Source organism: Caballeronia sp. INDeC2, assembly GCF_023631325.1.
Classification (GTDB): domain Bacteria; phylum Pseudomonadota; class Gammaproteobacteria; order Burkholderiales; family Burkholderiaceae; genus Caballeronia.
Genome location: NZ_JALQDG010000004.1, coordinates 1 through 57,671, shown reverse-complemented (window position 1 = coordinate 57,671; position 57,671 = coordinate 1). Strand labels below are relative to the sequence as shown.

Sequence of the window (57,671 nt, the reverse complement as noted above, 5' to 3'; positions counted from 1 at the left end):
CAGCGCGTCATGCGTCGACACGCTGCCGACCGTGAAGCCGCCGCCATGCAGGTACATGAGCGCCGCGGCAGGCGCGGCCCAGCTCGGCTCGACCGGATGATAGATGCGCACGCCGATCGTTTCGCCGTCGCGTACGGGAATGCGCAGGTCTTCGACGCTGAACATCGGCAGCGGCGCGATATCGAGGATTTGCGCGCTCATCGCGTACGCGGCGCGCGCTTGTTGCGGCGTGAGCGTGTGATACGGGGGTCGATTCGCGCGCGCGACCATCTCCAGGATTTGCGCGATCTTCGGATTGAGCGGCATCGGCGATATGAGCGTCAAAAAGGGACACGATGATGCCACGAACCGCGCACCGTCAGCGCGGCCGTTTCAGCGACATCGGGTCGGTGGGATTGCGCAGTTGCGCGATGTCGTCGAGCCGGAGTTGCACCGACGCCATGATGTTCGGATGCGTGATGACATAGAAGCGCCCCTCGCGGACCGCATCGAACGTGAGCACGGCGACATCGCGCGCGGACAGCTTGCCGCCTTCCACCGCCCGCGCGAGTTGCCGCGCCGCGAGCTTTTGCGATGCCGTAAGCGGCGTTTCGTTGGCGAGCGTCTCGGGCCGCGAGCGTTCGGCGTTGGCGATGCCGGTCGGCACGAACGCAGGACACAAGAGCGACACGCCGATCAGCGACGCACCCGCGAGCCGCAAGTCGTGGTGCAACGTCTCGGTCAGCGCGACGACCGCGTGCTTCGATGCGTTGTAGACGCCCATCGCGGGCGCGGCGAGCAGGCCCGCGACCGACGCCGTGTTGACCATATGCGCCGGCTCGTTCTGTTCGAGCATGACCGGCACGAACGCGCGCAGTCCGTTCGCGACGCCCATCACGTTCACGCCGAAGACCCACTGCCAGTCGTTCGCGCCGTTCTCCCACACGAAGCCGCCCGCGCCGACGCCCGCGTTGTTGAAGAGCAAATGCACGCCGCCATACGTATCGAGCGATGCGCGCGCCAGCGCGTCGACCTGAGCGGCGTCCGATACGTCCGTCGTGACGCCGATCGCTTCGCCGCCCGCCGCGCGCACCGCGTCGACGGTCGCATCGAGTGCGGCGGTGTCGAGATCGGCGAGCACGAGCTTCATGCCGAGCGCCGCGCCTTCTTTCGCGAACTCGCGCCCGAATCCGCTGCCCGCGCCGGTGATGACGGCGACCTTGCCTTCGAAGCGATCCACGTGCGCTCCTCCGATCAGACGAGCTTCACGAGTTGCTTGCCGAAGTTCTTTCCGCGCAAGAGGCCGAGGAACGCTTCGGGCGCATTCTCGAGCCCTTCGGCGATGCTCTCGCGAAAATGCAGTTTCTTCGTCGCGACGCGCTCGCCCAGTTCCTTCAGCGCTTGCGGCCAGACATCCAGATGTTCGGAGACGATGAAACCCTGCAGCTTGAGCCGCTGGGTCAGGATGAGTCTGGGCGCGTTCATCGGCATGGGCTTGCCGTCGTAACCGGAGATCATGCCGCACACCGCGACGCGCCCGAACGCGTTCATGCGCGCGAGCACGGCGTTGAGCGTTTCGCCGCCGACGTTTTCGAAGTAGCCGTCCACGCCATTCGGCGTCGCGGCTTTCAAGTCTTCGTACAGATTGCCTGCCTTGTAGTCGACGCATGCATCGAGGCCGAGCGTCTCGACGACGTAACGGCATTTGTCCGCGCCGCCCGCGATGCCCACCGCGCGGCATCCGGCCGCCTTCGCCAGTTGCCCGACGACGCTGCCCACCGCGCCGCTCGCCGCCGACACCACGACCGTCTCGCCCGCCTTCGGCTCGATGATGCGATTGAGCCCGTACCACGCCGTGACGCCGGGCATGCCGACCGCGCCGAGATACGCGGACAGCGGCACGCGCGACGCATCGACCTTGTTCAGACCGCGGCCATCGGACGTGCCGAATTCCTGCCAGCCGAGCACGCCGACGACGCTATCGCCCACTGCGAACGCCGGATTGCGTGATTCGCTCACGACGCCCACGGTGCCGCCGATCATCACTTCGTTGAGCGGTTGCGGCGCGGCGTACGATTTCGCGTCGTCCATGCGGCCGCGCATGTACGGATCGAGCGACAGATAGTGATTGCGCACCCGCACTTCGCCGTCTTGCAGCGGCGCGAGCGGCGTTTCGACCAGCTTGAAGTTCGAGACCGACGCCTCGCCTTGCGGGCGCGACACGAGCAGGATCTGGCGGTTGATTGGTGCATCTGCCATGCGGATTCTCCTTCGCGGATATGAGGACTCAGGCGTCGCTCGGGCCGGGCGTCGCCTTCGGATCGGAGCGCATCTTCTGCCTGACGATGTCGCGCCCGACCGCGAGCCGCTTCATGTACTTGAACGTGCCGAGCGCCTTCGCGACGAAGTGGCCTTCGCTGTCGCGGATCTCGCCTTCGCAATAGGCCATCGTCGTCGAGCGATGCAGCACGCGGCCATAGCCGCGCAACTCGCCGCGGCCCGGCTGCATGAAGTTGACTTTCATCTCGACGGTGACGACGCCGACGCCGTCGCCCGCGACACTGCGCGCGGCGAGCGCGAGCGCTGCGTCGAGCAAGGTCATCGTGACGCCGCCGTGCGCGATGCCCCACGTGTTCATGTGCGTTTCCTGGAGCGGCATGCGCACTTCGCTTTCGCCGTCGGCGGCCTTGACGAGCTGCACGCCGAGCGCGTCGATGAACGGGCTTTCGATCGAGACGTTGCCCGCGGATGGTTCGGAAGAGGACATCGCGCTCACACTTCGTAGTCGACGCACTGGCGCTCTTCGCGGATCGCCGCGACGAAGTCCTTCAGCGCCTGATGCTTCGGATGAACCTGATAGGCTTCGAGCGCGGCCTTGTCGTCGAAATCGGAGACGAGCACGACGTCATATGTGCAATCGAAACCCGGCTGCGCGGTGCCGACTTCGAAATGTCCTTGTCCCTTCACGATGCTGCGGCAGGTTTCGAGCTTCGCCTTCAGCTTTTCGGCGTTCTCGGCGCGGCTCGCGCCCTCGGCGTTTTCCTTCAGCTTCCACATGACGATGTGACGTAGCACGGCGACTCCTGTTGTCTGGCAAGACCTGAAGCGTAGCAAAAATCCCTATGCGGCGATGGACGCGCGGCCGTCACACGATTTCGAACAGCCCCGCCGCGCCCTGGCCGCCGCCGATGCACATCGTGACCACGACGAACTTCGCGCCGCGCCGCTTGCCTTCGATGAGCGCATGGCCGGTCAGACGCGCGCCCGAAACGCCATACGGATGCCCGACCGCGATTGCGCCGCCGTTCACGTTCAGGCGCTCGTCGGGAATGCCCAGCTTGTCGCGGCAGTAGAGCACCTGCACCGCGAACGCTTCGTTCAGTTCCCACAAGCCGATATCGTCGACGGACAAGCCCGCGCGCTTCAAGAGTTTCGGCACGGCGAACACCGGACCGATGCCCATCTCGTCCGGCTCGCAGCCCGCGACCGCGAAGCCGCGGAAGATGCCGAGCGGGGTCAGCCCTTCTTTCTCGGCGCGCGTCGCGTTCATCACGATGCACGCCGATGCGCCGTCCGAAAACTGGCTCGCGTTGCCGGCCGTGATGACGCCGCCGGGCAGCGCGGTCCGGATATTCGACACGCCTTCGAGCGTGGTGTCGGCGCGGATGCCTTCGTCGGCGGCGAGCGTCACTTCCTTCGTGAACATGCGTCCCGTCGCCTTGTCGGCGATGCCGGCGAGCACGGTAATCGGCACGATTTCATCGTCGAACTTGCCCGCGGCTTGAGCGGCCGCCGCGCGCTGCTGCGAGCGCACGCCGTATTCGTCCTGGCGCGTCTTCGATATCTCGTAGCGCTTCGCGACATTTTCGGCGGTCTGCAGCATCGACCAGTAGATCTCGGGCTTGTTACGGTTCAGCCAGCCGTCGGTCAGCATGTGGCGGTTCATCTCGTTCTGCACGCACGAGATCGATTCGACGCCGCCCGCAACGTACACATCGCCCTCGCCCGCCATCACGCGCTGCGCGGCGAGCGCGATCGTCTGCAGGCCCGATGAGCAGAAGCGGTTCACCGTCATGCCGGGCACGGACACGGGCAGCCCCGCGCGCAATGCGATCTGCCGCGCGATGTTCATGCCCGTCGCGCCTTCGGGATTCGCGCAGCCCATGATGACGTCTTCGACGCGCGCCGGATCGATGCCCGCGCGTTCGACGACGGCCTTCGTAACATGGCCGCCGAGCGTCGCGCCGTGGGTCATGTTGAGCGCGCCGCGCCACGATTTGGCGAGCGCGGTGCGCGCCGTCGATACGATGACTGCATCGGTCATGTCGTCTCCCTTGCCTTAACTGAGTATGTCCGCCGACGTCACGCGCTGCACGCCGGCGTCGCGCATGTCCTGCCATGCCTTATCGAGCGAGCCGTTCAGATCGATCGCGCGGCATGCGTCCTCGATCACGGTGACGTCGAAGCCCGCCGCGCGCGCATCGAGCGCGGACCACGCGACGCAATAGTCCGTCGCGAGTCCCGCGAGCCAGACGCGCTTCGCGCCGACGTTGCGCAGATAGCCTTCGAGGCCGGTCGGCGTCGTGCGATCCGCTTCGAGAAACGCCGAGTAGCTGTCGACATGCTCGTGATGTCCCTTGCGAATCACGAGCCGCGCATGCGGCACATGCAGATCGCGATGCAGCGCCGCGCCTTGCGTGTCCTGCACGCAATGCACCGGCCACAGCACCTGCTCGCCGTAAGGCAGCGTCATCGTCCCGAACGGCTGACGGTTTGCGTGATTCGCCGCGAACGACACATGCGAGCGCGGATGCCAGTCCTGCGTGAGCACGACATGCGAGAACGCGCGGCCAAGCCGGTTGACGACAGGCACGACTTCATCGCCGCGCGCGACGGCAAGCGCGCCGCCCGGCATGAAGTCGTACTGCACGTCCACGACGAGGAATACGTCTTCAACGGGTTTCATCTCAGTCATTGAAGCGTCCATTCGATTGCGCGAGTTGCGTCACGAGCGCGGCCGGTTGCCATGCTTCGCCGTTGGTCTGCTTCGCGTACTTGCGCATCGCGCGTTCGACGTTATAGAGGCCGATGGTGTCCGCATAGAGCATCGGGCCGCCGCGCCAGAGCGGAAAGCCGTAGCCCGTCAGATAGACCATGTCGATATCCGACGCCTTGCCCGCGATGCCTTCCGCGAGAATCTTCGCGCCTTCGTTCACGAGCGACAGCACGAGGCGCTCGACGATCTCTTCATCGCCGATCGTGCGCCGCTCGACGCCGCGTTCCTTCGAATACGCGACGATCATGTCGTCCACGAGCTTCGACGGCGCCGCGTCGCGCTTGCCCGGCTGATAGTCGTACCAGCCCGCGCCGGTCTTCTGCCCGAAGCGGCCCGCCTCGCACAGGTGATCCGCGATGCGCGAATAATGCAGCTCCGGCTGCTCCCGATAGCGCCGCTTTCTGATCGCCCAGCCGATGTCGTTGCCCGCCAGATCGCTCATGCGAAACGGGCCCATCGCGAAGCCGAATTTCTCGATCGCGCGATCGATCTGCGCGGGCAGCGCGCCTTCTTCCAGCATGAAAAGCGCTTGCCGGACGTACTGCTCGATCATCCGGTTGCCGATGAAGCCGTCGCACACGCCCGACACCACCGCCGTCTTTTTGATCTTTTTCGCGAGCTGCATGACGGTGGCGAGCACGTCCTTGTCGGTCTTCTCGCCGCGCACGACTTCGAGCAGCTTCATCACGTTGGCCGGGCTGAAGAAATGCATGCCGATGACATCGCCCGGACGCTTCGTGAACGATGCGATTCTGTTCAAATCGAGCGTCGATGTGTTCGATGCGAGGATCGCGCCGGGCTTCGCGATTTCATCGAGCTGGCGGAACACTTGCTCCTTCACGCTCAGCTCTTCGAACACGGCTTCGATGATGAGGTCCGCTTGCGCGAGATCGGAGAACGACAGCGTCGGCGCAACGAGCGCCATGCGCTCTTCGATCTTCTCCTGTGTGAGCTTGCCCTTCTTGACCTGCGCTTCGTAGTTGCGACGGATCGTGGCGAGCCCGCGATCGATCGCCTCCTGCTTCGTTTCGAGCAGCACGACGGGCAGTCCCGCGTTGAGGAAGTTCATCGCAATGCCGCCGCCCATCGTGCCCGCGCCGATCACGCCGACTTGGGCGATCTTCCTGACGGGCGTATTCGACGGCACATCGGCGATTTTGGCCGCCGCGCGCTCGCCGAAAAACGCATGCCGCAGCGCGCGGCTTTCGGGCGTCTGCACGAGCGCGAGAAAGCATTCGCGTTCGAATGCGAGCCCGCGCTCGAAACCTTCCTTCACGCCCTTTTCCACGGCATCGATGCACTTGTGCGGCGCCGGGAAATGCTTCGCGGCCGCCGCGACGCCGTTCCGCGCGAACTGCATGAAACCCTCGGCGTTCGGATGCTCGATCTTGCGGTCGCGCACTTTCGGATACGGTCCGCCCTGGTCCGCGGCCTCATTCGCGAACGACAGCGCGCGTTCCAGCAGATCGCCTTCGACGAGCTCATCGAAGAGCGCGGTCTGCGCGAGTTTCTCCGACGGCACCGGCGTCCCCGACACGATCATGTTCAACGCCGTCTCCAGCCCGACCACGCGCGGCAGGCGCTGCGTGCCGCCCGCGCCGGGCAACAGGCCGAGCTTCACTTCCGGCAGCGCGATTTGCGCGCCGGGCGCGGCGATGCGGTAGTGCGCGCCGAGCGCGAGTTCGAGGCCGCCGCCCATCGCGACCGCGTGGATCGCCGCGACCACGGGCTTCGCGCTCCCTTCCAGCGCCTTGATCACGGTCATGAGCGTCGGCTCTTGCGTGGCCTTCGGCGTGTTGAATTCGGTGATGTCCGCGCCGCCCGAGAACGCCTTGCCTGCGCCGATGATGACGATGGCGCGCACGTCGTCGGCATCGTTCGCGCGCTCGATGCCTTCGACGATGCCCGCGCGCGTCGAATGCCCGAGTCCGTTGACGGGAGGATTATCGAGCGTGATGACGGCGACGCCGCCGCGGATCGTGTAGTCCACTGCCATGAAGGTGTCTCCTGCCGACGGGTATCGGATGAATTGTGGTTGATCCGTTCAGAATACACAAAAAAGCACGATCGTCCAATTAAGACGACTGCGTGTCTCGCGCGGACCGCGCATGTAGAAAAGCCCCGGTTCCGCATGGGGCGGACCGGGGCTTCGACGAGGAAGCGCGACGACGTTAGACGGAGTTTTCCGTCGCGTTCGGCAGCACGTAATCGCGAAACTGTTCGCGCAGACGCACTTTCTGCAGCTTGCCCGTCGCGGTGTGCGGCAATTGCTCGGCGAACACGACGTCGTCCGGAATCCACCACTTCGCCACCTTGCCCTCGAAATGCGCGCGCAGTTCCTCGCGCGTGACGGTGGCGCCCGGCTTCAACACCGCCACGATCAGCGGCCGCTCCGTCCACTTCGGATGCGCGCACGCGATGCACGCGGCCTCCGCCACCTGCGGATGCGACACCGCGATATTTTCCAGATCGATCGAGCTGATCCACTCGCCGCCGGACTTGATCACGTCCTTGCTGCGATCGGTGATCTGCATGAAGCCGTCCGGATCGATGGTCGCGACATCGCCCGTCGGAAACCAGCCGTCGACGAGCGGCGAGTCGTCGCGACGGAAATAGCGGTCGATGACCCACGGCCCGCGCACGTAGAGATCGCCGAAGGACTTGCCGTCCCACGGCAGTTCGCTGCCGTCGTCGCCGACTACTTTCATGTCGACGCCGAAAAGCGTGTGGCCCTGCTTCTCCAGCGAGCGGCGCTGCTCCTCCAGCGGGCGCTGCTTCTGCTTGAAGCTCAGGCGCGACAAGGTGCCGAGCGGCGACATCTCCGTCATGCCCCACGCGTGGATCACCTGCACGCCGTACTCTTCCTCGAAGATGCGCAGCATCGCGGGCGGACACGCGGAGCCCCCGATCACGGTGCGCTTCAACGTCGAGAACCGCGCGTTCTGCTGCTTCATGTAGGCGAGCAGGCCCATCCACACGGTAGGTACGCCCGCCGAATACGTGACGCCTTCGGCCTCCATCAACTCGTAGAGCGATTTGCCGTCGAGGTCCTTGCCCGGGAACACGAGTTTCGCGCCGACGAGCGGCCCCGCATGGGGAATGCCCCACGCGTTGACATGGAACATCGGCACGACGGGCAGGATCGAATCGCTCGATGAAGCACCCATCGCGTCGGGCAACGCCGCGCCGTACGCATGCAACACCGCCGAGCGATGCGAGTACAGCGCGCCCTTCGGATTGCCGGTCGTGCCCGACGTGTAGCAAAGAAACGAGGCCTGGCGCTCGTCGAGCATCGGCCATGCGTAGTCGCCGTCTTGCTCGCCGATGAGGCTCTCGTAGCTCATCACCGGCACGCTCATGTTCGACAGATGCTCGCCGATGCACGCGGCATCGCCGAGCGCGATCCAGCCTTTCACGTTCGGACATTGTGGCGCGATCAACTCGACGAGCGGGCCGAAGGTCATGTCGAAGCAGACGTATGCATCGTCGGCGTGATCGATGATGAACGCGATCTGATCCGGAAAGAGACGCGGATTGATCGTGTGACACACGGCGCCCATGCCGCTCACGCCGTAATAACATTCGAGATGTCTGTAGCCGTTCCATGCGAGCGTGCCGATGCGCTCGCCCTGCTCCACACCGAGCGCGGTCAGCGCCTGCGCAAGCTGCTTCGCGCGCTTTTCGCAATCGCGGTAGGTATAACGGTGGATGTCGCCTTCGATGCGGCGCGACACGATCTCGTTGTCGCCGAAGTGGCGCGAGGCATGGGACAGCAGGGACGACGCGAGCAGCGGTACTTCCATCATCTGGCCGTAGAGCGGCGACGTCATAGGCGATGTCCTCGAATCTGTCGAATGCTGGTCGGATGGCCGGGCCACGCTCCTGCAGGCCCGCGGGCGCGGAATTACAATATCGTTTAACTCAGAGGCGCTCAATATGTCGTTTTCCCCAAGCAATGCCGTGCGCGCGGCGCGCGACGAGACGCCCGCCGAGGCGCGTTCCATGAGCGAAATCGCCGGTGCGATTCGAGTCGGCGAGCCCGGTTCGTTCGCCGCGCTCGGAAACGCATTTCTCACGCGTCTTCCCGCGGCGCCGGTGCCCGATCCGTATCTCGTCGGGCTTTCGCGCGAGACGGCGGAATCGCTCGGCTTCGATCCGCACGTCGCCGCTGGCCCTGAAAAGGATGCATTCGGCGCGTACTTCGCCGGCAATCCAACGCGCGACTGGCCGGGCGAATCGCTGCCCTATGCCGCCGTGTATTCGGGGCATCAATTCGGCGTGTGGGCAGGCCAATTGGGCGATGGCCGCGCGCTCACGCTGGGCGAGGTCCAGCACGACGGCGCGCGCCTCGAAGTGCAACTGAAGGGCGCGGGACGCACGCCCTATTCGCGCATGGGCGACGGCCGCGCGGTGCTGCGTTCGTCGATCCGCGAGTTTTTGTGCTCGGAAGCGATGCACCATCTCGGCATTCCGACGACGCGCGCGCTCGCCGTGATCGGCTCGGACCTGCCGGTGCGGCGCGAGACCATTGAAACGGCGGCGATCGTCACCCGCGTGTCGCCGAGCTTCGTGCGCTTCGGCCACTTCGAGCACTTCTATTCGAACGATCGCATCGACGATCTGCGGACGCTCGCCGATCACGTGATCGACTGTTTTCATCCGCAGTGCCGCGACGCCGACGATCCCTACCTCGCGCTGCTCGACGAAGCCGTGCGCTCCACCGCCGATCTGATGGCGCAATGGCAAGGCGTTGGCTTCTGCCACGGCGTGATGAACACCGACAACATGTCGATTCTCGGCCTCACGATCGACTACGGTCCGTTCGGCTTCATGGACGCGTTCAACGCGCATCACATCTGCAATCACTCGGACACGCAGGGGCGCTATTCGTATGGCCGCCAGCCGCAGGTCGCGTACTGGAACCTCTTCTGTCTCGCGCAGGCGCTCGTCCCGCTCTTCGGCCAGAACCTGCCCGAGGAAGGACGCGCCGAGCGCGTGGTCGAAGAAGCGCAGAAAGTGATGGAGCGATACAAGGATCGTTTCGGGCCCGCGCTCGTCGCGACGATGCGCGCGAAGCTCGGTCTCGAGATCGAGCGCGACGGCGACGACAAGCTCGCCAACGGTCTCTTCGAAATCATGCATGCGAATCGCGCGGACTTTACGCTCACGTTCCGGAACTTGTCGAAGCTGTCGAAATCCGACGCGAGCCGGGACGCATCCGTGCGCGATCTGTTCCTCGACCGCGCCGCGTTCGACGCGTGGGCCGCGCAGTATCGCGAGCGCCTCGCGCACGAGCCGCGCGACGACGCCGCACGCGCCATGGCGATGAATCGCGTGAATCCGAAGTACGTGCTGCGCAATCATCTGGCCGAACAGGCGATCCGCCAGGCGGCCGAGAAGGACTTTTCGGAAGTGGAGCGCCTGCTGGACGTGCTGCGCCATCCGTACGACGAACAGCCCCATTACGAGGCCTTTGCCGGCCTGCCGCCCACTTGGGCGAGCGACCTCGAAGTCAGTTGTTCTTCGTAGGATCGCCCTCATATACGAGGCCTTCCCGGCCAGACCAAAGGAACGAGAGATGAGCCAAGACGACACCCCGACGAGCTATCCGCTGCAAAAGGACGACGCCACCTATCGCCGCGAACTGGACGACATGCAGTATCAGGTCACGCGTCACGCCGTGACCGAGCGCCCGTTCACCGGCAAATACTGGGATCACGACGAGCGCGGCGTCTACGATTGCGTGTGCTGCGGCACGCCGCTTTTCGAGTCCGCCACCAAGTTCGACGCCGGCTGCGGCTGGCCCAGCTACTTCAAGCCGATCAACGGCGAAGTGATCCAGGAGAAAACCGACCGCTCGCACGGCATGCTTCGCATCGAAGTGCTGTGCAACAACTGCGGCGCGCACCTCGGCCACGTTTTCGAGGACGGCCCCGCGCCGACCGGCCTGCGGTATTGCATCAACTCGGCTGCGCTACAATTCGAACCCAAGTAAGCGCGGGCCCCTGCACGCTCGCTCGGGGAGCGATCGTGCATCACGCCGTACCGGCGCCCGCTTCCGTTCGAGCGGGCGTTTCTCTCTCGCGCGCCTCGCATCCATCCGATGCCCATCACGTCCGGACGCCAATGAAATTTCTGTTCGATCTGTTTCCGATCATTCTCTTTTTCGTCGCATTCAAGGTCTGGGGCATCTACACCGCGACGGCGGTCGCGATCGCGGCGACGCTCGTGCAGATCGCCTGGGTCGCGTTCCGTCATCGCAAGGTCGATCCGATGCTGTGGGTCAGTCTCGGCGTCGTCGTCGTGTTCGGCGGCGCGACGCTCGTGCTGCACAACGACACCTTCATCAAATGGAAGCCGACCGCGCTGTACTGGCTGTTCGCGTTCGCGCTGATCGTCGCGCAGATCGGCTTCAGAAAAAATCTGATCGAAGCGATGATGGGCAAGCAGATCGTGCTGCCGCATCGCGTGTGGGGACAATTGAATGTCGCGTGGGCGGTGTTCTTCGCGCTGCTCGGCATCGTGAATCTCTTCGTCGCGTATAACTTCACCACGGATCAGTGGGTGAACTTCAAGCTGTTCGGCGCGACGGGCTGTCTCGTCGTGTTCATCGTCCTGCAGAGCTTCTGGCTCGCGAAGTACATGAAGGAGGATGGGCAATGAGCGCATCGTTCGATTTCACGAGCGCCTCGGCGGCGGACAAGATCGCGCATCTCGAAGCGCGTCTGAACGAGGCGCTGCAACCGCAGTCGGTGCATATCGACGACGACAGCGCGGCGCACGCGGGCCATGCGGGCGCGGGCGCCGGCAGCCACTATACGGTGACGATCGTCGCGGCGTGCTTCGCCGGCAAGGCGCGCGTGGCGCGGCATCGACTGGTGTATGATGCGCTGGCCGAGGAAATGCGGCGCGGCGTGCACGCGCTCGCGATCCGGGCCTATACGCCGCAGGAGTTCGCAGAACAATTCGAATAGACACGCGCGCGTTTCATCGCCAAGCCTTGCTTCTTGAATCTCGCCTTTTTAAGGCGTCTGTTTGTTCAGTTAGGAACCTCCGATGACTTTGAAAAAAACCCGCGTCTGGGTGTTGCTGGCTGCGTTCGCGGCTGCGCCCGCCTTTGCGCAAAACGTCGCCGTCGTCAACGGCACGCCGATTCCCACGTCGCGCGCCGATGCGCTCGTGAAGCAGCTCGTCGCGCAGGGTCAGCAGGATTCGCCGCAGCTTCAGCAAGCCGTGCGCGAGGAACTCATCAACCGCGAAATCCTGATGCAGGAAGCGGCGCGTGAAGGCGTCGCGACGCGCCCCGACGTCAAGGCACAGGTCGCCGTGGCGCAACAGACCGTCGTGCTGCGCGCGCTCATCGAAGACTTCGTGAAGAAGAACACGCCGAGCGACGCCGAGATCAAGGCGCGCTACGACCAGCTCGTCAAGCAGAACGGCGGCGGCAAGGAACTGCATCTGCATCACATCCTCGTCGCGGACGAAGCGCAGGCGAAGGATCTGATCGCGAAGATCAAGGCCGGCGCGAGCTTCGAAGATCTCGCCAAGCAATATTCGAAAGACCCGGGATCGGGCAAGAACGGCGGCGATCTGGACTGGTCGTCGCCTTCGGCTTACGTGCCGGAATTCAGCGCGGCCGCCGAAAAGCTGAAGAAGGGCGAAGTGACGCCGGCGCCGGTGAAGACGCAGTTCGGATGGCACGTCATCCGTCTGGACGATTCGCGTGAAGTCGCCCCGCCGCCGCTCGATCAGGTCAAGACACAGATCGCGCAGCAGATCCAGCAGGAAAAGCTGCAGGCGTTCGAAGAAGGTCTCAGAAGCAAGGCGGTGATCAAGTAAGCCCGCTTGCTCGATCGTTCCGTTCGCGTCATTTGCGATCCATGACAAAGCCGCCCTCGGGCGGCTTTGTCGCTTCTGAAGCAGTGCGCGATCAGCCGAGGAAGCGTCGCGCGTTCTGGAACACGCGCAGCCACGGGCTGCCGTCGGTGGTCCAGTCGTCGGGCGTCCAGCTCATCTGCACGTTGCGATGCACGCGCTCCATGTGCGGCATCAGCACGGTGAAGCGGCCGTCGGGCGTCGTCACGGACGTGATGCCCTGCGGCGATCCGTTCGGGTTGAACGGGTATTGCTCCGTCGCATTCCCACGATGATCGACGTAGCGCATCGCGACGAGCGCCTGCGCCTGATCGCCCTGCTGCGAGAAGTCGGCGAAACCTTCGCCGTGCGCAACCGCCACCGGAATGCGCGAGCCTTCCATGCCGGCGAAGAAGATCGACGGCGAGTTCTGAATCTCGACGAGCGAGAAGCGCGCCTCGAACTGCTCCGACTTGTTGCGCGTGAACTTGGGCCAGTTTTCCGCGCCCGGAATGATCGACGCGAGACTCGACATCATCTGGCAGCCGTTGCAGATGCCGAGCGCGAAGGTGTCGGCGCGGCCGAAAAACGCGGCGAACATATCGGCGAGACGCTGATTGAAGCGGATCGTTTTCGCCCAGCCCTCGCCCGCGCTCAGCACGTCGCCGTACGAGAAGCCGCCGCACGCCACCGCGCCCGCGAAATCGGCGAGCGTCGCGCGGCCTTCGAGCAAGTCGCTCATGTGGACGTCGTGCGCATCGAATCCGGCGCGGTCGAATGCGTAGGCCGTTTCGAGATGCGAGTTCACGCCCTGCTCGCGCAGAATCGCGACACGCGGACGTTTTCCCGTCGCGATGAACGGCGCGGCGACGTCTTCGGCCGGGTCGAAGCTCAGCACGGGCGAAAGGCCGGGATCGGCCGCATCGAGCAGCGCATCGTATTCGGCGTCGGCACAGGCCGGGTTGTCGCGCAGACGCGCGATGTGCCAGCTCACCTCGCTCCACGCGCGATGCAGCTCGACGCGCGGCGCATCGAAAATCTTCTTTGCGTCGCGATAAATCTCGATCGCGCCGCTTTCGTTCGGCTTGCCGATCACATGCGAGCACGCCGACAGGCCATGCTCGCGCAGCGCGCCCAACACCGCATCGCGGTCCGATGCGCGCACCTGCACCACCGCGCCGAGTTCTTCCGTGAACAGCGCGCGGATCGTGCGGTCGTCGCGGCGGCCGCTCGTCTGCTTCGCCCAGTCCTTCGCGTCGCCGTAATCGGATTCGTGTTCGGCGTCGAGCGTCAGCATGTCGACGTTCAGCGACACGCCCACGTGACCCGCGAACGCCATTTCGCAGACCGTCGCCCACAGGCCGCCATCGGAGCGGTCGTGATAGGCGAGCAGCTTGCCTTCGGCGTTGAGCGCCTGGATCGCGGCGAAGAAGCGCTTGAGGTCTTCGGGATCGTCGACGTCGGGCACCGCGTCGCCGACCTGCTGCGTCACCTGCGCGAGGATGCTGCCGCCCATGCGATTGCGGCCGCGGCCCAGATCGATCGCGATCAGCACCGTGTTGGAATCGCCGACGAGTTGCGGCGTCAGATGGCGGCGTACGTCTTCCACCGGCGCGAACGCCGAGATGATGAGCGACACCGGCGACACCACTTCGCGCGCGCCGCCGCGCGCGTCCTGCCACTTGGTGCGCATCGACAGCGAATCCTTGCCGACCGGAATGCTGATGCCGAGCGCCGGGCACAGCTCCATGCCGATCGCCTTCACCGTGTCGTAGAGCGCGGCGTCTTCGCCGGCGCTGCCGCACGCGGCCATCCAGTTCGCCGACAGCTTCAGCTTGCCCAGCGATTCGATCGGCGCGGACGCGATGTTCGTCACCGCTTCGCCGACCGCCATGCGTCCCGATGCGGGCGCGTCGATGACGGCGAGCGGCGTGCGTTCGGCCATCGTCATCGCTTCGCCGCGAAAGCCCGCGTAGTCCATCGTCGTGATGGCGCAATCGGCGACGGGCACCTGCCACGGGCCGACAAATTGATCGCGTGCGGTCGTGCCGCCCACCGAGCGATCGCCGATGGTGATGAGGAACGACTTGCTCCCGACCGTCGGATGCTTGAGCACATCTATCGCGACCGCCGACAGCGGTAGACCGGTCACGTCGACGGGCGTGAACTGCGCACTCTCGCGCTTCACGTCGCGATGCATCTTGGGCGGCTTGCCGAGCAGCACGTCCATCGGCATGTCGACGGGTTGCTGCCCTTCGTTCGCGTCGTCGATCAGCTTCAACTGGCGCTCTTCGGTCGCCACGCCGACGACGGCCACCGGGCAGCGTTCACGCTCGCAGATGGCCTGGAACGCGGGCAGATCGGCGGGCGCAATCGCGAGGACGTAACGCTCCTGCGCTTCGTTCGACCAGATTTCGCGCGGCGACAGACCGCTTTCTTCGAGCTGCACCTTGCGCAACTCGAAGCGCGCGCCCTTGCCCGCGCCATCGACGAGTTCCGGGAAGGCGTTCGAGATGCCGCCCGCGCCGACGTCGTGAATCGACAGGATCGGATTGCCCTCGCCCATCTGCCAGCAGGTGTTGATGACTTCCTGCGCGCGGCGCTGGATTTCCGGATTGCCGCGCTGGACCGAGTCGAAGTCGAGCTGGGCGGTATTCGCGCCGGTCGCCATCGATGACGCAGCGCCGCCGCCCATGCCGATGCGCATGCCCGGACCGCCGATCTGGATCAGCAGCGTGCCCGCCGGCAGGTCGTTCTTGTGCGTGTGCTGATCCGAAATATTGCCGATGCCGCCCGCGATCATGATCGGCTTGTGATAGCCGCGCACGCGGCCCGCGACGTTCTGCTCGTAGGTGCGGAAGTAGCCGCCGAGGTTCGGACGGCCGAATTCGTTGTTGAAGGCCGCGGCGCCGATCGGCCCGTCGATCATGATCTGCAACGGCGACGCGATGCGGTCGGGCCGGCCGTACGGCTCGTTCTGGTCGGCCGGATTGCGCGATGCGAGCGGCACGGCGGCATCGCGATCGTTTTCCCACGTTTCGCGCGCGCCGGGCAAATCGAGGTTCGACACGGTGAAGCCCGCAAGACCCGCCTTCGGACGCGCGCCGCGGCCCGTCGCGCCTTCGTCGCGGATTTCGCCGCCGGAGCCCGTCGCCGCGCCCGCGAACGGAGAAATTGCGGTCGGGTGATTGTGCGTCTCGACCTTCATCAACGTGTGCGTCAGTTCCACATGACGCTGATACTGCTCGTCGCCGCCGCGCGGGAACCAGCGCTCCGCGATGCCGCCCTGCATGATCGCCGAGTTGTCCGAATACGCGACGATCGTGCCTTCGTGATTCAGCTTTTCCGTATTGCGGATCATCTGAAACAGCGACATGTCCTGCTTCTGGCCGTCGATCGTCCATTCGCCGTTGAAGATCTTGTGGCGGCAGTGTTCGCTATTGGCCTGCGCGAACATCATCAACTCGACGTCGGTCGGATTGCGCTTCAGGGCTTCGAATGCGTTCACCAGATAGTCGATCTCGTCTTCCGCGAGCGCGAGGCCGAGTTCGGTGTTCGCGGCTTCGAGCGCCTTGCGCCCCGCGCCGATGATATCGACCGTCTGCAAGGGCTTGGCGGGCAGTTCATCGAAGAGATGCAGCGCCTGATCGCGCGATGCCGCGACGCTTTCCGTCATGCGGTCGTGCAGCGCATCCGCGACGGCCGCGCGCGCTTCGTCCGACAGCGCCTTCTTGCCGCCGAGAAAGCCGCTTTTCATGATGACCGAGTACTCGACGCCGCGCTCGATGCGCCGTACTTTCTCGAGCCCGCAATGATGCGCGATGTCGGTCGCCTTGCTTGCCCACGGCGACACCGTGCCGAAGCGCGGCACGACCATGAAGGTCTCGACGTGGCCGCGCTCCTTCGATGCCTCGAACGGCGCGCCATAGTGCATCAGCGCATCGATGCGGCTGTTGTCGTCGTCGGTGAGCGGCTCGGACGCGTTGACGAAATGCAGGAACTGACCGCGCACGCCGACGATATTCGCGTCGATGCGGGCGAGCGTTTCGAGAAGGCGGGTCTGACGAAAATCGGAGAGGGCCGAAGCGCCGGGGAAACACGAGAAGTGGGCCATTGTGACGGTGCGTCGATGACGTCTGTGTGCCGCTCGCGCGACGCTCGCATTTTTGCGAATCGAAAAATTCGCAAATTCGGACTCGAGCGCGCAAAACGGCGTGAGGCGAAAGGAAGACGGCGATTATAACCCGGAAGCGTCTTGAAATCGGCCCGGGCGGTCCGTCCGGACGCCGTGCGGCGGCAGCCCGGCGATGCGGGCTGGATCGGCCGCTCATCCCGAAATCGCCCCGGCGCTCCCGGCCGAGCGCGATGGCGTGAGCCGAGCGCCGCATGACCGTGCGGCTTGCCGTCCCCCGCAAACGATTTTGGCGCTATCATGGCGCGCTTTCTTCGGGTCCGGCACGCCGAGTCGCGCCGCCGGGCCGTCGTTTTACCGTCAAGGCGCGCGGCATCGGGCGCTTCGCTCCCGCGCGTCAAGCCGCGCAGCACTGCAATCTCGCGCCTTCGGGCACAAAAAGTCATGGATGTCATCGTCATCGGCGGAGGAATCGCCGGCATCGCCACCGCCTGTCAGTTGCATGCGGCAGGCCATCGCGTCTGCGTGATCGAGCGCCACGCGACCGTCGCGCAAGGCGCCACTTACGGCCAGGGCGGCGCGCTCTTGCCCTCGCCGCTCGATGTCTGGTTCGGGCCGACCTTCATGGCGTCGAGCCGTTCGAAGCAAAGCGGCTTGGTGGTCAAGACCGGCTTCGACTCAGCCGCCCGCGATTTCGTCAAGCGACTCGCGACGCTGCGCGATCCCGAAACGTTCGCGGCGCAATACGCGCGTCTGCAGCCGCTCGTCGCTCTGTCGCGGCGCATGCTGGCGGATATCGAAAGCCGCCTGGAACTCGACTTCGAACAGCGCAGCGGCATCCTGCACGTTTTCCGCCAACCGCGCGAACTCGACGACGCGCAGCCGGCCATCGATCTGCTCAAGGGCTGCGGCGTGCCCTACCGGCTGCTGACGCCGGAGGAATGCGTCGCGGTCGAGCCTTCGGTGCCGGATCATCCCGAGTTCGCGGGCGGCGTGCTGCTGCCCGAGGAACGCACGGCGAACTGTCCGCTCTTCACCAAGCAACTGAAGCAGGTGCTCGAAGACGGCGGCGTTCAGTTTCGCATGCATCGGAGCGTCGCGTCGGTGCGTCTGGACGACGCGCGCGCCGCGGTCGAGCTGGGCGATCCGAGCGAAGGCAGGAAGCGCAGCGCCGACGTCGAGCTGATCACGGCCGACGCGATCGTCGTCGCGGCGGGCACCGGCACGCCGGGGCTGATCGGCGGCATCGGGTCGGTGTCGTCGCTCTTTCCGCTGCGCGTGCACACGCTGACCGCGCCCGTCGCGTATGAGGAGCGCGTGCCGCATCTGACGGTCGTCGATTCGATCAAGCGCATCACGATGACGCGTGTGAACCAGCGGCTGCGCGTGGGTGGCGCGGGCGTGTTTCAGAGCGCATCCAAGGCCGACAAGCCGCTCGACGCGACACTTTCCCGGCGCGCGCTCGATCTGCTCGGCCAAGGCACGCACGACTGGATTCCGGGCGCCGCGCGGGTGTCCGCCGCGCGCGCGTGGGACGGCCTGCGACTGATCACCGCCGACGGGCTGCCGGTCGTCGGCGCGACGCGTCATCCGCGGCTTTTCGTCAACGCGGCGCACGGCCCGGCGGGATGGGGCCTCGCCTGCGGCTCTGCTAAAGTGATCGCGGACCTCGTCTCCGGCGTCACACCCGACATTCCCGCCGACACGCTCGCGGCGTTGAGCGTCGAGCGCTTCTAGCGTTCGGGCAGACCGCCGCACCGCAGCGACTGGCACGATTGCTGCGGGCGACGCCGGGTTCCTGAACGACCGCGCCCCTACGCACGCCGCCATGACCGCAGCCCGCTCGCCCTACTTCAGCCCCAAAGACGATCCGCTCGCGTTGCTGACGCTCACCGAGCTGCGCACGCTCGAAGCGCGCGCAGCCGCCGCGCTGCCGCCGCACACGCTGATGGCGCGCGCGGGCGCGGCCGCCGCGCAATGCCTCATCGACCTGTTCGAGCACGATCCCGATTCCCGCGCACGGTCGGTGTGGCTCGTGGCCGGCCCCGGCAACAACGGCGGCGACGCCCTCGTGACGGCCGAGCAACTGCATCGCGCCGGCATCGGCGTGCGCGTGTGCATGCCGGTCGAGGTCAAGCCCGACGACGCGCGCTGGGCGCTCGAATCGGCGCGCGCGGCGGGCGTGCCGATCGACGGACGGCCGCCCGCATCGTTCGACGGTTTCGGCTGGCTCGTCGACGGCATGTTCGGCATCGGTCTCACCCGCCCGCTCGAAGGCGTGTTCGCGGACATCGCCGCACGCATGACGCGCCGTTGCGGTGCTTCGGGCCGCGTGCTCGCGCTCGATGTCCCGAGCGGCCTGAACAGCGACACTGGCGCGCCCGTCAACGGCGGCGAAGCCGTGCGCGCGACGGACACCATCACGTTCATCGGCGCGAAGCCGGGGCATTTCACGTCGCAAGGCCGCGATCTGACGGGACGGCTTTTCGTATCGACGCTGGAAGTCGATTCGAGCAGCGCGCCGTCGATCACGCTCAACGCGCCCGCGCTCTTCGCCGCGTGCATGCCGCCGCGCGACAACGCGACCAACAAGGGCACGTTCGGCTCGCTCGCGGTCATCGGCGGCGACACCGGCATGTGCGGCGCGCCGATTCTGGCCGCGCGCATGGCGCTGTACGGCGGCGCGGGAAAGGTGCACGTCGCGTTTCTGGGCGAAGGCTTTCCGCCATACGATCCGCCGCATCCTGAACTGATGCTGCATCGCGCCGACGGCTTCGGGCTCGACAAGATGGACGCGCTGTCGATCGGCTGCGGCATGGGCACGAGCGAGCACGCGAAGAACGTGCTGACCGACGCGCTCGAGCTCGACATCCCGAAGCTGCTCGATGCCGACGCGCTCAACCTTGTCGCGAAAGACGACGCGCTCGCGTCCGCCGTCGCGGCGCGCGGCGCTCAGGGCGATCCGTGCATCCTGACGCCGCATCCGCTCGAAGCGGCGCGTCTCCTGCAGACCGACGCCAAATCCGTTCAGGCCGACCGCATCGCCGCCGCGCGCCAGCTCGCCGCGCGCTATGCGGCAATCGCGGTGCTCAAGGGCTCCGGCACGGTGATCGCGTCTCCCGATGGACGCGTCAGCGTGAATCCGACCGGCAACGCAGGCCTTGCGACAGGCGGCACCGGCGACGTGCTCGGCGGATTGATCGGAGCATTGCTCGCGCAGAAACTGCCGGCTTACGAGGCCGCGCTCGCGGGCGTCTATCTGCATGGCCTCGCCGCGCAAACGCTCACCGACGACGGCATCGGCCCGGCCGGGCTGACCGCGGGCGAACTCGCGCCCGCCGTGCGCGGTCTCATCAACCGCCGCTTTTACGCGGCGCACGCGCGAAGCTGACGGTTTCCCGGCGCTCGCTTGCGAAGCCCCGGTGACGCTTTGCAAGCATCCGTTCATGCATCGTCGCTATACTCTTTTTTGATTCGGGCAACCGCGGCCGCTCACTTGTGCTTCAGTCGCGTTCACCAGACACGATGCATAGACAAGCCGAGCCGCAATCGCACGAACGTATTCCTCTGTCACTCTCAGACTAACGGACCGCTCATGACCCAAAACTCGATGCTCAATTCGCTTCCTGCCTGGTCCGCGCTCCAGTCGCATTACGATGCCATCTCCGGCGAGCGCCTGCGCGACTGGTTCGGGCCTCAGAACGACACCGCGCCGACGCGCGCCGAGCGCTTGACCTTCGAAGGCGGCGGCCTCGCCATCGACTTCTCCAAGAACCGCGTCAAGGACGAGACGCTCAAGCTGCTCGTCGAAGTCGCGCAGCAGGCCAAGGTCACCGAACGCCGCGACGCGATGTTCCGTGGCGATATCGTCAACATCACCGAACATCGCGCGGTGCTGCATACCGCGTTGCGCGCCCAGTCGCCCGACGCGCCTTTCTACGAGCAGGTGCAGAAGGAAAAGGCCAAAATGGCCGCCTTCTCCGATCGCGTGCGCGACGGCTCATGGAAGGGCTATAGCGGCAAGCGCATCCGTCACGTGGTGAACATCGGCATCGGCGGCTCGGACCTCGGGCCGAAGATGGTCGTGCATGCGCTGCATCATCTCGCATCGAAGGATCTCGACACGCACTTCGTATCGAATGTCGACGGCGCCGATCTCTGGAACGTGCTTCAGCAAGTCGACGCCGAAGAGACGCTCGCGATCGTCGTCTCCAAGACCTTCACGACGCTCGAAACGATGACCAATGCGCATTCGATGCGCGACTGGTTCCTGAAGTCCGGCTGTCCTGAAGATCAACTGTCGAAGCATTTCGTCGGCGTCTCGGCGAATCCGGCCGAAGTGGTCAAGTTCGGCATCGCGAAAGAAAACGTCTTCGAGATGTGGGACTGGGTCGGTGGCCGTTACTCGCTGTGGTCTGCGGTCGGTCTCTCGATCATGCTGTCGGTCGGTCCGCAAAATTTCGATGCGCTTCTGCAAGGCGCGGCAGCGATGGACGAGCACTTCCGGACCGCGCCGCTCGACAAGAACCTGCCCGTGCTTATGGGCATGATCGGCATCTGGTATCGCAACTTCTTCGGCTCGCAGAGCGATCTGATCGCGCCGTATTCGCAGGCGCTGCATTATCTGCCGTCCTATCTTCAGCAACTGGAGATGGAAAGCAACGGCAAGTCCGCGCGGCTCGACGGCAAGATGGTCGACTATCCGACGGCAGCGGTGATCTGGGGCGAGCCGGGCACGAACGGTCAGCACGCGTTCTTCCAGATGCTGCATCAGGGCCCGACGATCATTCCGATCGACTTCATCGCGGTGCTGACGCCGGAGCATCCGCTCGTCGATCATCACGCGAAGCTGCTTGCCAACTGCTTTGCGCAGAGCGAGGCGCTGATGCTCGGCCGCACGCTGGAAGAAGCGAAGAAGGTGGCTGGCCCGGGCAAGGAAGAACTGGCGACGCATCTGAGCTTCCCCGGCAACCGCCCGACCACGACCATCATGCTCGATGCGCTCACGCCGCAGTCGCTCGGCGCGCTCATCGCGCTCTACGAGCACAAGGTGCTCGTGCAGGGCACGGTGTGGGACATCAACTCGTTCGATCAGTGGGGCGTGGAACTCGGCAAGATTCTCGGCAAGGTCGTCGAGGCCGATATCACCGCGGCGAGCGTCGATCCGGCCAAGCACGACTCGTCGACGTCGGCATTGATCGCGCGTGCGCGCAAGGCGTTGAAGCGCTGACGTTTGCGTTGCCGTCGAAGACCCGCGACGTTTCCAGCGTTGCGGGTTTTTTTATACGCCGAGACCGTTGACGAGGCGCCCCGCTTCGATCGTCACCGTGGCGTCGCAACGCTCGGCGAGTTCCTGATCGTGCGTAACGAGCACGAGCGTCGCGCCGTTGCGCCGATTCATCTCGAACATCAGATCGATGATGGCGTAGCCGGTCGCGGCATCGAGGCTGCCGGTGGGTTCGTCGGCGAAGAGCACGGCGGGATGCGTGACGAACGCGCGCGCGAGCGCGACGCGCTGCTGCTCGCCGCCGGAAAGCAGCTTCGGATAATGGCCGGTGCGTTGCGACAGCCCGACCTGACCGAGGAGCGCCCGGGCGCGCGCGGCGATCTCGCTGTGCGGCGTCTCTGCGCGCAATTCGAGCGGCAGCATCACGTTTTCGAGCGCGGTCAGATGCGGCATCAACTGGAACGACTGGAACACGAAGCCGACAGCGCCGCTTCGAAGCGCGGCGCGCTCGTCTTCGTTCAACGTCGACAACTCCTCGCCGAGCAGACGAACCGAGCCCTCGCTCGCGCTGTCCAATCCGGCGAGCAAGCCGAGCAATGTCGACTTGCCCGAGCCCGATGCCCCGACAATCGCAACGCTGCTACCCTTCGCGATCGACAGATCGATTCGATCGAGAATCGTGAGCTCGCCCGTTGCGTCCTTCACTCGCTTGCTTAATCCCCGAACTTCGATGACCGGCTCGATATTGTTTTGCATGGACACCTTGAAAAAGAACTTGCGCGGCCTTGTTCCCGCAATCGCGATGATGGCGGCCTGTTGTGCGACCGCGCACGCGGCAGACGCGCAGGCGGCTTCGCAACCGAAGCCCGCAATCGTCGTGCTCGGCGATAGTCTGTCGGCCGAATACGGCCTGCCGCGCGACACCGGCTGGGTCAACCTGCTGCGCGACAAGCTGGCGAAGGAGCGTTTGGATTATAGCGTCGCCAATTCGAGCATCAGCGGCGACACCACGAGCGGCGGGCGCGCGCGCCTGACCGCGGTGCTCTCGCGCATCAAGCCCGCTGTCGTGATCGTCGAGCTCGGCGCGAACGACGCGCTGCGTGGCGTACCGCTCGCGACGACGGAAACGAATCTGCGCGGCATCGTCGATGCATCGCAGGCCGCGCATGCGAAGGTTTTACTCATCGGTATGTACGTTCCGCCCAATTACGGCCCCGACTACACGCAAAAGTTCCACGCCGTCTACGAGCGTATTGCGAAGGACAAGAACGTGCCCCTCGTGCCTTTTCTGCTTGCCGGCATCGCCGATAAGCCCGCCCTGTTCCAGGCCGACCAGATCCATCCGACGGTGCAGGCCCAGCCTTTGCTATTGGATAACGTCTGGCCAACCTTGAAACCCTTGCTGGGCGCCAGTGCGTCGCACTAACAAAGACGCCGGACGCAACAGCTTTCAGCAACCGACGCGGAGCACGGCCAAGATTCAGATCTCTGAGACTTTCGCGTAACTCTTATAACTCCGCTCGTTTGATGAGCGACTCTACAAGGAGGTCACGTGAAATTTATCCCTCTTCTCGCCCTGACCGTTGCGATCTCGGCCTGTGCCGCTCAGCCGCCCGCCGGCGTGCAGCAAGTCGGCACGAGCCAGAAGGCGCCGAAGGTCGTTGCGCAATGCGTCGCCCAGAAGTGGGCCGACTCGTCGCAACAGCAAGTCGTCTCGCAGGACACGCTCGCGAACGATCAGGCCGTCGACGTCTACGTTCCCGGCCAGCAACCGCCGAACGGCGCGGCGGCCGTCGTGCGTCCGGCATGGTCGGGTCCGGGTACGTGGGTCGGTTTCCGCGCTTCGGGTGCTGCCGGCAGCCAGGCGACCGGCGATATCCAGGCTTGCCTGTAAACGAAGCTCGCACGCTTGCGCGCCCTACGCCGGCGCAGCCAAACAAAAGCCCCGCATCCTTTCGGAAGCGGGGCTTTTTTCATGACGCCGACATCGATCAGTTCGACGACGACGGCGGCGGCGCCTGGCTCAGCTTGACCTTCGAGCGCGCCTTCAATGCGTTGATGTACGCCTCCATGTCGGCCTGCGCATAGACCTGCGCGACTTGCTGCTGCGCGCCCGCGAGACGATCGGCGGCGACCGGCGCGGCCTTGTCGATACTGTTCACGCGATAGATCGCGTAGCCCTCCGCGCCGAGATCCACGCCGACATAAGACGGCAGCTTCGATGCATCCACCTTGAAGATCGCGCTCAATGCGGCGGGCGGCAAGCCCTGCGCGTCGTTACGCGAAACCGTGACCGGCGACGTGAAGCCATCCGCCGATTTCGACTTCTGCAGGTCCGCGAGCTTCGCTTCGCCTTCCTTCTTCGCCATTGCAGCGGCCATTTCCGCGACGACCTTCTTGCGCACGTCGTCCTTCACCGCATCGAACGCCGGAACGGACGAGGCCTTGTAGTCGGTGACGCGCGCGGCGATCAGCGTGTTGTTGCCGACGTCGATGGCTTGCGTGTTGTTGCGGTCCTTCACCGCGTCCGGCGCGAAGACGGCCGCGAGGAACTTCGGATTGTTGAGCGGATTGTCCTGCGGCAACTGCGGATTCGGCTTCGGGCCGATCGTTGCCGTCTGGATTGTCAGCTTGTACTTGTCCGCGGCGGGTTGAAGCGTCTTCGCCTTCTCGTAGACGAGGTCGGTGAAGCCTTGCGCGTCTTCCGCGAAGCCCTTCGTACCTTGCTGGGCTGCATAGTCCTTCGCGAGCGCGTCCTTCACTTCATCGAACGGCTTCGTGACCGACGGCTTCACGTCCGTCGCCTGGATGATGTGATAACCGAAGTCCGACTCGACGATATTGCTCACCTCGCCCTTCTTTAGGCCGAACGCGGCGTCGTCGAAAGCCTTGCCGCCCGCGATCTGGCCATGCGCGAAATAGCCGAGATCGCCGCCCTTGCTCGCCGAGCCGGGGTCGTCCGAGTTCTTCTGCGCGATCTGCGCAAACTGGTCGGGGTGCGCCTTCACTTGGGCGAGCAGTTCTTCCGCTTTCTGCTTCGCCTTCGCCTTGTCGGCCGCACTCGCATCCTTCGGCGCGTTTACGAGAATGTGGCTCGCGCGCACTTCCGCTTCCGTGCGATAGCGCTGGATGTTGTCGTCGTAATACTTCTTGAGATCCGCGTCGCCCGGCTTCGATGCCGCCGCGACCGTCGACGGCGACAGCAGCAGATACTGGATCGTAGCCGTCTCGGGCGTCGCGAAGTCGTTGCGATGCGCGTCGTAGTAAGCCGTGAGCTGCGCGTCGGTCGGCTGGGCCTTCGCGGAGTAGTCGGCGGTGCGCAGCGACAAACCCTGCACGGAGCGCTTCTGCTCCGCGAGTTCCGTCAGGCTCTGTGCGAGCGACTTCGACGTGAACGACGTCGCCTGGATGCTGCCCGGAATCTGCTCGGTTGCGATCGTGTAGCGCATGCGCTCGTCGTATTGCGCGGGCGTCATGCCCTGCATTGCGAGCAGCTGCTTGTAGCGATCGAGGTCGATGCTGCCATCGGGCTTCTTCAGCGACGAGATCACCGGATCGGACAGCAGCGCGCGGCGCACGGCGTCGTCCGACGCGGTCAGATGCAGGCGCTGCGTTTCGTCGGCCATCGCGCGTTGCTGCACGAGGCTGTCGACCATCGCGGCGCGTGCCTCGGGCGTGTCGAACATCTTGGCGTCGAACTGCGCGCCGAGCATCGAGCGGGCGCGGTCCACTTGCTGGCGGAAGGCGCTGTCGAACTCGGCGCGCGTGATCTTGTGGCCATTCACGCTGGCGACGTAGGAGCTCTCGTCGAAATAGTTGCTGAAGCCCTGAATCCCGACCATGCCGAGACCCGGCACGATGATCAGGATCAGCAGGGCCATCATCAGGCGCTGGTGATTACGGAAAAAGTCGAGCATGCGTAACGCTGCGTGGTTATAACAAAACGCTCGATATTACAACAGTGGACGGGGAAAAGGCGAAAGGCGGGCGGGATTTGCGTTGCCGGAGGCGAAATAGTCGCGCCGATTTTCCGTAATGGAAGGTGTCACGGCTCGAAATTGCGTTGCGCAGCAAATCAGGCGGCACCCACCGCGGGGACGATCGTTAGCATTCTTAACGACACCACAAGCGAGCGCGAAAACAAAAAGTCCCGCAAGCTTCGCAGCTTGCGGGACTTTCACATTTGATTCTGGCGGAGCGGACGGGACTCGAACCCGCGACCCCCGGCGTGACAGGCCGGTATTCTAACCAACTGAACTACCGCTCCTGGGTAGCGCGCAATGAACTGAGACCTGGTGGGTGCTGAGAGGCTCGAACTCCCGACCTACGCCTTGTAAGGGCGCCGCTCTACCAACTGAGCTAAGCACCCGGTCCGCAAATTCACTCGGTTTGCGCTTCGCTAAAAGCGCCGCTCCGTTCGAGAAGCGCCGCATCCAGCGAGTCCGCTAGTTTAGCGCATCCTTCAGCGCTTTGCCAGGGCGAAATTTCGGGACTTTCGCGGCCTTGATCTTGATCTCATCGCCTGTGCGCGGATTGCGGCCCGTGCGCGCGATGCGCTTGCCCACGGCGAACGTGCCGAAGCCGACGAGCGTCACGGTGCCGCCCTTCTGCAGCGTCGCGCTGACGCCGCCGATCACCGCTTCGAGCGCACGGCCGGCCGCGGCCTTGGAGATATCGGCTTGCTGCGCGATATGGTCGATCAGTTCCGTCTTGTTCATTGTGATCCCCGAATCAGTATTGGCACGTTGTAATCGATCTGGTCCAGCATCGATGCGAATGGCATCTCGATTTGATTGGATGCGGCGCCCATTTAACTTAGCCGAAAGCGCCGTGTCAACGGGGGTTGAGCCTTACTCGGCGCGGGTTCGAGGCAGTTTAGAAGACCTCTTCGGAAAAGCCGCGCGCCAAAAGAAAAACCCGCGGGCATACACCCGCGGGTTTTAGCTTCGATCACGCAACACGGCGATGAAACCGTGTCGCGAGAGTCGCTCAGTGCTTCACGACCTCGCCCGATGCGGGCGCGTCCTTTTGCTGCTCGGCCGCGACCGGCGTCGCCTTCGCTTCTTCCTCAGGCAACGACTCGGGTGTACGTTCGAGCGCCAGTTCCAGCACGCGATCGATCCACCGAACCGGCACGATCTCGATGGCGTTCTTCACGTTGTCGGGGATGTCGGCCAGATCCTTCGTGTTTTCCTCGGGGATCAGCACGAGCTTGATGCCGCCGCGATGCGCCGCCAGCAACTTCTCCTTCAACCCGCCGATCGGCAGCACTTCGCCGCGCAGCGTGATTTCGCCCGTCATCGCGACATCCGCGCGAACCGGAATGCCCGTCAGCACCGATACCAGCGCCGTGGTCATTGCGATACCGGCGGACGGACCGTCCTTCGGCGTCGCGCCTTCGGGCACGTGGATGTGGATGTCCTTCTTCTCGAACGACTCGTCCGTGATGCCCAGACGCCGCGAACGCGAGCGCACCACCGAGCGCGCGGCTTCGACGGATTCCTTCATCACGTCGCCGAGCGAACCCGTGCGGATCACGCCGCCCTTGCCGGGCATCACCGCTGCTTCGATCGTCAGCAGATCGCCGCCGACTTCCGTCCATGCGAGACCCGTGACCTGACCGATCTGGTTGTCCTTCGCGGCCAGACCGAAGTCGTACTTGCGCACACCGAGGAAGGTGTCGAGATTGGAACCGTCGACCTTCACGGCGCCTTCGGCCTTCTTCAGCAGCAGCATCTTCACGACCTTGCGGCAGATCTTCGACACTTCACGTTCGAGCGAACGCACGCCCGCTTCACGCGTGTAGTAACGAATGATGTCGCGGATGGCTTGTTCCGTGACATCGATCTCGCCGTCCTTCAGGCCGTTGTTGCGCTTTTGCTTCGGCAGCAGGTAACGCGTCGCGATGCTGACCTTCTCGTCTTCCGTGTAACCCGACAGGCGGATGACTTCCATCCGGTCGAGCAACGGCGGCGGAATGTTCAGCGAGTTCGACGTCGCCACGAACATCACGTCCGACAGGTCGAAGTCCACTTCGATGTAGTGATCCGCGAACGTGTGGTTCTGTTCCGGGTCGAGCACTTCGAGCAGCGCGGAGGCCGGATCGCCACGGAAATCCATGCCCATCTTGTCGACTTCGTCGAGCAGGAAGAGCGGATTGCGCACGCCGACCTTCGCCAGGCTTTGCAAGATCTTGCCGGGCATCGAGCCAATATACGTGCGACGGTGACCGCGAATCTCGGACTCGTCATGCACGCCGCCCAACGCCATGCGCACGAACTTGCGGTTCGTCGCGCGCGCGATTGACTGGCCGAGCGAGGTCTTGCCGACGCCCGGAGGCCCGACGAGGCACAGGATCGGCGCCTTCACCTTTTCGACGCGTTGCTGAACCGCGAGGTACTCGAGAATGCGTTCCTTCACTTTCTCGAGACCGAAGTGGTCTTCGTCCAGCACGCGTTCGGCGTTCGAGAGGTCGTTGTTGACCTTGCTCTTCTTGCGCCACGGCAAGCCGATCAGCGTATCGATGTAATTGCGCACGACGGTCGCTTCCGCGGACATCGGCGACATGAGCTTCAGCTTCTTGAGCTCGGCATCGGCCTTCTTCTTGGCTTCCTTCGGCATGCGGGCGGCGGCAATGCGCTTCTCGAGTTCTTCGAGATCCGCGCCTTCTTCGCCTTCGCCCAGTTCCTTCTGGATGGCCTTTACCTGTTCGTTCAGGTAGTACTCGCGCTGGCTCTTTTCCATCTGGCGCTTCACGCGGCCACGAATGCGCTTCTCGACCTGAAGAATGTCGATCTCGGCTTCGAGCTGCGCGAGCAAATGCTCCAGACGCTCGATGACAGGGAACATCTCGAGGATGTGCTGCTTCTGATCGAGCTTGAGCGGCAAATGCGCGGCGATGGTGTCGGCAAGACGACCCGCTTCGTCGATACCCGACAGTGACGTCAGGATCTCCGGCGGAATCTTCTTGTTGAGCTTCACGTATTGATCGAACTGGGAAACGATCGCGCGGCGCAGCGCTTCGGTTTCAGCGCTGTCGGCGTGATCGGGCTCGAGCGGCATCACGTCGCACGAGAATTGCGTTTCCTGCTCTTCGATCGAGAGCGTTTTGGCACGTTGCAGGCCTTCGACGAGCACTTTCACGGTGCCGTCGGGCAGCTTCAGCATTTGCAGGATGTTGGCGACACATCCTACTTCGTACATGTCCTTTTCGGTCGGCTCGTCTTTCGCCGCCGTTTTCTGAGCGACGAGCATGATGTGCTTGCCGCCTTCCATCGCGGCTTCGAGGGCCTTGATCGACTTGGGCCGCCCGACGAAGAGCGGAATCACCATATGCGGGAAAACGACTACGTCGCGCAGCGGGAGCAGCGGCAGCGTAATGCGTTCCTGCGGGAGGAGTTGGGTTCCTGACATTTCATTTCCCCATTAATGGAATCAGTTCAGTCGTAAGTAAGGCCGTTCAGAGCTATTGCAAGCCTTTATCGGAAGGGAAAAGTCGTTAGTCAAAGATCGCGTCAGTAACGTCCACAAGATAAACCAAAAAAATAAAAGGCCGTTCACGTCGCCATGAACGGCCTTTCGCCGACACACAGCCTGCTTCAGTTCGATCCTGCTACTTTCGGTGCGTCTTCGTAGATGAGCAGCGGCTTGCCGTCGCCGTCGATCGTATTGTCGTCGACGATCACCTTCGAAACGCCCTTCATGGTCGGCAGTTCGTACATCACGTCGAGCAACGCCTGTTCCAGAATCGAACGCAGTCCGCGCGCGCCGGTCTTGCGGCGAATCGCTTTCTGCGCGATGGCCTGTAGCGCCGCCGGGCGGATTTCCAGCTCCACGCGTTCCATGGCGAAGAGCTTGTGATACTGCTTCACGAGCGCGTTCTTCGGCTCGATCAGGATCTTCACGAGCGCGGCTTCGTCGAGCTTGCCGAGCGTCGCCACGACGGGCAGACGGCCGATCAGTTCCGGAATCAGACCGAACTTGATCAGATCTTCCGGCTCGACTTCGCGCAGCACTTCGCCGGCATCGCGATCCTGCTTGCTCTTCACGCTCGCGCCGAAACCGATACCAGTCTTCTCGGTGCGATCCGTGATGACCTTTTCGAGCCCGTCGAACGCGCCGCCGCAGATGAACAGGATGTTGGTCGTGTCGACCTGGATGAAATCCTGATTCGGGTGCTTGCGTCCGCCTTGCGGAGGCACCGACGCCATCGTGCCTTCGACCAGCTTCAGCAATGCTTGCTGCACGCCCTCGCCCGACACGTCGCGCGTGATGGACGGGTTATCCGACTTGCGGCTGATCTTGTCGATTTCGTCGATATAGACGATACCGCGCTGTGCCTTGTCGACTTCGTAGTTGCAGTTCTGCAGCAGCTTCTGAATGATGTTCTCGACGTCCTCGCCGACATAACCGGCTTCGGTCAGCGTGGTTGCATCCGCGATCACGAATGGCACGTTCAGCATGCGTGCGAGCGTCTGCGCGAGCAGCGTCTTGCCCGAGCCGGTCGGCCCGATCAAGAGGATGTTGCTCTTCGACAGCTCGATCTCGTCTTTCTTGTCGAGATGCTTGAGCCGCTTGTAATGGTTGTACACGGCCACCGCGAGAATTTTCTTCGCGCGTTCCTGGCCGATGACGTACTGATTGAGGATATCGCTGATTTCCTGCGGGCTCGGCAGGTCGGACTTCGTCAGCCCGGCCTCCTCCGCCGCACCGGCTGCTTCGTCGCGAATGATCTCGTTGCACAGATCGATACATTCATCGCAGATGAACACCGACGGCCCAGCGATGAGCTTCTTCACCTCATGCTGGCTTTTTCCGCAGAACGAGCAATACAGCAGCTTTTCGCTACTGGAACCTTTTTTGTCCGCCATAAATGTGTAAGCCTCCGGACACTCTTGTTACATGATACGCCCTTCGATTCGCCGACGCAGATTCGCACCCGCGAGGTCGAACGAAGCGCGTTTTGGCGTTGCGCCGCATGCGCGATTTCGCACTTTCGTGCCGGCGTCCGTCTCCGGGCGCCGGCACGGCGCCGCTCCGGACGCCTTCAGGGACGCTTGTGAAGCACCTGGTCGACGAGGCCGTAAGCTTGCGCGTCGTCGCCCGACATGAAGTTGTCGCGATCCGTGTCGCGCGCGATGCGCTCGACCGGCTGACCCGTGTGATGCGACAGCAACTGATTCAAACGTTCCTTCAGGTACAGGATCTCCCGCGCCTGAATCTCGATGTCCGATGCCTGACCGCGCGCGCCGCCGAGCGGCTGATGAATCATCACGCGCGCGTTCGGCAGCGCGACGCGCTTGCCCTTCGCGCCCGCCGCCAGCAGGAACGCGCCCATGCTCGCGGCGAGACCCATGCACAGCGTGGAGACATCGGGCTTCACGAACTGCATCGTGTCGTAGATCGCCATGCCGGCCGAAACCGAGCCGCCAGGGCTGTTGATGTACAGGCTGATGTCCTTGTCCGGGTTCTCGCTTTCGAGAAACAGGAGCTGCGCGACGACGAGGTTCGCCGACTGGTCGTTCACCTCGCCGACGAGAAACACCACGCGCTCCTTCAGGAGACGCGAATAAATGTCGTAGGCTCGCTCGCCGCGGCCGCTCGTTTCCACGACCATCGGAACGAGGCCGAGCGCCTGGGCTTCGAAGTCCCGCGGTGCGTGGGACGCCAACGTGTCGAGCAATTCAGCGCGAAAGGTCATGCAATTTCCTTGTTCGGAATAGGGATACTGAACGACAAAGGAACATCCACTAGAACGGCATGCAAACGCCCAAACTTTAATGCAAAAAAGGCGTGCGAGCCGTCAGTCCGACGACTCCGCACGCCCCTTGCCTAACGCGTCAGGCTTGCGCCGTTGCGCTGGCCAGTTCCTCGAAGCTGACTTCCTTGTCGGTCACCTTGGCCTTGCCCAGGACGAAATCGACGACGTTGCTTTCCACGACGTACGCTTCCATCTCGGCGAGGCGCTGCTGGTTCGAATAATACCAGCGGACGACTTCCTTCGGGTCTTCGTAGCTCTTCGCGAATTCGTCCACTTCAGCGCGGATCTGTTCGGGCTTCGCTTGCAGTTCGTTCGCCTTCACCAGTTCGGCCAACACGAGGCCCAGCTTCACGCGGCGCTCGGCCTGCTCGGCGAACATTTCAGCGGGAATCGGCGCATCGGCGGCGTTCGGCACGCCGCGCTGCTGCAGGTCCTGGCGCGCCATTTCGACGAGACGCTGCTGATCCTGCTCGATCAGCGCCTTCGGCACGTCCAGCTCGGAGATCTTCAGGAGCGCGTCCATGACCTGGTTCTTCACGATCTGCTGCGTGCGGCGCTTCGCTTCACGCTCCAGATTGTCCTTGATCTCGGTGCGCATCTTCGTGAGATCGCCGTCTTCGATGCCGAGCGATTTGGCGAAATCCGCGTTGATTTCCGGCAGATGCGGCCACTCGATCTTCTTGACGGTGATCGTGAACTGAGCCGTTTTGCCCGCCACGTCCTTGCCGTGGTAGTCCTCGGGGAACTTGAGATCGAACTCGCGCGATTCGCCGGCCTTCAGGCCCGTCGCGGCTTGCTCGAATTCGGGCAGCATGCGGCCTTCGCCCAGTACGAACGCGAAGTCTTCCGCGCTGCCGCCTTCGAATGCGACACCGTCGATCTTGCCGACGAAGTCGAGCGTCACGCGGTCGCCGTCGGCCGCTGCCGTGCTCGGGCCGCCGTCACCGTGCTCGCCCGCCTCGCCGCGCGCGTGGAAATGCACGCGCTGCTTGCGCAGGATGTCCAGCGTGCGATCGACTTCGGTTTCGGAGATGGTCGTGACCGTGCGTTCGATTTCAGCGTTCGCCACATCGCCCAGCTTCACCTCCGGATAGACCTCGAAGGTCGCGTCGAACGCGTAGGCGTCGGCGGGGACCTCCGACTTCGGCGCGAAGCTCGGCTGGCCCGCGACGCGCAGGTTTTCGGCGCGCGTGACGTCGAAGAATTCCTTGCCGACCTTGTCGCTCAGCACTTCGGCTTCGACCTGGCCGCCATACTGCTGCGTCACCATCTTGAGCGGCACCTTGCCCGGGCGGAAACCCGGCATGCGCACGTTCTTGGCCAACTGGCGGATGCGCGAATCCACTTCCTTCTGCACCGTGTCTTTCGGCAGGGAAATCGTCACGCGGCGTTCGAGCTTGCCGAGGTTCTCAACTACGTTAGCCATGGCTGAAATCGTCCTAGAGTAAATCGTAAATTCGGTGTTCGGTTCTTCCGCGGTTCTTAAGGCGCGGGTCCGGATGCGAGCTCTGCGTGAGCCGGCCGTAATCGACGCCTGGCACCGAAAGACGCGCGCAAAACGCATCTTGCGGGAGTGCCGGAACGTCGCCCGACACAGTGTCAGTCAACAGAGCCAAGTATTTTAGCAAACAATTCCGGGCGGTCCCGGCGATGAATTCGTCAACGCGCCATTTCAGCCGGATTTGCCAACTAAAACGCCAGTTTTCCGGGTGGATTTCGGCGTAAATCCGCGTTTTGCGGGCGCGCTCCCACGCGCACAATTCCCGCTATCGGCACGGCGCTATTTTGCGTCGCGCGCCGCGCTGATAAGCTTGCCGGCGCATGATTCACGCGACGAAGCCGCCCGGTGCGCAATCCATTGCTGCAAGGCATGAAACGCATGCAACAAGCGCATAAGTAAGGGCTCGCCGCGGCTTTTCAATCGTTTCTTCGACACCAGAACATTCGAGACACCATGCCTAACGCCACGTCTGCTGCTCCCGTAGTTGTCATCGCTCCCGATTCCTTCAAGGGCTCGCTCTCTGCGGAAGGCGTCGCGAACGCCATCGCGGAAGGCATCAGGCGCGCGCGGCCGGACGCCGACATCCGCATCCGTCCGATGGCCGACGGCGGCGAAGGCACGCTAGACGCGATGCTCTCGGCGGGCGGCGAGCGCCGCCTGCTCAACGTGCGCGGCGCGGCCGCCGCGCGGCGCGACGCCGCCACCGGCCTGCTCGACGACGGCGGCGCGATCATCGAGACGGCGGAAGTCGTCGGCATCACCGATCCGGACGGCATGGCCGTGCCCGTCACCGAGCGCAGCACGCTCGGCATGGGCGAGGCGATTCGCGCGCTGTTGGATTCCGGCGCGCGCACGTTCTACGTCGCGCTCGGCGGCAGCAGCACCAACGACGGCGGCGCGGGCCTGCTCGTCGGCCTCGGGCTCAAGCTTTTCGATAAAGCGGGCAACGAACTCGATCCGGTGCCGTCGGCGCTCGCGCAGATCGTGCGCATCGACGCGTCGGGGCTCGATCCGCGCGTGAAGGAAGCGAACTTCATCGGCATGTCGGATGTCGATAATCCGCTCACCGGCGACCACGGCGCGACCGCCATCTTCGGTCCGCAAAAAGGCGTGACGCCCGAACAAGTGGCGACGATCGACGCCGCCCTCGCCCATTTCGCCGATCTCCTCGAACCCGCGATGGGCGTCGCAAAACGCAATGAGCCCGGCGCGGGCGCGGCAGGCGGACTCGGCTTCGCGCTGCACATGCTCGGCGCGCGTTTCGAGACGGGCGCGGAAGTGGTCGCGCGCGAAATCGGACTCGACGCCGCGCTCGAAGGCGCGAACTGGCTGATCACGGGCGAAGGCCGTTCGGATGTCCAGACGCTGCACGGCAAGGCGCCCTTCATCGCCTGCAAGCACGCGCGCGATCGGGGCGTGCCGGCGTCGCTGCTTTCAGGCGCGGTCGATTCGGCCGCGCTGCCGCGGCTCTCCGAGTTCTTCAGCGGCTGCTTCTCGCCGGCCCCGGGCCCGATCACGCTCGAAACCGCGATCCGCGACGCCGCGCGGCTGCTCGCCAACGAAGCCGAACAGCTCACGCGGCTCAGGTTCGGTTCGATCTGAGCGCCGGAAACCGCTAGAGGACCGCGCGCTTCGCGCCGAACGCGAGGCGGTCGATACACCAGACGGCGAGCATCGTCGCGCCCATCAGCGGGAAAACCACGCCCAGCAAGGTCAGGCCGCCGCGCCACGCGCGCATCGGCGGCCGCTTGACCGGGCGCGCCGGCGCGCCCAGTTCACGCGCGGGCCGGCGCTTCCACCACATAACGAAGCCCGTCACCGAAAGCGCCGCGAGCCCGAGCGAGATCGCCGAGCAGACGATCTGGTTCGCGAGCCCGAAATAGCGCCCCATATGCAGCGACGTGCCGTACGAGATCCATTGCGCGACGCGTCCGTAGCTCGCGTAATCGATGTCGGACAGCACGCGCCCGTTGTAACGGTCGATGTGAAGCGTACGTTCGGCGCGCGGATCAGCGGGGAAATACGATACCGTGTAGACGCCCGTCGGCTTGTCGGGCAGCGCGATGCCGAAATCGTCGGCAATACCGTTTTTTGCGGCGAGCGCGACCACGTCGTCGATCGACACGCGCGCGGACGGCGACGATGCGTCGGCGCTGTCCGGCACGATCGTCGCACCGACGGCCCACGGCGTCTGATGCAGCGGCAGATCGTCCATCTTCATGTGCATACCGTGCATCGCGTGCTCGTCCGTGTTCTTCGCTGCAGCGCCGGGCGCGGCCGAATGAACATGCGCTTCGCCCCACGCGCCCTTCGGATAGCCGAGCGACGCCGATGTCGCCAGCGCCTTGAACTCCTTGCCCCACGATCCCGACCACGGCAGTCCGGACAGCACGAAGAACAGCGCGCCGATCGCGAGCCAGATGCCGCCCACCGCGTGCAGATCGCGCCACCACGCGCGTCCTTGCAGCGACAGACGAGGCAGCCACACGCCGCCTTGTCTCGCACTCGATCGATTGGGCCACCACAGCGCGATGCCCGTGCCGATCATCACGAGCGTCCAGCAGCCGGCCAGTTCCATCACGAGCTCGCCGGTCTTGCCGAGCATCAGCCCGCGATGCAGATTGCGCACCTGCTTCATCAATCGATGTTCGACGGAGAGCGTGCCGAGCACCGCGCCGTCATAGGGATTCACATAGACGCTTTCGCTCTCGCCCGAAGGCAGGCGAAAGACGAACTCGGCGCTGCGCGTGCGATCGGCTTCGATCTGCGCGAGCGTCGGCACGGCGCCGCGCGGTTCGCTCGCAGCGGCCTTCGCGAGCAGGACGTCGCGGGACAGTTGCGGGGCGTGCGTATCGGCGACGATCATCCGGTCGCGATACAAAAGCGGCTCGATCTGCGGCTGAAAGCAGTAGATGGTGCCGGTGATCGCGAGCACGATAAGGAGCGGCATTACGAAGAGTCCGGCATAGAAATGCCAGCGCCAGAGCGTGCGTCGATGCGCGATGACCTCCGCGTTCGACGCCGCTGCTGCCGCGTTCAGGTTGGGTGCAAGCATGGCGATTCTCGTTGATGGATGCGTAACGAGCTGACGAGCGATCGCGCGCATCCGCTGCGCTCATGCGCGCGGCGAACGTCGGGACGATCGGACGAAGAACGGTTTCAGGAAAGTGCGGGAGGCGCGCGCGGGCTCGCGGCGTTGAAGGATTTCGAAACGACGGGTGCGGGGCTCGCAAACGTCGCGGCGCGTGTGACGCGCTCGATCGATGCGACATCGTGCCCGACGCCCGCAACGATGGGCAGATCGTGCGCGAGCAGCCCGCAGTATGAGCAGGCGTCGAAATGATTCGCCGCATCGTGATGACCCGCGCGGGCATCGGCGACGTTTGCATCGACCGCGCACAGCATCGCTTGCGGATCGGTCGCGGCGTTGCGCGCGGCGAGCGTCTGGCTGATGACCGGCGCGACGATCGCGAGCCACATGGCGGCGATGCCGAGCCATGCGACGAATCGATTGCGCGCGTTGCGAGTCATGAGGGAAGTCTGGGAGCCGGGACGGACGAATGAACCAGATTGTAGGCAGCCGCTGGTGATGCCGCAATCTTGCGCCGCGTATGGCCGGAATCGGCGCCCGCTCGCGCCTTTCTGAGGCGATCCGCGACGCGAAAAGCGTTGACGCAATTTCGCAGACATCGATAGACGAATGGGTTAGAATCTCTGACTTGGCACAGTGGACCGGTGCCGGACACGGCGGCATCGCCGGGCGCGGGTCATCATCGAACAAGCCCAGAGCGCCTGCCGTGCTGCGAGGATGGCGAAATTGGTAGACGCACCAGGTTTAGGTCCTGACGCCCGCAAGGGTGTGGGGGTTCGAGTCCCCCTCCTCGCACCACAACGAAACCCCTTTCATCGGTAAAGGGGTTTTTTGTTTGCGGCTTCGCATTTGCCAATCCGATCAGATGTTGATGTCGCCAACTGGATCGTCATCACCTCGCCTTTCGCCTGCGAGCGGCCCTCAAAATCGATGCCCGCCCGATCCATTTTCGGTATCTGCTTGTTCGCGCGCACAGCGGCGATCGCCGATCCACGTGCGACAGGAACCGCCGCACGCACGCTGGCTGCCAGATCACGAAGACGTCGAGCGGATACGTGAGTTTGGCGTCGGCGCGGCGGTTGGCGGTGATGTGCAGGCCGGTATCGTCGGCGAGACGTGCATCAGCCTCGGGCACATGCGAAATTCGAAGCCGAAATCCGTCGCGACGCTTCTCACGAGGTGAGGCAGACATGTATCGCAGAATTGCCGGTTCTCGGATTTGCTCAAGGCCATGCATGCCTCCGGCTTCGCGCGCCGATGGAGTCGATGGCCGCAGTCTTGCGCACGCGCGGCGCGGCATCGGTGGTTCGGCGCACAATTTCGCGTCGTGCATCGGCCGGCAGCGAACCCGCGCCTCGCCGGATAAAATGAGCGCCCGTGCGTAGGTCCGTCGCGTGACGAACCGCAGAAAAGCACCCCACGACGCCTCCCCTTCGAACTCCCACAAGCCCCGTTCGTGAATTTCGACGATTATTGCCAGCAAAAGGCCGCCCCTGAAGGCTCCGGCACGTACTACGCGCTGCGCCGCGCGCCGGCCGCGAGTCAGCCGCTTCTGACCGCGCTTTACGCGCTCTATCGCGAACTCGAAGAGACCGTGAAGGAGACCAGCGATCCGACCATCGGCCGCACGAAGCACGCGTGGTGGCAGAGTGAGCTCGGCCGGCTCGATGGCGGCGAGCCGACGCATCCGGTCACCAAAGCGTTGCAGGCGCATGCCGGCGATGCAGCATGGCGCGCATCGCTCGCCGCGGTCGTCGATGGTTTCGGCATGGATCTGGATCAGGCGCGCTATCTCGACTGGCCCGGTCTGAAGCGTTATCTCGATCAGACGGGCGGGGCGTTCACGACAGCGCTTGCACGGGCGAGCGCGCGCGATCCGGAACAGGCCGCGGCGTGGGCCGCGCCGCTCGGCTCTGCGTTGCTGCTCGCCGAGCGTGTCCAGGAAATCGGTGGCGATGCGCGCAACGGCCGCATCTATATTCCCATCGACGAGTTGCAGCGCTTCAACGTGACGGCCGCGGATGTCATCAATCGCAAGTACGGCGATGCCTTCACGGATCTCATGCGCTTTCAGACCGGACGCGCCCGGAAGGCGCTCAACGATGCGCTCGCCGCCATTCCAGCTTCGGAGCGCGCGACGCAGCGCGTGCTGCGCGCGCAGGCCGCGCTGTCGCTCGCGCTTTTCGACGAGATCGAACGTGAAAACTTTCAGGTGCTGCATCAACGCATCGCACTCACGCCGATCCGCAAGCTGTGGATCACATGGCGCACGCGTTAGACGCGCAGAATCGGTAGCGGCTCGAAACGTGCGCCGAGGATCGATTCCGAGCCGCTCTGCCAGCATGCGTCGAGGACCGTCGCATACAGCCTTCTGAAGTCGATGCCGACGGGCAAGCCGCCTTCCGCATCGAGTCGATCGAGTCGCGGTGGCGTGCCGAAAAGCCCGCCGCGCACACGTCCGCCCATCACGAAATGCGCCGCGGCCGCGCCGTGGTCCGTGCCTCCCGCTGCATTTTCACGCGCGGCGCGTCCGAACTCCGAGCGCGTCATTACGAGCGTGCGGTTCCACGCGCCGGACGCAATCAACGACGCGCGCAGCGATGCGAGTCCTTCAGCGAGTTGTGCAAGACACGCCGCATGCCGGCGCGCCTGATTCTCGTGCGTATCGAAGCCATGCAACGAGAGGCGGATTACGTTGACTTCATAAGAGGAGCCTCGTGCGATGGCGTCCCCCGCGGCCTCGAACGTCTTCACCTCGGTGACGACGCTCACGCGATCGAGCCAGCCATCGGCACGATATTCATCCGCATGCGATGCGGTATCCCAGATCTGACGCGAGCGGTAATGCGACCGGTTGGGCGCGCCATAACCGACGCCCTGCACGATCGCGAGATCGTTGGCGCGCCACGCGCTCATCAACGGCGACAGCGACGGATGCAAGGCCGTGCGTTCATCGAGCGTCAATGCCTGATCGTTCGATATAGCGAGGTTCGGCCTTAACTCGCGATAGCGAGGATCGGCGAAAGGAATGACGGTGTTCAGCCCGTCGTTGCCGCCGTCGAGATCGACGAGCACGAGAACGCGAACGGAAGACCCAGAACCCGAATGTGCGATGGCGAACGCTTCCCTGCCACTGCCTGCGCATCCTGCGAACGCGCCGGCAATCGAGAGGAATTGACGTCGGTTCATCGGGAGTCGCGCCTCTTAGCGCTTATAAAGATCGCGCACCGCTTCTTCGATATGCTGCCGCAAGAGACGCCGCTCGTCGGCGGTCATCACCGTGTGGCGCGGCGGGCGCGCGGGCGGTGTTTGATCGACCTGCTGGATGGGTTGCATGGCGGGCGCTTTCGGGTCGTGATCCTGGCTCGACGGCGTCGAGCTTTTACTTACGCGCTGCTGCGCGCGGATCATGCGGCCATCGAAACGATTCGGCGAACTGGAGATGCCACGGTCGAAACCCGTGGACTGCGCATAGGCGTGAGGTGTGCTCAGTACTGCGTAGAGCGCACTGGCAAGAAGTGTCTTTCTGAAGATGCGCTCGGAGCGCACGGGTCCGCGCTGCCGCGCTCCCTTCATGTTGTTCCCTTCGTTGCTCGACAACCGGACAGCCTCATTCTTTTCGCGCGCGCCTCCTCGTGGCTTGGTCGGGCCGCATGACGCGCTGGACTAATGGAGTATCTACCGAATGGCGGGCTTAGGTAAAGCAGTGTACGCACCAAACCCTCAGGCCGTGCCACAGGCCCCGTAAATTTTGTAACCAACTGTTACACTCGCTTTTGTTACAAACTCGGCGTTTGACCAAACGCGCTAAGATGCCGCCATGGAAACCAAGAACCCTTCAAAAATTCTCGTCGTCGACGACGATCCGCGCCTGCGCGATCTGCTGCGGCGTTACCTCGGTGAACAGGGCTTCAATGTGTACGTCGCGGAAAACGCGCCGTCGATGAACAAGCTCTGGGTGCGCGAGCGTTTCGATCTGCTCGTGCTCGATCTGATGCTTCCCGGCGAAGACGGTCTTTCCATCTGCCGGCGTCTGCGCGGCAGCAACGATCGCACGCCGATCATCATGCTCACCGCGAAGGGTGAAGACGTCGATCGCATCGTCGGACTCGAAATGGGTGCGGACGACTATCTGCCGAAGCCGTTCAATCCGCGCGAACTCGTCGCGCGCATTCACGCGGTGCTGCGTCGCCAGACGCCGTCCGAATTGCCGGGAGCGCCGTCCGAAACCACCGAAGTGTTCGAGTTCGGCGAGTTCGCGCTGAACCTCGCGACGCGCACGCTCACGAAAAACGGGCAGGAAATTCCGCTGACCACGGGCGAGTTTTCGGTGCTGAAGGTGTTCGCGCGTCATCCGCGTCAGCCCCTCTCCCGCGAGAAGCTGATGGAGCTTGCACGCGGACGTGAATACGAAGTGTTCGATCGAAGCCTCGACGTGCAGATCTCGCGGCTGCGCAAGCTGATCGAGCCCGACCCCAGCAGCCCGCGTTTCATTCAGACAGTGTGGGGCCTCGGCTACGTCTTCATTCCGGACGGCGCAGCCTGATCGATATTCGAGCGAGTTTCGTCACGCTTTCTCCCCTTTACCGAGCTGAACCCGACAGACCCATGCGCATCGACAGGCGGCTACTGGCGCTCGCGTTCGGCGGCCTGTTTTGGCGTACCTTCGCGCTGATCGCGCTGCTCATCGCCGTGAGCCTCACGGCGTGGTTTCAGAGCTTTCGCGTGATCGAGCGCGAACCGCGCGCGCAGCGCGTGGCGCTTCAGCTCGTCGCCGTGGTCAAGCTCACGCGTACCGCCCTGCTCTATTCCGACCCCGATCTGCGTCGCGCGCTGCTTCAGGATCTGGAGAGCAACGAGGGCGTACGCGTGTATCCGCGCGAAACCACCGACAAGTACAAGCTGCAGCCGGACGAATCGCTCAACCGGCTGATCGAGCGCGACGTGCGCGGCCGGCTCGGCAACGAAACGATCATCGCGCAATCGGTGAACGACATTCCCGGCGTCTGGATCAGCTTCAAGATCGACGACGACGATTACTGGGTCGCCCTCGATCGCGACCAGCTCGACACCGTCACCGGCCTGCAATGGGCCGGCTGGGGCGTGTTCGCGCTCGCGCTGTCGCTGTTCGGTGCGGCGTTCATCACGAGTCTCGTGAACCGGCCATTCGCGCGGCTTGCGCTCGCGGCGCGCAAGGTCGGCTCGGGACAGTCGCCGGAGCCCTTGCCCGAGCGCGGCATGGGCGTGGCGGCGGAAACCAATCGAAGCTTCAACCAGATGGTGCAGGATCTCGAGCAACTCGAAGCGGATCGCGCGCTGATGCTCGCGGGCATCTCGCACGATTTGCGTACGCCGCTCGCGCGCCTGCGACTCGAAACCGAAATGAGCCCGTCGGACGAAGCGACCAAGCTCGCGATGATCGACGACATCGAGCAGATGGACATGATCATCGGCCGCTTCCTCGACTATGCGCGGCCGATGCAGCGCATGCCCGAAGCCGTGGATCTCTCGATGATCGCAAGCGAGCTCGCCGCGCGCTTCCAGGCCGACGACGGCGTCGTCATGCGCACCGATCTCGCGCAAGGCGCGGTGATCGAAGGCGATCCGACCGATGCCCGCCGCGTGGTCGGCAATCTGCTCGAGAACGCGCGCAAATACGGCCGCAGCGAACAGGACGACATTGCGCGCATCACGCTGCAGACGCGCGTCGGGCACGGCAAGGTCGAGCTCTCGGTGATGGACGAAGGCCGCGGCATTCCCGACGATCAGGTCGCGCTCATCACGCGCCCCTTCTATCGCGTCGACACGGCGCGCACGCAGGCGAACGGTACGGGGCTCGGCATGGCCATCGTGCAACGCCTCGTCACGCGTCAACGCGGCACGCTTCGGCTACGCAACCGCACGCCGCTTCCCGGCTTCGAAGTGACCATCGATTTCCCGCCGATGAAAGGCGGCTCGCGCTTCGAAGGCTAGACGCGTCTCTCTCGGCGTATTCGTGAAAATCTATCCGAATCGTTAGTTAGAAACTATTGAGCCGTATTTTTAAATAAAGTTAAGATTAACCGGGTTAACGCTCAACGCGTCTGGCATGAGAGTGTCACGCGAGCGTTATGGCGATCCAGTAGTTTGGTTGAGCTTGTCCTTTCAACGATTTCACAGGAGTCACTGCATGAAGACCGTTGGCGATAAAGTCGAAGCATTCACCGTCACCGCTGCGAAGCCCGGTTTCAATCATCACGAAGAAAACGGCCAGTCCGCTTTCGAGGAAATCACCGAACAGTCCTTCCCGGGCAAGTGGAAGATCATCTACTTCTATCCGAAGGACTTCACGTTCGTGTGCCCGACGGAAATCGTCGAATTCGCGAAGCTGGCCAAGGATTTCGAGGATCGCGACGCGGTCCTGCTGGGCGGCAGTGTCGATAACGAGTTCGTCAAGCTGGCCTGGCGCCGCGAGCACAAGGATCTGAACAAGCTGAATCACTACGCGTTCGGCGACGTGAAAGGCGAACTGATCGACCAGCTCGGCGTGCGCGACAAGGAAGCCGGCGTGGCGCTGCGCGCGACGTTCATCGTCGATCCAGACAACGTCATTCAGCACGTGTCCGTCAACAACCTGAACGTGGGCCGCAGCCCGGAAGAAGTCCTGCGTATTCTCGACGGCTTGCAGACGGACGAACTGTGCCCGTGCAACCGCGCGGTCGGCGGCTCGACGCTGTAATCGGTCTTGATGCCGCAAGCCCGCCTCCGGCCGAGCGTGTTCGGCCGCGGCGGGCTTTTTACCGCCATCGAATAGGAGAAAAACAATGGAATTCCTGTCCGCGATCAAGGAACTCGTGCCCGATTACGCGAAGGACATTCGCCTGAACGTTGACGGCACCATTGCCCGCTCGTCGCTCGAAGGCAACGACGCGGTCGGTGTCGCGCTTGCCGCCGCGTATGCCGCGAAGGCGACGAAACTCACCGGCATCATCCGCAATGCGGGCGTGCTGTCGCCGGAGGAGACCAACGCGGCGCTGACCGCCGCCGCGCTGATGGGCATGAACAATGTCTGGTATCCGTATCTGGAAATGGCCGACAACGCGGATCTCAAGACGCAGCCCGCCGGCCTGCGCATGAATGCGTATGCGTCGCATGGCGGCGTCGGCAAGCGGCGCTTCGAGATGTACGCGCTGGCGGCGTCGATCATCGGCAAGTGCCACTTCTGCGTGAAGTCCCACTACGAGAATCTCGTCACCGAAGGCATGTCGACTACGCAATTGCGCGACGTCGGCCGCATCGCGGCGGTGATCAACGCCGTCGCGCTGACGATCGAAGCGGAGAAGAATTAAGTCTGCAAAGACGCCACGCCAGGGCAGCGTGGCGTCGGTTCATCCGTCGATCGACGTGCGGCGCAACAGCACCGCGGCTTGCGCCTCGATGCCTTCCTTGCGGCCGAGATAGCCCAACTTTTCGTTGGTTTTGGCCTTCACGTTCACGCGGTCGATCGCGAGATCGAGATCCGCGGCGATGTTCGCGCGCATCGCGTCGATATGCGGTGCGAGCTTCGGCGCCTGCGCGATGATCGTGCTGTCGACGTTCGCGATGGCGAATCCCGCTTCCGACACACGCTTGAACGCCTCGCGCAGCAGCACGCGACTGTCGGCACCGGCGAATTCCGTCGCCGTGTCCGGAAAGTGCCGGCCGATATCGCCGAGCGACGCCGCGCCGAACAGCGCATCGGTGATGGCGTGCAGGAGCACGTCGGCGTCGGAATGACCGAGCAGGCCGCGCTCATAGGGAATCGTCACGCCGCCGATGATGAGCGGGCGGCCCTCGACGAGCTGGTGGACGTCGTACCCCTGTCCGATTCTGAAATCCATCGATTCAAACCTTGGTTGAGTGTGAGTCAGGCGTTCGCGGAAAGGACCGCGCCCGCGAGCGCGAAATCTTCCGGATAGGTCACCTTGAAGTTGCGCAAGCTGCCCTGAACCAGCTTCGGCGAGTGCCCGAGCCATTCGACGGCGCTCGCTTCGTCCGTCAGGTCGTGGCCGTCGTGGCGCGCACGCTCGATCGCTTCGCGCAGCATGCCGAGCCGGAACATTTGCGGCGTCTGCGCCTGCCAGAGCCCGTCGCGCGATTCCGTGCGCGCGATGCGCGTCTCGTTGTCCGCAGCAGAGGACGGCACGTCGGGCATGTTCGGTGCGACGCGCTTCAGCGTATCCGCGAGCGGCAACGCGAGAATGCCGCCGACCGTATCATCGCGCAGTTCCGCGACAAGTTTGCGAATCAGCTCCGGCGTGATGCCGGGGCGCGCGGCGTCGTGCACGAGGACCCAGTCATCCTCGCGCGCGCCGAATTTCGCGAGCGCGAGCAGCCCGTTGTACACCGACGCCTGCCGCGAGGCGCCGCCGCAGCGCTCCACCGCGAAACGCAGTCCGGCGAAGCGGCGGGCGTCGAAATGATTGTCGTCCGGTGCGAGCACGACGAGCGTCTGCGAGAATTCGGAGCATGCGTCGAACGCCGCGAGCGAGTACGCGAGCATCGGACGGCCCGCGACAGTCTGGTATTGCTTCGGCATCGGCGCACCGGAACGGCTGCCGGTTCCGGCGCAAGGAATCAGTGAGAACAGGCGCGAAGTCACGGGCGAATAATGTGGGCAAGTCAAAGTTGAAGCCCGGATTTTATAATAGGTCTTTCGCGACCACGTCCCGCGCGCGCCAGTTCGACTTTCCGAACCCGCGTTTGCCGGACGGCTCCTTGCACACTCTATGCCTTCCAAAGCCGTCAACGCGCAGTCCAGTTCTCCCATCGCGCTCGTGAAGCCGGGCCAGCGCTTCGTCTTCGACGGCGCCTCCGGCTCCGCCGATGCGCTCGCCATCGCGCGCTATCACGCCGCGTATCGCGAGAGTGTGCCGCTCTTGACGGTCGTGACCGCGGGCGCCGTCGATGCGCAGCGTCTCGCCGCCGAAATCCCCTTCTTCGCGCCGGACGCGCGCGTGCGGCTCCTGCCCGACTGGGAAACGCTGCCATACGACACATTCTCGCCGCACCAGGATCTCGTGTCCGAGCGACTCGCTACGCTGCACGATCTCGGCGAAGGCCGCTGCGACATCCTGATCGTGCCCGCGATCACCGCGCTCTATCGCATGCCGCCCGCGTCGTTTCTCGCGGCCTACACGTTCTCGTTCACGCAGGGCGAGCGCCTGAACGAAGCCAAGCTCAAGGCGCAATTGACGCTCGCGGGGTACGAGCACGTGAGCCAGGTCGTGCGACCGGGCGAATACTGTGTGCGCGGCTCGCTCATCGACCTGTATCCGATGGGCTCTGCGCTGCCCTATCGCATCGACCTGTTCGACGATCAGGTCGACTCCATCCGTGCGTTCGATCCCGACACGCAGCGCAGCCTCTACCCGGTGCGCGACGTGCGCCTGCTGCCGGGCCGCGAGTTTCCGTTCGACGAAGCCGCGCGCACCGCGTTTCGCAGCCGCTGGCGCGAAGTCTTCGAGGGCGATCCGAGCCGATCGCAGATCTACAAGGACATCGGCAACGGCGTGCCTTCGGCGGGCATCGAATACTATCTGCCGCTCTTCTTCGACGAAACCGCCACGCTCTTTCATTATCTGCCGCAAGGCTCGCAGCTCGCGTTCGTCGGCGACATGGACGCGGCGATCAAGCGCTTCACGAACGACACGAAGCAGCGCTACGACTTCCTCTCGCACGACCGCGAGCGGCCCTTGCTCGAACCGCGCCGACTCTTTCTGACGGACGACGATTTCTTCACGTTTGCCAAACCCTTCGCGCAACTGAAATTCCCGAGCACGCCGGAAGGCGGCTGGGCGGCGCCGCTGCCTGGCCTCGCTCTCGACCGTCATGCCGACGAACCGCTGCTCGCGCTGCGCCACTATCTGGAGCAGACGGAAAACCGCGTGATGCTCGTCGCGGAATCGGCCGGACGGCGTGAAACCATGCAGCAATTGCTCGCCGACAACGGCCTGCGCGGCGAATTGCGCGACACTTTTCAGGAATGGCTCGCGAGCGACGCCAAGTTCACGCTCGGCATCGCGCCGCTCGCGAACGGCTTCGCGCTGCCCGCGCAGAAGCTTGCGATCATCACCGAGACGGAGCTTTACGGGCCGCTCGCACGCCGCGCAGGAAGGCGTCGCCAGGAGCAGGCGAGCAACGTCGATTCGATGGTGCGCGATCTCGCCGAGCTGAAGGTGGGCGATCCTGTCGTTCATGCGCAGCACGGCATCGGCCGTTACATGGGCCTCGTGTCGATGGATCTGGGCGAAGGCGAAACCGAATTCCTGCATCTCGAGTACCAGAACGATTCGAAGCTGTATGTGCCGGTCGCGCAATTGCACGTGATTTCGCGCTACAGCGGCGCGGACCCGGAAAGCGCGCCTTTGCATACGCTCGGCTCCGGCCAATGGGAAAAGGCCAAGCGCAAGGCCGCGCAGCAGATTCGCGATACGGCCGCGGAACTGCTCAACCTCTACGCGCGCCGCGCCGCGCGCGAGGGCTACGCGTTCAAGCTCGAACCACGCGACTACGTCAAGTTCGCGGAGAGCTTCGGTTTCGAGGAAACGCCGGATCAGGCGGCGGCGATCGCGGCGGTGATCGGCGACATGACGAGCGGCAAGCCAATGGATCGCCTCGTGTGCGGCGACGTCGGCTTCGGCAAGACCGAAGTCGCGCTGCGTGCCGCGTTCATCGCGGTCATGGCGGGCAAGCAGGTCGCGATTCTTTCGCCCACCACGCTCCTCGCCGAACAGCACACGCAGACCTTCACCGACCGCTTCGCCGACTGGCCAGTGCGGATCGCCGAGCTGTCGCGCTTCAAGACCGGCAAGGAAGTATCGACGGCCGTGCAGCAGATCAACGAAGGCTCGGTCGATATCGTTATCGGCACGCACAAGCTCTTGTCGGGCGATGTGAAGTTCAAGCGGCTCGGGCTCGTGATCATCGACGAGGAACACCGCTTCGGCGTGCGTCAGAAGGAAGCGTTGAAGGCGTTGCGCGCCGAGGTCGACGTGCTCACGCTCACCGCGACGCCGATTCCACGCACGCTCGGCATGGCGCTCGAAGGCCTGCGCGATTTCTCCGTGATCGCGACCGCGCCGCAGAAGCGCCTCGCGATCAAGACCTTCGTGCGGCGTGAGGAAGACGGTGTGATACGCGAGGCGATGCTGCGCGAACTCAAGCGCGGCGGCCAGGTGTACTTTCTGCACAACGAAGTCGAGACAATCGAGAATCGGCGCACGATGCTCGAAGCGTTGGTGCCGGAAGCGCGCATCGCGGTGGCGCACGGCCAGATGCACGAACGCGAGCTCGAACGCGTGATGCGCGATTTCGTCGGCCAGCGGGCAAACGTGCTGTTGTGCACGACGATCATCGAAACGGGCATCGACGTGCCGAGCGCGAACACGATCCTTATGCATCGCGCGGACAAGTTCGGGCTCGCGCAGTTGCATCAGTTGCGCGGACGCGTCGGGCGTTCGCATCACCAGGCGTATGCGTATCTGCTCGTGCACGATCCGCAGTCGCTGACGAAGCAGGCGCAACGCCGGCTCGAAGCGATCCAGCAGATGGAAGAACTCGGTTCGGGCTTCTATCTCGCGATGCACGACCTCGAAATCCGGGGCACCGGCGAAGTGCTCGGCGACAAGCAATCGGGCGAGATTCACGAGATCGGTTTTCAGCTTTACACCGACATGCTGAACGACGCCGTGCGCGCGCTGAAGGAAGGCCGCGAGCCGGATCTGAACGCGCCGCTTGCCGCGACGACCGAGATCAACCTGCACGCGCCCGCCATCCTGCCCGCCGATTATTGCGGCGACGTGCAGGAGCGTCTGTCGCTGTACAAGCGGCTTGCGAACTGCGAATCGAGCGATGCCATCGACGGCATTCTCGAAGAGCTCGTCGACCGCTTCGGCAAGCTGCCGCCGCAGGCGCATGCGCTCGTGGAGACGCATCGGCTGCGGCTGGCCGCGAAGCCGCTCGGTATCTCGAAGATCGATGCGGCCGAGCAGTCCATCTCGCTGCAGTTCATTCCGAACCCGCCCATCGATGGGATGAAGATCATCGAGATGGTGCAGAAGCACAAGCACATCAAGCTCGCGGGACAGGACAAGTTGCGCATCGAGGCGCGCAGCCCCGATCTTGCTGTGCGGATTTCGACGGTCAAGGAGACGTTGCGGGCGTTGGGTGGGCCGGTGAGGCAGGCGGTTGCTGTGCGGTGATAGGGCTGGTTTGGTTTGTGTTCGTGGTGGTTTATTAGCGATGCCCCTCCGCGGGGCGGGGGTTGCTTTCTTTGCAGCAGTGTATAGACGGAGACATAGCTGCAAGGAAAGTGACTGCCGCCCGCACAGGGGCAGTGCTGATAGACCGCCACGCAAACGGGATCCGGCGAAACCCAAAACCCAAAACCCAAACGCCCCAAGGTGCAGGTCAGCACCCAAATTTGGGCTATGATCAAACTCTCCCCGCTGGAGTCAAAAAATGTCACAACCCGCCGATGCGGCGCATCCCAAAACTCAATCCACGACGGAAACGCCGATTTCCCTGCCGTGGATCGAACGGCTAGTCTCCATCGATACGGTCAGCCGCAATCCGAATCTCGGCCTTATCGAAACCGTGCGCGACGAGTTGCGGCACGCAGGCATCGAAGCGGCCATCACCAACGATCCGCGCGGCCAGTGGGCGAACCTCTTCGCCACGGTCCCGGCGCACGATGGCGCGACGAACGGCGGCATCGTGCTGTCGGGTCACACCGATGTCGTTCCGGTCGACGGTCAGGACTGGCAGAGCGATCCGTTCAAGCCCGAAGTCCGCGACGGCCTGCTCTACGGCCGCGGCTCGTGCGACATGAAGGGCTTCATCGGCGCGGCGCTCGCGCTACTGCCGAAGATGCAGTCGACGAAGCTCGCGAAACCCATCCACTTCGCGCTGTCCTACGACGAAGAAGTGGGCTGCGCCGGCGCGCCGCTGATGATCGCCGACCTGCAAAAACGCGGCGTGAAGCCCGACGGCTGCATCGTCGGCGAGCCGACGTCCATGCGCCCGATCATCGCGCATAAGGGCATCAACACGTATCACTGCTGCGTGCGCGGGTTCGCGGCGCACTCGTCGCTGACGCCCAAGGGCCTCAACGCGATCGAATATGCGGCGCGGCTCATCTGTCACATCCGCGATCTCGTCGACGAGTTCCGCGCGAAAGGTCCGTTCGACGAGCTCTACGACGTGCCCTTCACCACCGGTCAGACGAGCACGATCAAAGGCGGGAACGCGATCAACACGGTGCCCGCCGAATGCAACTTCGAGTTCGAGTTCCGCAATCTGCCGACCATCGATCCTGACCAGATCTTCAGACGCATCGAGTCGTACGCGCACGAAACGCTGCTGCCGAAAATGCTGAAGGAGCATGACAACGCAGCCATCGAATTCACGAAGCTCGCGTCCGCGCCGGGGCTCGACGCGACCGAGCAGGCGGCGATCACGCAGCTCGTGCGCGCGCTCACGCAAAATCAGGACAAGCACAAGGTCGCCTACGGCACCGAAGCGGGCCTGTTCGCCAATGCGGGCGTGCCGAGCATCGTGTGCGGTCCGGGCAATATCGAGCAGGCGCACAAGGCGAACGAGTACGTGTCGCTCGAACAGCTCGTCCAGTGCGAGGCGTTCCTCGGCAAGTTCATTCACAGCATGTCCGTCGAAGCACAGACTCGCTGACCTTTCAGAACAAAAAGCCATGTCCACTGCCACGCAGCATTCCGACAATACGATCGACGGCACGCCGATTCCGACGCTCGACGACATCGCCGGGCAGCACATGGCGCTCACGCCTTGGGTCGCGCGCACGCCGACCTTCGAGCGTCACGATTTTCCGACGCTCGAAGGCACGCCGATCACGTTCAAGTTCGAACTGCTGCAGGCGAGCGGCACGTTCAAGGCGCGCGGCGCGTTCTCGAACATCCTCGCGTTATCGGACAGTGAACGCTCGGCGGGCGTGACCTGCGTGTCGGCGGGCAATCACGCGGTGGCCGTCGCTTACGCGGCGCAGCGCATGGACGTGGGCGCGAAGGTCGTCATCATCAAGAGCGCGAGCCCGGCGCGGGTTGCGCTGTGCCGTCGCTTCGGCGCGGAAGTGGTGTTCGCGGAGAACGTTGCCGAAGCCTTCGATGTCGTGCGGCGCGTCGAAGCGGAAGAAGGACGTGTCTTCATCCATCCGTTCAACGGCTATCACACGGTGCTCGGCACGGCGACGCTCGGCTACGAGTGGACCTCGCAAGCGCCCGATCTCGACGCGGTAATCCTGCCGATCGGCGGCGGCGGCCTGGCCGCGGGCGTATCGACGGCGATGCGCCTCGCGAATCCGTCGCTGCACGTGTACGGCGTGGAGCCTGAAGGATCGGACGCGATGAAGCGCAGTTTCGAAGCGAATCACACGATCAAAATGGGCGCGATGCACGGCATCGCCGATTCGCTGATGGCCCCGCACACCGAGCAATACAGCTACGAGCTGTGCCGGCGGCATATCGACGAGATCGTGACCGTGTCGGACAGCGAGTTGCGGCACGGCATGCTGCAACTCTTCAGCGAACTGAAGCTCGCGGTCGAACCGGCTTGCGCGGCCGCCACCGCCGCCCTGCTCGGCCCGTTGCGCGAGCGTCTGCAAGGCAAGCGCGTCGGCGTGCTGTTGTGCGGCACGAACACCGATCCGGCGACCTTCGCGAAGCATCTGGCGAACGCCTGAAATGCGCGCGGCCCCGTACTGGGGCCGCGTTTTTCATTCGTGGTCGTCGGGCCTCACATCACGCCCGCGAGCCTTCTGCGCTCGCTGCGCTGCATGAAGGCATTCGCGCCGATCACGCCGATCGTCACGAGCGCGATGAACAAGGTCGCGAGCGCATTCATCTCGGGATTCAACCCGAGGCGCACCCGCGAGAACACGACGAGCGGCAGCGTCGTCGACCCGGGACCGGACAGAAACGCCGACAGCACCAGATCATCGATCGACAACGTGAACGACAGCAGCCAGCCGGCCACGAGCGCTTGCGAAATCAACGGCAGCGTGATCGAGAAGAACACGCGCAACGGCGTTGCGCCGAGGTCGAGCGCGGCCTCCTCCAGCGACGGATTCAACTCCCGCACGCGCGATTCCACGATGATCGCGACATACGAAATGCACAGCATCACGTGCCCGATCCAGATCGTGAAGAAGCCGCGATCGGGCCATCCGATGAGCTTCGCCATCTCGACGAACAGCAGCAACAGCGAAATGCCCTGAATGACTTCGGGGATCACGAGCGGCGCGTTGATCATGCCCGCGTAGAGCGTGAAACCCTTGAAGCGTCCCATGCGCGCCAGCACGAAACCCGCCCACGTGCCGATCACGACCGACGCGCACGCCGTAAAGAAGGCGATGCGCAACGACAGCCACGCGGCGTTGATCAGCTCGTCATCGGTGACGAGCGCGCGATACCACTTGAGCGACGGCTCCGTCCACACCGTGACGAGCGGCGAGTCGTTGAACGAATAGACGATGAGGCTCAAGATCGGGATATACAAAAACGCGAACCCGAGGCCGAGCGCGGTAATTTGCAACGGACGGCTGGGCCTGATCATCGCTTCTCCTCCAGTTGCTTCGCCTGGAAGTGCTGGAAGAGCGCCATCGGCACGAGCAGCAGCAGGACCATCGCGCAGGTGACGGCGGACGCCATCGGCCAGTCGGCGTTGTTGAAGAACTCGTTCCACATGACGCGGCCGATCATCAGCGTGTCCGCGCCGCCGAGCAATTCAGGAATCACGTACTCGCCCACCGCCGGAATGAACACGAGCAGACAGCCCGCGATAATGCCGTTCTTCGACAACGGCAACGTGATCTGCACGAACGCCTTCCACGGCTTGGCTCCTAGATCGTAGGCCGCTTCGAGCAAGGTCAGGTCCATCTTCACGAGATGCGCGTAGAGCGGCATCACGAGAAACGGCAGATACGAATACACCATGCCGATATACACCGCGATATTCGTGTGATACAGCTCGATCGGCGAATGCAGCAGGCCGGTCGACATCAGGAAATTGTTTAGCAGGCCGTTGTTCTTGAGAATGCCGATCCACGCATACACGCGGATCAGAAACGACGTCCAGAACGGCAGCATCACCGCCATCATCAGAATGTTGCGCGACGCCGGATTCGAGCGCGCGATGTAATACGCCATCGGATAGCCGATCAGGAGGCACAGCAGCGTCGACACCGCCGCGACCAGCAGCGAGTTCATGTAGGTCGCGAAGTACAGGCTGTCCTTGACGAGGAACGCGTAGTGCGCGAAGTCGAGCGCGATGTGCATCACGCCTTCTTCCATCGACACGAGATCCGTGTACGGCGGAATCCCGAGCTGGCTGTCCGAGAAGCTGATCTTCACGACGAGCAGGAACGGCACGAAGAACAGCATCAGGAGCCACAAATACGGCCCGCCGATGACGAGCGTGCGCCCTGACACGCGCATGCGGTCGAGCAGCTTCATCATGAGGTCAGCACCACGCCCGCGGACGCGCTCCAGCGCACGTAGACTTCGTCGTCGAACGTGGGCGAATCGATCTCGCCGATCGCGAGGCTCGACAGGTTCGCGACCACGACCTTGCCCGAATCGAGCGTCACGTGATAAAGCGTGTAGCCGCCCATATACGCGATATTCGTCACTCTGCCGCGGCCCCAGTTGTATGCGCCCTCGGGCGGCTTGCGCGTGAGCGCGATGCGTTCGGGGCGCACGGAGATCGTCACCGGCATGCCGAGCGGCCCGGTGATGCCGTGGCTTACATAAAGCCGCACCGGCAAGTCCTGCGATTCGACGAAGACGTGATCCGGCTCGTCTTCCACGACATTGCCGTCGAAGAGATTGGTCGAGCCGATGAACTGCGCCGAGAAGCGCGTGTTCGGGTATTCGTAGACTTCGTGCGGCGTGCCGAGCTGCACGATCTGCCCTTCGCTCATCACGGCGAGGCGATTGGCCATCGTCATCGCCTCTTCCTGATCGTGCGTCACCATGATGCAGGTGACGCCGACCTGATCGAGAATGTTGACGAGTTCGATCTGCGTGCGCTGGCGGATCTGCTTGTCGAGCGCGGACATCGGTTCGTCGAGCAGCAGCAGCTTCGGGCGCTTCACGAGACTGCGCGCGAGCGCGACACGCTGCTGCTGCCCGCCCGACAACTGATGCGGCTTGCGTTTGGCGAACTTCGCCATCTGCACGAGTTCGAGTGCGTTGTTCACGCGATCCTTAAGCTCGCCGCCCTTGACGCCTTCCTGCCTCAGGCCGAACGCGACATTCGATTCCACGCTCATGTGCGGAAAGAGCGCGTAGGACTGGAACATCATGTTCACCGGCCGTCTGTATGGCGGCATCTTCGCGAGATCTTCGCCGTCGATCAGGATCTGCCCTTCGGTCACGGGTTCGAGCCCGGCGAGCATGCGCAAAAGCGTCGACTTGCCGCAGCCCGAACTGCCGAGCAGTGCGAACAGCTCGCCCTTCTTCACCGACAGGTTGACGCCCCGCACGGCCGTCGTCTCGCCGAATTTCTTCACGACGTCGACGATCTGCACGAAGTTGTCGTCCATGCTCTGGGCCGATGGAGAAATGCCCGGCTCGCGCCGGCCGGAATTAGGCGCTGCCTTCAACGCGCTCGACTGCTCACTCATGATTGCCTGTTCGACTCCTTGCTTCATGCGATGCGATCACGAACAAAGCCCCCGGCGGTCCAGGGGCTTCGTCGATTCAAAAGAATAACCGGCTTTTGAGATTCATCGGCCGGACTTGAATTCCGTCCAGAGCCGCGTCTGCAGGCGCTGGATCTCGGGCGGCAGCGGCTTCAGCAGGAACAGCGTCTTGATGACGTCCTGCGGCGGATACACGGCCGGATCGTTCGCGACATCCTTGTCCACGTACTTGCGCGCTTCCAGATTCGCGCTCGGGTAGTAGACCGCGTTCGTGATCGCCGCGTGAACCTGCGGCGTCTCGATATAGTTGATCCACTCGTGCGCGGCGTCCTTGTTCTTCGCGTCCTTCGGAATCGCCATCACGTCGAACCACACGGGCGCGCCGCCCCTCGGAATGTAGTACTCGATCTTGAACGGCTTCTTCGCCTCGACCGCGCGATGCTTCGCGATCACGACGTCGCCCGACCAGCCGTAGGTAAAGCAGATGTCGCCGCCGACCATGTCGTTGATATAGCCCGACGAGTTGAACTGCGTGATGTACGGGCGAATCTTCTTCATCATCGCGAGCGCGTCGCGATAATCGGCGGGATTCGTACTCATCGGATCCTTGCCGATGTAGTGCAGCGCGGCTGCGAACATCTGGTCGGGCGCGTCGAGCACCGAGACGCCGCACGCCTTCAGCTTCGAGATGTTCTCGGGCTTGAAGAGGATGTCCCAGTTGTTCAGTTCCGCGTTCGCGCCGAGGATTTGTCTAGCCTTGTCGACGTTGTAGCCGAGGCCCGTCGTGCCGTAGGCCCAGGGCACCACGTACTTGTTGCCCGGATCCGCGCCCTCGACGAGTTTCATCAGGTCGGGATCGAGATACTTGAGGTTGGGCAGCTTCGACTTGTCGAGCGGCGAAAAGATATTCGCGGCGATCTGCTTGCCCGCGTAATTGCTCGTCGGCACGACGATGTCATAGCCGGAACGGCCGGTGAGGAGCTTTGCCTGAAGGGTGTCGTCGCTGTCGTAGTTGTCGTACTTCACCTTGACGCCGGTCTGTTTGGTGAAGTTGGGAATCGTGTCCTTCGCGATATAGTCCGACCAGTTGTAGACGTTCAACTGCGTGTCCTTCGCGAATGCCGCGAGCGGAGTCAGCATCGCGGCGCATGCCAGTGCGCCCGCCAGCTTGGCCGTGCGGCCCGCCAGTTTCTGGTTCATTTCGATTCTCCCTTGTTCCGACTTGTCACGGTGTCGCGCCGCGCCGGGCCGGCGCATGGTCCCATCGCCCGAACTGGCGCGTGACTCCCTTAAAACCCCGAAAACTACCATTAAACACATGCACGACAAAAAATAAAAAGCCGCTTGTCGCGCAAAATGGACACGCCCTTGCGCGACGCGGCAGCAGTCTTGCCAGGCGGGCCTCTCGACGGCTTCGCGCCACGCGCGCCCGGCAGGAAAGAGCGCGCATTTTAGCCCCTAAACGGCCCCGGCGGCACCTGATAAAACCACACTCGTCAAAAGGGAACGCGATCGCGTAATCCGGATGCAATGTCATCATTCGTGACCGGCCTCTGACGCCCGTGAATGGGCATGTGCGCCTGACGAATAGCCAGCGGAACAGTTGTTGCGAGCCAATTCGACGTGCGCCGCGAAGTGCGGCGTCTTCTGAACCGGCAACGCGCGCGAAAGACTGTACGGCGCCGCCGTTGCATCGCTATTCGAGGCTGCATCCCGCATGAACACCAATCCGTCAGTACTCGCCCAGCTTTCCGCCGCGCAATCCGACGCGAAGTCGCCCGCGGCAGGCCGCGAGGACCGCCAACGGGCACCGCGCCCGCACGGACGCTGGTATTCGTTCGCGGGCGCGGGCGCGCTCGTCGCCGTGGGTTACATGGACCCCGGCAACTGGGCGACGGCGCTCGCGAGCGGCGCGCGCTACGGCTATTCGATGCTTTTCGTCGTGCTGCTCGCGAGTCTGATGGGCATGCTGCTGCAATGGATCGCGTCGCGTGTGGGCGTCGTGACCGGGCGCGATCTCGCGCAGCTCTGCCGCGAGCGCTACAGCCGGCGCACGACGCTCGTGCTGTGGATCGCGTGCGAGATCGCGATCATCGCGTGCGACGTCGCGGAGGTCGTCGGCAGTGCGGTGGCGCTGCAACTGCTCTTCGGCTTCTCGCTCACTGCCGGCGTGCTGATCTCGGCGGTCGCGACTTTCGCGATGCTCGCGCTGCAAAGCCGCGGCAGGCGTCCGCTGCAGCGCGCGGTGACGGTATTGATCTTCTTCGTGAGCTTCTGCTTCGTGGTCGAACTCGCGCTGGCGCATCCGGTCTGGGGCGACGCGATGCGCGGCCTGGCGCCGTCGCGCGCGTTGCTGCGCGATGCCGGCATGCTCTGGCTCGCCGCGGGCGTGCTCGGCGCGACGGTTATGCCGCACAATCTTTATCTGCATTCGGCGCTCGTCAAGGAGCACGCGGGCGCGCGCGACGACGCGATGGTTGGCCGCGCGTTGCGTGGCGTGAACATCGACACGTTCGGCGCGCTCGGGCTCGCGTTCATCGTCAATGCGTCGCTATTGGTGGTCGCGGCGGCCGTGTTCCACGCGACCGGCCACACCGAAGTCAATGATCTCGCCGATGCACACCGGCTCATCGAGCCGCTCGTCGGCAGCCATTGGGCCGGTGTCGTGTTCGCCGCCGCCCTGCTCGCCTGCGGCCTGAACGCGACGGTGACCGGCACGCTCGCCGGCCAGGTCGTGATGGAAGGCTTCCTGCGGTTGAAGATGCCGCGCTGGGCCCGGGCGCTCTTGACGCGCGGCCTCGCGATCGGCCCGGCGCTCGTCGCGGTGACAAGCTTCGGACAGCACGGCTCGAACACGCTGCTCGTCGCGACGCAGGTCGTGCTTAGTTTGCAATTGCCGCTCGCGGTGATCCCGCTCGTGCGCTTCGCATCCGATGCAGGGCTGATGGGGCGATGGCGTGTCGCGCGCGTGCCCCTCGCGCTCGGGTGGGCGTGCGCGGGCGTGATCGTCGCGTTGAACGGTGCGATGCTGTGGCAGGCGGCGTTTTCAGGCTGATGCCGCGGATTTCGTGTCGATTTCGGGATCGCGGCGCGGCTTGCGTTGTCAGATGCTTTCGAACACCCGCCTCCGCCCCGAACAGGACACGAACCATATGGCTCAAGGCCCACGATCGATTGCCTTTTCCGACCGCGCACGCGCGCTCGCACTTCTTTTTGCCGCCTGCGGCGCATGCGGAGCGGCTCACGCGACCGTCGCGGTGCTGCAACCGGCGCGGGGGGGGGGGGGCGGGCCGCCCCGCGACGGGACGCTCCCCGACAACGCCCCCGCCCCCCCACCCCACCCCAACGAAGACACCACACCAATTACCTACAAAAACAC

Annotated in this window: 48 protein-coding genes and 3 tRNA genes (1 of these 51 running past the window's edge); 21 read left to right on the top strand and 30 right to left on the bottom strand. The window is 64.0% G+C overall.

The genetic code is table 11. From position 1 onward, the window contains the following. The 9 genes from NCS28_RS06880 to NCS28_RS06840 form a co-directional block, all read right to left on the bottom strand. On the bottom strand, positions 1-306 hold the 5' end (the start) of the coding sequence (locus NCS28_RS06880; protein WP_250513152.1) for an alpha/beta hydrolase. Its footprint begins 654 nt before the window's first position; only the first 306 of its 960 coding nucleotides appear in the window; the start codon lies at positions 304-306; its stop codon lies beyond the left edge, outside the window. 52 nt (positions 307-358) lie between these two features. Beyond that, entirely contained in the window at positions 359-1,219 is an 861-nt protein-coding gene (locus NCS28_RS06875) for an SDR family oxidoreductase (protein WP_250513110.1), read from the bottom strand. Positions 1,220-1,233: 14 nt separating this feature from the next. Next, a complete protein-coding gene (locus NCS28_RS06870) occupies positions 1,234-2,238 on the bottom strand; it encodes an NADP-dependent oxidoreductase (RefSeq protein WP_250513109.1) in 1,005 nt (334 codons plus the stop codon). Positions 2,239-2,266: 28 nt separating this feature from the next. After that, positions 2,267-2,746: a PaaI family thioesterase gene (locus NCS28_RS06865; RefSeq protein WP_250513108.1), complete on the bottom strand. Its 480-nt coding sequence runs from the start codon at positions 2,744-2,746 to the stop codon at positions 2,267-2,269. Between the two features lie 5 nt (positions 2,747-2,751). Then, positions 2,752-3,054, bottom strand: coding sequence for a Dabb family protein (locus tag NCS28_RS06860; protein ID WP_250513107.1), 303 nt, complete (start codon positions 3,052-3,054; stop codon positions 2,752-2,754). Between the two features lie 70 nt (positions 3,055-3,124). Beyond that, a complete protein-coding gene (locus tag NCS28_RS06855; protein ID WP_250513106.1) occupies positions 3,125-4,303 on the bottom strand; it encodes an acetyl-CoA C-acyltransferase in 1,179 nt (392 codons plus the stop codon). A 15-nt stretch (positions 4,304-4,318) separates the two neighbouring features. Continuing rightward, complete coding sequence (gene pncA / locus NCS28_RS06850; RefSeq protein WP_502801159.1) at positions 4,319-4,954, bottom strand: bifunctional nicotinamidase/pyrazinamidase; 636 nt, start codon at positions 4,952-4,954, stop codon at positions 4,319-4,321. Then, on the bottom strand, positions 4,947-7,031 hold the full coding sequence (locus tag NCS28_RS06845) for a 3-hydroxyacyl-CoA dehydrogenase NAD-binding domain-containing protein (RefSeq protein ID WP_250513105.1): 2,085 nt from the start codon (positions 7,029-7,031) through the stop codon (positions 4,947-4,949). Before NCS28_RS06845 ends, pncA begins: the two co-directional genes overlap by 8 nt. Positions 7,032-7,206: 175 nt before the next feature. After that, entirely contained in the window at positions 7,207-8,865 is a 1,659-nt protein-coding gene (locus NCS28_RS06840) for a 3-(methylthio)propionyl-CoA ligase (RefSeq protein ID WP_250513104.1), read from the bottom strand. A gap of 106 nt (positions 8,866-8,971) precedes the next feature. Here NCS28_RS06840 and NCS28_RS06835 point away from each other — a divergent pair, with 106 nt between their 5' ends. From NCS28_RS06835 to NCS28_RS06815, 5 genes are all read left to right on the top strand, one after another. Next, positions 8,972-10,564, top strand: a complete 1,593-nt coding sequence (locus NCS28_RS06835) for a protein adenylyltransferase SelO (protein WP_502801158.1) — start codon at positions 8,972-8,974, stop codon at positions 10,562-10,564. Between the two features lie 49 nt (positions 10,565-10,613). Further along, on the top strand, positions 10,614-11,030 hold the full coding sequence (gene msrB / locus NCS28_RS06830; protein ID WP_250513103.1) for a peptide-methionine (R)-S-oxide reductase MsrB: 417 nt from the start codon (positions 10,614-10,616) through the stop codon (positions 11,028-11,030). 131 nt (positions 11,031-11,161) lie between these two features. Next, the gene (locus tag NCS28_RS06825; protein ID WP_061137468.1) at positions 11,162-11,698 is read left to right on the top strand and encodes a septation protein A; all 537 of its coding nucleotides are present in this window, start codon (positions 11,162-11,164) and stop codon (positions 11,696-11,698) included. Beyond that, complete coding sequence (locus NCS28_RS06820; protein ID WP_250513102.1) at positions 11,695-12,009, top strand: BolA family protein; 315 nt, start codon at positions 11,695-11,697, stop codon at positions 12,007-12,009. The genes NCS28_RS06825 and NCS28_RS06820 overlap by 4 nt, the downstream gene beginning before the upstream one ends. Positions 12,010-12,091: 82 nt before the next feature. Further along, entirely contained in the window at positions 12,092-12,874 is a 783-nt protein-coding gene (locus tag NCS28_RS06815; protein WP_250513101.1) for a peptidylprolyl isomerase, read from the top strand. A gap of 91 nt (positions 12,875-12,965) precedes the next feature. Here NCS28_RS06815 and purL read toward each other — a convergent pair whose 3' ends face one another. Beyond that, complete coding sequence (gene purL, locus NCS28_RS06810; RefSeq protein ID WP_250513100.1) at positions 12,966-17,003, bottom strand: phosphoribosylformylglycinamidine synthase; 4,038 nt, start codon at positions 17,001-17,003, stop codon at positions 12,966-12,968. Positions 17,004-17,465: 462 nt separating this feature from the next. On the opposite strand from purL, the gene NCS28_RS06805 reads away from it, so the two are divergent. From NCS28_RS06805 to pgi, 3 genes are all read left to right on the top strand, one after another. Then, positions 17,466-18,758, top strand: coding sequence for an FAD-dependent oxidoreductase (locus NCS28_RS06805; protein WP_250513099.1), 1,293 nt, complete (start codon positions 17,466-17,468; stop codon positions 18,756-18,758). 91 nt (positions 18,759-18,849) lie between these two features. Further along, positions 18,850-20,412: an NAD(P)H-hydrate dehydratase gene (locus tag NCS28_RS06800; RefSeq protein WP_250513098.1), complete on the top strand. Its 1,563-nt coding sequence runs from the start codon at positions 18,850-18,852 to the stop codon at positions 20,410-20,412. Positions 20,413-20,616: 204 nt separating this feature from the next. Beyond that, positions 20,617-22,251: a glucose-6-phosphate isomerase gene (gene pgi, locus NCS28_RS06795; RefSeq protein ID WP_250513097.1), complete on the top strand. Its 1,635-nt coding sequence runs from the start codon at positions 20,617-20,619 to the stop codon at positions 22,249-22,251. Between the two features lie 51 nt (positions 22,252-22,302). Here pgi and NCS28_RS06790 read toward each other — a convergent pair whose 3' ends face one another. Beyond that, complete coding sequence (locus NCS28_RS06790) at positions 22,303-23,004, bottom strand: ABC transporter ATP-binding protein (protein ID WP_250513096.1); 702 nt, start codon at positions 23,002-23,004, stop codon at positions 22,303-22,305. Between NCS28_RS06790 and NCS28_RS06785 the strand changes: the two genes are divergently transcribed. Both NCS28_RS06785 and NCS28_RS06780 read left to right on the top strand, forming a co-directional pair. Next, on the top strand, positions 23,003-23,674 hold the full coding sequence (locus NCS28_RS06785) for an arylesterase (protein ID WP_284504782.1): 672 nt from the start codon (positions 23,003-23,005) through the stop codon (positions 23,672-23,674). The two genes, NCS28_RS06790 and NCS28_RS06785, sit on opposite strands and share 2 nt — an antisense overlap. Positions 23,675-23,800: 126 nt before the next feature. Continuing rightward, on the top strand, positions 23,801-24,142 hold the full coding sequence (locus NCS28_RS06780) for a hypothetical protein (RefSeq protein WP_250513095.1): 342 nt from the start codon (positions 23,801-23,803) through the stop codon (positions 24,140-24,142). A 97-nt stretch (positions 24,143-24,239) separates the two neighbouring features. Here NCS28_RS06780 and NCS28_RS06775 read toward each other — a convergent pair whose 3' ends face one another. From NCS28_RS06775 to tig, 8 genes are all read right to left on the bottom strand, one after another. Next, entirely contained in the window at positions 24,240-26,165 is a 1,926-nt protein-coding gene (locus tag NCS28_RS06775; RefSeq protein WP_250513094.1) for a SurA N-terminal domain-containing protein, read from the bottom strand. Between the two features lie 273 nt (positions 26,166-26,438). After that, positions 26,439-26,515: transfer RNA gene (locus tag NCS28_RS06770), tRNA-Asp, on the bottom strand. Positions 26,516-26,541: 26 nt separating this feature from the next. Further along, a tRNA-Val gene (locus NCS28_RS06765) sits at positions 26,542-26,617 on the bottom strand. Between the two features lie 76 nt (positions 26,618-26,693). Next, positions 26,694-27,020 carry an HU family DNA-binding protein gene (locus tag NCS28_RS06760; RefSeq protein WP_350029778.1) on the bottom strand — a complete coding sequence of 109 codons (327 nt, stop codon included), beginning with the start codon at positions 27,018-27,020 and terminating at the stop codon, positions 26,694-26,696. 217 nt (positions 27,021-27,237) lie between these two features. Beyond that, positions 27,238-29,661: an endopeptidase La gene (lon, locus tag NCS28_RS06755; RefSeq protein WP_250513092.1), complete on the bottom strand. Its 2,424-nt coding sequence runs from the start codon at positions 29,659-29,661 to the stop codon at positions 27,238-27,240. A 185-nt stretch (positions 29,662-29,846) separates the two neighbouring features. Then, positions 29,847-31,118 (bottom strand): ATP-dependent Clp protease ATP-binding subunit ClpX, encoded by a 1,272-nt coding sequence (gene clpX, locus NCS28_RS06750; protein ID WP_250513091.1) that lies wholly within the window; start codon positions 31,116-31,118, stop codon positions 29,847-29,849. 176 nt (positions 31,119-31,294) lie between these two features. Further along, positions 31,295-31,948 carry an ATP-dependent Clp endopeptidase proteolytic subunit ClpP gene (clpP, locus tag NCS28_RS06745; protein WP_008349755.1) on the bottom strand — a complete coding sequence of 218 codons (654 nt, stop codon included), beginning with the start codon at positions 31,946-31,948 and terminating at the stop codon, positions 31,295-31,297. Between the two features lie 139 nt (positions 31,949-32,087). After that, positions 32,088-33,434: a trigger factor gene (gene tig, locus NCS28_RS06740; RefSeq protein ID WP_250513090.1), complete on the bottom strand. Its 1,347-nt coding sequence runs from the start codon at positions 33,432-33,434 to the stop codon at positions 32,088-32,090. Positions 33,435-33,962: 528 nt separating this feature from the next. On the opposite strand from tig, the gene NCS28_RS06735 reads away from it, so the two are divergent. Further along, positions 33,963-35,111 carry a glycerate kinase gene (locus NCS28_RS06735; protein WP_250513089.1) on the top strand — a complete coding sequence of 383 codons (1,149 nt, stop codon included), beginning with the start codon at positions 33,963-33,965 and terminating at the stop codon, positions 35,109-35,111. Positions 35,112-35,124: 13 nt separating this feature from the next. Here the strand turns inward: NCS28_RS06735 and NCS28_RS06730 are convergent, their stop codons facing one another. Next, a complete protein-coding gene (locus NCS28_RS06730; RefSeq protein WP_250513088.1) occupies positions 35,125-36,564 on the bottom strand; it encodes a PepSY-associated TM helix domain-containing protein in 1,440 nt (479 codons plus the stop codon). 104 nt (positions 36,565-36,668) lie between these two features. Then, positions 36,669-37,040 (bottom strand): DUF2946 domain-containing protein, encoded by a 372-nt coding sequence (locus NCS28_RS06725; protein ID WP_250513087.1) that lies wholly within the window; start codon positions 37,038-37,040, stop codon positions 36,669-36,671. A 271-nt stretch (positions 37,041-37,311) separates the two neighbouring features. On the opposite strand from NCS28_RS06725, the gene NCS28_RS06720 reads away from it, so the two are divergent. Continuing rightward, positions 37,312-37,398, top strand: a tRNA-Leu gene (locus tag NCS28_RS06720). Between the two features lie 94 nt (positions 37,399-37,492). On the opposite strand, the gene NCS28_RS06715 is transcribed toward NCS28_RS06720, so the two are convergent. Then, positions 37,493-38,047 carry a hypothetical protein gene (locus NCS28_RS06715; protein ID WP_250513086.1) on the bottom strand — a complete coding sequence of 185 codons (555 nt, stop codon included), beginning with the start codon at positions 38,045-38,047 and terminating at the stop codon, positions 37,493-37,495. 9 nt (positions 38,048-38,056) lie between these two features. Between NCS28_RS06715 and NCS28_RS06710 the strand changes: the two genes are divergently transcribed. Then, the gene (locus tag NCS28_RS06710) at positions 38,057-38,878 is read left to right on the top strand and encodes a squalene/phytoene synthase family protein (protein ID WP_250513085.1); all 822 of its coding nucleotides are present in this window, start codon (positions 38,057-38,059) and stop codon (positions 38,876-38,878) included. Here NCS28_RS06710 and NCS28_RS06705 read toward each other — a convergent pair. Further along, a complete protein-coding gene (locus NCS28_RS06705) occupies positions 38,875-39,789 on the bottom strand; it encodes a DUF1501 domain-containing protein (RefSeq protein WP_250513084.1) in 915 nt (304 codons plus the stop codon). The two genes, NCS28_RS06710 and NCS28_RS06705, sit on opposite strands and share 4 nt — an antisense overlap. Positions 39,790-39,804: 15 nt before the next feature. Beyond that, positions 39,805-40,176, bottom strand: a complete 372-nt coding sequence (locus NCS28_RS06700) for a hypothetical protein (protein WP_250513083.1) — start codon at positions 40,174-40,176, stop codon at positions 39,805-39,807. 244 nt (positions 40,177-40,420) lie between these two features. Here NCS28_RS06700 and ompR point away from each other — a divergent pair, with 244 nt between their 5' ends. From ompR to NCS28_RS06680, 4 genes are all read left to right on the top strand, one after another. Then, complete coding sequence (gene ompR, locus NCS28_RS06695; protein WP_008349770.1) at positions 40,421-41,146, top strand: osmolarity response regulator transcription factor OmpR; 726 nt, start codon at positions 40,421-40,423, stop codon at positions 41,144-41,146. A 62-nt stretch (positions 41,147-41,208) separates the two neighbouring features. After that, positions 41,209-42,573 carry an ATP-binding protein gene (locus NCS28_RS06690; RefSeq protein WP_250513082.1) on the top strand — a complete coding sequence of 455 codons (1,365 nt, stop codon included), beginning with the start codon at positions 41,209-41,211 and terminating at the stop codon, positions 42,571-42,573. Between the two features lie 196 nt (positions 42,574-42,769). Continuing rightward, complete coding sequence (locus tag NCS28_RS06685; RefSeq protein ID WP_035498713.1) at positions 42,770-43,318, top strand: peroxiredoxin; 549 nt, start codon at positions 42,770-42,772, stop codon at positions 43,316-43,318. An 85-nt stretch (positions 43,319-43,403) separates the two neighbouring features. Then, positions 43,404-43,928 carry a carboxymuconolactone decarboxylase family protein gene (locus tag NCS28_RS06680; RefSeq protein WP_250513081.1) on the top strand — a complete coding sequence of 175 codons (525 nt, stop codon included), beginning with the start codon at positions 43,404-43,406 and terminating at the stop codon, positions 43,926-43,928. 39 nt (positions 43,929-43,967) lie between these two features. Here NCS28_RS06680 and ispF read toward each other — a convergent pair whose 3' ends face one another. Both ispF and ispD read right to left on the bottom strand, forming a co-directional pair. After that, on the bottom strand, positions 43,968-44,459 hold the full coding sequence (gene ispF / locus NCS28_RS06675) for a 2-C-methyl-D-erythritol 2,4-cyclodiphosphate synthase (RefSeq protein ID WP_187604797.1): 492 nt from the start codon (positions 44,457-44,459) through the stop codon (positions 43,968-43,970). A 26-nt stretch (positions 44,460-44,485) separates the two neighbouring features. Further along, positions 44,486-45,220 (bottom strand): 2-C-methyl-D-erythritol 4-phosphate cytidylyltransferase, encoded by a 735-nt coding sequence (ispD, locus tag NCS28_RS06670; RefSeq protein WP_250513080.1) that lies wholly within the window; start codon positions 45,218-45,220, stop codon positions 44,486-44,488. A gap of 127 nt (positions 45,221-45,347) precedes the next feature. Here ispD and mfd point away from each other — a divergent pair, with 127 nt between their 5' ends. The 3 genes from mfd to NCS28_RS06655 all read left to right on the top strand — a co-directional run bounded on the left by mfd (position 45,348) and on the right by NCS28_RS06655 (position 51,331). Next, positions 45,348-48,821 (top strand): transcription-repair coupling factor, encoded by a 3,474-nt coding sequence (gene mfd / locus NCS28_RS06665; protein ID WP_250513079.1) that lies wholly within the window; start codon positions 45,348-45,350, stop codon positions 48,819-48,821. Positions 48,822-49,080: 259 nt separating this feature from the next. Next, entirely contained in the window at positions 49,081-50,307 is a 1,227-nt protein-coding gene (argE, locus tag NCS28_RS06660; RefSeq protein ID WP_250513078.1) for an acetylornithine deacetylase, read from the top strand. A gap of 19 nt (positions 50,308-50,326) precedes the next feature. Beyond that, positions 50,327-51,331, top strand: a complete 1,005-nt coding sequence (locus tag NCS28_RS06655; RefSeq protein ID WP_250513077.1) for a threonine/serine dehydratase family protein — start codon at positions 50,327-50,329, stop codon at positions 51,329-51,331. A 53-nt stretch (positions 51,332-51,384) separates the two neighbouring features. On the opposite strand, the gene NCS28_RS06650 is transcribed toward NCS28_RS06655, so the two are convergent. The 4 genes from NCS28_RS06650 to NCS28_RS06635 all read right to left on the bottom strand — a co-directional run bounded on the left by NCS28_RS06650 (position 51,385) and on the right by NCS28_RS06635 (position 55,492). Further along, positions 51,385-52,200, bottom strand: coding sequence for an ABC transporter permease subunit (locus NCS28_RS06650; protein WP_250513148.1), 816 nt, complete (start codon positions 52,198-52,200; stop codon positions 51,385-51,387). Further along, positions 52,200-53,105, bottom strand: a complete 906-nt coding sequence (locus tag NCS28_RS06645; RefSeq protein ID WP_250513076.1) for an ABC transporter permease subunit — start codon at positions 53,103-53,105, stop codon at positions 52,200-52,202. The genes NCS28_RS06650 and NCS28_RS06645 overlap by 1 nt, the downstream gene beginning before the upstream one ends. After that, entirely contained in the window at positions 53,102-54,274 is a 1,173-nt protein-coding gene (locus tag NCS28_RS06640; RefSeq protein WP_502801157.1) for an ABC transporter ATP-binding protein, read from the bottom strand. The genes NCS28_RS06645 and NCS28_RS06640 overlap by 4 nt, the downstream gene beginning before the upstream one ends. A gap of 102 nt (positions 54,275-54,376) precedes the next feature. After that, positions 54,377-55,492, bottom strand: a complete 1,116-nt coding sequence (locus NCS28_RS06635; protein ID WP_502801156.1) for a polyamine ABC transporter substrate-binding protein — start codon at positions 55,490-55,492, stop codon at positions 54,377-54,379. A 517-nt stretch (positions 55,493-56,009) separates the two neighbouring features. On the opposite strand from NCS28_RS06635, the gene NCS28_RS06630 reads away from it, so the two are divergent. Continuing rightward, positions 56,010-57,347: an Nramp family divalent metal transporter gene (locus tag NCS28_RS06630; RefSeq protein ID WP_250513075.1), complete on the top strand. Its 1,338-nt coding sequence runs from the start codon at positions 56,010-56,012 to the stop codon at positions 57,345-57,347. Positions 57,348-57,671: the final 324 nt, after the last annotated feature.

What these genes read in the sequence shown, in the direction of transcription:
- NCS28_RS06820 (WP_250513102.1), top strand. Translation starts at nt 11,695, where the DNA reads ATGAGCGCATCGTTCGATTTCACGAGCGCCTCGGCGGCGGACAAGATC.
- NCS28_RS06635 (WP_502801156.1), bottom strand. Translation starts at nt 55,492, where the DNA reads ATGAACCAGAAACTGGCGGGCCGCACGGCCAAGCTGGCGGGCGCACTG.
- NCS28_RS06680 (WP_250513081.1), top strand. Translation starts at nt 43,404, where the DNA reads ATGGAATTCCTGTCCGCGATCAAGGAACTCGTGCCCGATTACGCGAAG.
- NCS28_RS06725 (WP_250513087.1), bottom strand. Translation starts at nt 37,040, where the DNA reads ATGACTCGCAACGCGCGCAATCGATTCGTCGCATGGCTCGGCATCGCC.
- NCS28_RS06800 (WP_250513098.1), top strand. Translation starts at nt 18,850, where the DNA reads ATGACCGCAGCCCGCTCGCCCTACTTCAGCCCCAAAGACGATCCGCTC.
- ompR (WP_008349770.1), top strand. Translation starts at nt 40,421, where the DNA reads ATGGAAACCAAGAACCCTTCAAAAATTCTCGTCGTCGACGACGATCCG.
- NCS28_RS06730 (WP_250513088.1), bottom strand. Translation starts at nt 36,564, where the DNA reads ATGCTTGCACCCAACCTGAACGCGGCAGCAGCGGCGTCGAACGCGGAG.
- mfd (WP_250513079.1), top strand. Translation starts at nt 45,348, where the DNA reads ATGCCTTCCAAAGCCGTCAACGCGCAGTCCAGTTCTCCCATCGCGCTC.
- NCS28_RS06805 (WP_250513099.1), top strand. Translation starts at nt 17,466, where the DNA reads ATGGATGTCATCGTCATCGGCGGAGGAATCGCCGGCATCGCCACCGCC.
- NCS28_RS06870 (WP_250513109.1), bottom strand. Translation starts at nt 2,238, where the DNA reads ATGGCAGATGCACCAATCAACCGCCAGATCCTGCTCGTGTCGCGCCCG.
- NCS28_RS06735 (WP_250513089.1), top strand. Translation starts at nt 33,963, where the DNA reads ATGCCTAACGCCACGTCTGCTGCTCCCGTAGTTGTCATCGCTCCCGAT.
- NCS28_RS06700 (WP_250513083.1), bottom strand. Translation starts at nt 40,176, where the DNA reads ATGAAGGGAGCGCGGCAGCGCGGACCCGTGCGCTCCGAGCGCATCTTC.
- NCS28_RS06855 (WP_250513106.1), bottom strand. Translation starts at nt 4,303, where the DNA reads ATGACCGATGCAGTCATCGTATCGACGGCGCGCACCGCGCTCGCCAAA.
- ispF (WP_187604797.1), bottom strand. Translation starts at nt 44,459, where the DNA reads ATGGATTTCAGAATCGGACAGGGGTACGACGTCCACCAGCTCGTCGAG.
- tig (WP_250513090.1), bottom strand. Translation starts at nt 33,434, where the DNA reads ATGGCTAACGTAGTTGAGAACCTCGGCAAGCTCGAACGCCGCGTGACG.
- NCS28_RS06690 (WP_250513082.1), top strand. Translation starts at nt 41,209, where the DNA reads ATGCGCATCGACAGGCGGCTACTGGCGCTCGCGTTCGGCGGCCTGTTT.
- NCS28_RS06685 (WP_035498713.1), top strand. Translation starts at nt 42,770, where the DNA reads ATGAAGACCGTTGGCGATAAAGTCGAAGCATTCACCGTCACCGCTGCG.
- NCS28_RS06785 (WP_284504782.1), top strand. Translation starts at nt 23,003, where the DNA reads ATGGACACCTTGAAAAAGAACTTGCGCGGCCTTGTTCCCGCAATCGCG.
- NCS28_RS06865 (WP_250513108.1), bottom strand. Translation starts at nt 2,746, where the DNA reads ATGTCCTCTTCCGAACCATCCGCGGGCAACGTCTCGATCGAAAGCCCG.
- NCS28_RS06845 (WP_250513105.1), bottom strand. Translation starts at nt 7,031, where the DNA reads ATGGCAGTGGACTACACGATCCGCGGCGGCGTCGCCGTCATCACGCTC.
- NCS28_RS06835 (WP_502801158.1), top strand. Translation starts at nt 8,972, where the DNA reads ATGTCGTTTTCCCCAAGCAATGCCGTGCGCGCGGCGCGCGACGAGACG.
- lon (WP_250513092.1), bottom strand. Translation starts at nt 29,661, where the DNA reads ATGTCAGGAACCCAACTCCTCCCGCAGGAACGCATTACGCTGCCGCTG.
- clpX (WP_250513091.1), bottom strand. Translation starts at nt 31,118, where the DNA reads ATGGCGGACAAAAAAGGTTCCAGTAGCGAAAAGCTGCTGTATTGCTCG.
- pgi (WP_250513097.1), top strand. Translation starts at nt 20,617, where the DNA reads ATGACCCAAAACTCGATGCTCAATTCGCTTCCTGCCTGGTCCGCGCTC.
- msrB (WP_250513103.1), top strand. Translation starts at nt 10,614, where the DNA reads ATGAGCCAAGACGACACCCCGACGAGCTATCCGCTGCAAAAGGACGAC.
- NCS28_RS06840 (WP_250513104.1), bottom strand. Translation starts at nt 8,865, where the DNA reads ATGACGTCGCCGCTCTACGGCCAGATGATGGAAGTACCGCTGCTCGCG.
- clpP (WP_008349755.1), bottom strand. Translation starts at nt 31,948, where the DNA reads ATGACCTTTCGCGCTGAATTGCTCGACACGTTGGCGTCCCACGCACCG.
- NCS28_RS06775 (WP_250513094.1), bottom strand. Translation starts at nt 26,165, where the DNA reads ATGCTCGACTTTTTCCGTAATCACCAGCGCCTGATGATGGCCCTGCTG.
- NCS28_RS06655 (WP_250513077.1), top strand. Translation starts at nt 50,327, where the DNA reads ATGTCCACTGCCACGCAGCATTCCGACAATACGATCGACGGCACGCCG.
- pncA (WP_502801159.1), bottom strand. Translation starts at nt 4,954, where the DNA reads ATGACTGAGATGAAACCCGTTGAAGACGTATTCCTCGTCGTGGACGTG.
- purL (WP_250513100.1), bottom strand. Translation starts at nt 17,003, where the DNA reads ATGGCCCACTTCTCGTGTTTCCCCGGCGCTTCGGCCCTCTCCGATTTT.
- NCS28_RS06630 (WP_250513075.1), top strand. Translation starts at nt 56,010, where the DNA reads ATGAACACCAATCCGTCAGTACTCGCCCAGCTTTCCGCCGCGCAATCC.
- NCS28_RS06815 (WP_250513101.1), top strand. Translation starts at nt 12,092, where the DNA reads ATGACTTTGAAAAAAACCCGCGTCTGGGTGTTGCTGGCTGCGTTCGCG.
- NCS28_RS06825 (WP_061137468.1), top strand. Translation starts at nt 11,162, where the DNA reads ATGAAATTTCTGTTCGATCTGTTTCCGATCATTCTCTTTTTCGTCGCA.
- NCS28_RS06790 (WP_250513096.1), bottom strand. Translation starts at nt 23,004, where the DNA reads ATGCAAAACAATATCGAGCCGGTCATCGAAGTTCGGGGATTAAGCAAG.
- argE (WP_250513078.1), top strand. Translation starts at nt 49,081, where the DNA reads ATGTCACAACCCGCCGATGCGGCGCATCCCAAAACTCAATCCACGACG.
- NCS28_RS06645 (WP_250513076.1), bottom strand. Translation starts at nt 53,105, where the DNA reads ATGATGAAGCTGCTCGACCGCATGCGCGTGTCAGGGCGCACGCTCGTC.
- NCS28_RS06640 (WP_502801157.1), bottom strand. Translation starts at nt 54,274, where the DNA reads ATGAGTGAGCAGTCGAGCGCGTTGAAGGCAGCGCCTAATTCCGGCCGG.
- NCS28_RS06705 (WP_250513084.1), bottom strand. Translation starts at nt 39,789, where the DNA reads ATGAACCGACGTCAATTCCTCTCGATTGCCGGCGCGTTCGCAGGATGC.